The sequence below is a fragment of the Tessaracoccus luoxuelianae genome (assembly GCF_054483915.1).
Window position 1 is genome coordinate 401,205 of sequence record NZ_CM137013.1, and the last position, 55,879, is coordinate 457,083.

Annotated in this window: 58 protein-coding genes, 1 tRNA gene and 1 pseudogene (2 of these 60 only partly in view); 31 read left to right on the top strand and 29 right to left on the bottom strand. The window is 68.4% G+C overall.

The annotated features are described in order from the left end of the window. Positions 1-310, bottom strand: the beginning of a protein-coding gene (locus tag ACX1D1_RS01530) for a M23 family metallopeptidase (protein WP_459055645.1). It extends 1,076 nt beyond the left edge of the window; 310 of the gene's 1,386 nt are visible here — the first part of the coding sequence; its start codon is at positions 308-310; the stop codon falls past the left edge of the window. A gap of 130 nt (positions 311-440) precedes the next feature. After that, complete coding sequence (locus ACX1D1_RS01535) at positions 441-1,076, bottom strand: SIMPL domain-containing protein (RefSeq protein ID WP_459055646.1); 636 nt, start codon at positions 1,074-1,076, stop codon at positions 441-443. A gap of 136 nt (positions 1,077-1,212) precedes the next feature. On the opposite strand from ACX1D1_RS01535, the gene ACX1D1_RS01540 reads away from it, so the two are divergent. Then, positions 1,213-2,208, top strand: a complete 996-nt coding sequence (locus ACX1D1_RS01540) for an IS5 family transposase (protein ID WP_459055647.1) — start codon at positions 1,213-1,215, stop codon at positions 2,206-2,208. Positions 2,209-2,361: 153 nt separating this feature from the next. On the opposite strand, the gene ACX1D1_RS01545 is transcribed toward ACX1D1_RS01540, so the two are convergent. The 7 genes from ACX1D1_RS01545 to ACX1D1_RS01575 all read right to left on the bottom strand — a co-directional run bounded on the left by ACX1D1_RS01545 (position 2,362) and on the right by ACX1D1_RS01575 (position 10,631). Continuing rightward, positions 2,362-2,889, bottom strand: coding sequence for a DciA family protein (locus ACX1D1_RS01545; RefSeq protein WP_182781128.1), 528 nt, complete (start codon positions 2,887-2,889; stop codon positions 2,362-2,364). 455 nt (positions 2,890-3,344) lie between these two features. Continuing rightward, on the bottom strand, positions 3,345-4,496 hold the full coding sequence (recF, locus tag ACX1D1_RS01550) for a DNA replication/repair protein RecF (protein ID WP_459055648.1): 1,152 nt from the start codon (positions 4,494-4,496) through the stop codon (positions 3,345-3,347). Between the two features lie 8 nt (positions 4,497-4,504). After that, positions 4,505-5,386, bottom strand: coding sequence for a phosphogluconate dehydrogenase (NAD(+)-dependent, decarboxylating) (gene gnd / locus ACX1D1_RS01555; RefSeq protein WP_182781126.1), 882 nt, complete (start codon positions 5,384-5,386; stop codon positions 4,505-4,507). A 31-nt stretch (positions 5,387-5,417) separates the two neighbouring features. Beyond that, positions 5,418-6,578 (bottom strand): DNA polymerase III subunit beta, encoded by a 1,161-nt coding sequence (gene dnaN / locus ACX1D1_RS01560; RefSeq protein ID WP_182781125.1) that lies wholly within the window; start codon positions 6,576-6,578, stop codon positions 5,418-5,420. 120 nt (positions 6,579-6,698) lie between these two features. Continuing rightward, entirely contained in the window at positions 6,699-9,263 is a 2,565-nt protein-coding gene (locus ACX1D1_RS01565) for an ABC transporter permease (protein ID WP_459055649.1), read from the bottom strand. Continuing rightward, a complete protein-coding gene (locus tag ACX1D1_RS01570) occupies positions 9,264-10,166 on the bottom strand; it encodes an ABC transporter ATP-binding protein (protein WP_182781123.1) in 903 nt (300 codons plus the stop codon). Between the two features lie 291 nt (positions 10,167-10,457). Further along, positions 10,458-10,631, bottom strand: a complete 174-nt coding sequence (locus ACX1D1_RS01575; RefSeq protein WP_182781122.1) for a DUF8730 family Cys-rich protein — start codon at positions 10,629-10,631, stop codon at positions 10,458-10,460. 78 nt (positions 10,632-10,709) lie between these two features. Between ACX1D1_RS01575 and ACX1D1_RS01580 the strand changes: the two genes are divergently transcribed. After that, positions 10,710-12,344 (top strand): FAD-dependent oxidoreductase, encoded by a 1,635-nt coding sequence (locus ACX1D1_RS01580; protein WP_459055650.1) that lies wholly within the window; start codon positions 10,710-10,712, stop codon positions 12,342-12,344. Positions 12,345-12,533: 189 nt separating this feature from the next. Here the strand turns inward: ACX1D1_RS01580 and ACX1D1_RS01585 are convergent, their stop codons facing one another. Next, entirely contained in the window at positions 12,534-12,815 is a 282-nt protein-coding gene (locus ACX1D1_RS01585) for a metal-sensitive transcriptional regulator (RefSeq protein WP_255421932.1), read from the bottom strand. A 158-nt stretch (positions 12,816-12,973) separates the two neighbouring features. Then, on the bottom strand, positions 12,974-14,347 hold the full coding sequence (gene dnaA / locus ACX1D1_RS01590) for a chromosomal replication initiator protein DnaA (protein WP_459055651.1): 1,374 nt from the start codon (positions 14,345-14,347) through the stop codon (positions 12,974-12,976). Between the two features lie 340 nt (positions 14,348-14,687). Between dnaA and rpmH the strand changes: the two genes are divergently transcribed. The 9 genes from rpmH to ACX1D1_RS01635 all read left to right on the top strand — a co-directional run bounded on the left by rpmH (position 14,688) and on the right by ACX1D1_RS01635 (position 21,130). Next, positions 14,688-14,825: a 50S ribosomal protein L34 gene (gene rpmH, locus ACX1D1_RS01595; RefSeq protein WP_182781119.1), complete on the top strand. Its 138-nt coding sequence runs from the start codon at positions 14,688-14,690 to the stop codon at positions 14,823-14,825. Between the two features lie 12 nt (positions 14,826-14,837). Then, positions 14,838-15,188 carry a ribonuclease P protein component gene (gene rnpA / locus ACX1D1_RS01600; protein WP_182781118.1) on the top strand — a complete coding sequence of 117 codons (351 nt, stop codon included), beginning with the start codon at positions 14,838-14,840 and terminating at the stop codon, positions 15,186-15,188. Further along, positions 15,182-15,478 carry a membrane protein insertion efficiency factor YidD gene (yidD, locus tag ACX1D1_RS01605; RefSeq protein WP_370585655.1) on the top strand — a complete coding sequence of 99 codons (297 nt, stop codon included), beginning with the start codon at positions 15,182-15,184 and terminating at the stop codon, positions 15,476-15,478. The genes rnpA and yidD overlap by 7 nt, the downstream gene beginning before the upstream one ends. Then, positions 15,479-16,627 (top strand): membrane protein insertase YidC, encoded by a 1,149-nt coding sequence (gene yidC, locus ACX1D1_RS01610; RefSeq protein WP_459055652.1) that lies wholly within the window; start codon positions 15,479-15,481, stop codon positions 16,625-16,627. 74 nt (positions 16,628-16,701) lie between these two features. Next, positions 16,702-17,172: a Jag family protein gene (locus ACX1D1_RS01615; RefSeq protein ID WP_370585654.1), complete on the top strand. Its 471-nt coding sequence runs from the start codon at positions 16,702-16,704 to the stop codon at positions 17,170-17,172. Between the two features lie 20 nt (positions 17,173-17,192). Further along, the gene (rsmG, locus tag ACX1D1_RS01620) at positions 17,193-17,798 is read left to right on the top strand and encodes a 16S rRNA (guanine(527)-N(7))-methyltransferase RsmG (RefSeq protein ID WP_459056610.1); all 606 of its coding nucleotides are present in this window, start codon (positions 17,193-17,195) and stop codon (positions 17,796-17,798) included. Positions 17,799-18,975: 1,177 nt separating this feature from the next. Continuing rightward, positions 18,976-19,806 carry a ParA family protein gene (locus tag ACX1D1_RS01625; RefSeq protein WP_255421977.1) on the top strand — a complete coding sequence of 277 codons (831 nt, stop codon included), beginning with the start codon at positions 18,976-18,978 and terminating at the stop codon, positions 19,804-19,806. Beyond that, positions 19,803-20,693: a ParB/RepB/Spo0J family partition protein gene (locus ACX1D1_RS01630; RefSeq protein ID WP_459055653.1), complete on the top strand. Its 891-nt coding sequence runs from the start codon at positions 19,803-19,805 to the stop codon at positions 20,691-20,693. The genes ACX1D1_RS01625 and ACX1D1_RS01630 overlap by 4 nt, the downstream gene beginning before the upstream one ends. Before the next feature lie 68 nt (positions 20,694-20,761). Then, positions 20,762-21,130 carry a DUF3817 domain-containing protein gene (locus ACX1D1_RS01635; protein ID WP_459055654.1) on the top strand — a complete coding sequence of 123 codons (369 nt, stop codon included), beginning with the start codon at positions 20,762-20,764 and terminating at the stop codon, positions 21,128-21,130. 450 nt (positions 21,131-21,580) lie between these two features. Here ACX1D1_RS01635 and ACX1D1_RS01640 read toward each other — a convergent pair whose 3' ends face one another. The 6 genes from ACX1D1_RS01640 to trxB form a co-directional block, all read right to left on the bottom strand. Continuing rightward, positions 21,581-22,324 carry an SURF1 family protein gene (locus tag ACX1D1_RS01640; protein WP_459055655.1) on the bottom strand — a complete coding sequence of 248 codons (744 nt, stop codon included), beginning with the start codon at positions 22,322-22,324 and terminating at the stop codon, positions 21,581-21,583. A gap of 18 nt (positions 22,325-22,342) precedes the next feature. Further along, on the bottom strand, positions 22,343-23,275 hold the full coding sequence (locus ACX1D1_RS01645; RefSeq protein ID WP_459055656.1) for a D-alanine--D-alanine ligase family protein: 933 nt from the start codon (positions 23,273-23,275) through the stop codon (positions 22,343-22,345). 13 nt (positions 23,276-23,288) lie between these two features. Next, on the bottom strand, positions 23,289-24,593 hold the full coding sequence (locus ACX1D1_RS01650) for an aminotransferase-like domain-containing protein (protein WP_370585652.1): 1,305 nt from the start codon (positions 24,591-24,593) through the stop codon (positions 23,289-23,291). Positions 24,594-24,689: 96 nt separating this feature from the next. Continuing rightward, positions 24,690-25,256 carry a hypothetical protein gene (locus tag ACX1D1_RS01655; RefSeq protein ID WP_459055657.1) on the bottom strand — a complete coding sequence of 189 codons (567 nt, stop codon included), beginning with the start codon at positions 25,254-25,256 and terminating at the stop codon, positions 24,690-24,692. Beyond that, positions 25,256-25,573: a thioredoxin gene (gene trxA / locus ACX1D1_RS01660; RefSeq protein ID WP_182781110.1), complete on the bottom strand. Its 318-nt coding sequence runs from the start codon at positions 25,571-25,573 to the stop codon at positions 25,256-25,258. Before trxA ends, ACX1D1_RS01655 begins: the two co-directional genes overlap by 1 nt. 65 nt (positions 25,574-25,638) lie before the next feature. Next, positions 25,639-26,574: a thioredoxin-disulfide reductase gene (trxB, locus tag ACX1D1_RS01665; protein ID WP_182781109.1), complete on the bottom strand. Its 936-nt coding sequence runs from the start codon at positions 26,572-26,574 to the stop codon at positions 25,639-25,641. Between the two features lie 132 nt (positions 26,575-26,706). On the opposite strand from trxB, the gene ACX1D1_RS01670 reads away from it, so the two are divergent. Next, positions 26,707-27,051, top strand: coding sequence for a hypothetical protein (locus ACX1D1_RS01670; protein WP_182781108.1), 345 nt, complete (start codon positions 26,707-26,709; stop codon positions 27,049-27,051). A gap of 5 nt (positions 27,052-27,056) precedes the next feature. Here ACX1D1_RS01670 and ACX1D1_RS01675 read toward each other — a convergent pair whose 3' ends face one another. The 3 genes from ACX1D1_RS01675 to ACX1D1_RS01685 all read right to left on the bottom strand — a co-directional run bounded on the left by ACX1D1_RS01675 (position 27,057) and on the right by ACX1D1_RS01685 (position 30,447). Next, on the bottom strand, positions 27,057-27,983 hold the full coding sequence (locus ACX1D1_RS01675) for an enoyl-CoA hydratase/isomerase family protein (protein ID WP_459055658.1): 927 nt from the start codon (positions 27,981-27,983) through the stop codon (positions 27,057-27,059). A 75-nt stretch (positions 27,984-28,058) separates the two neighbouring features. Then, positions 28,059-29,066 (bottom strand): sugar-binding transcriptional regulator, encoded by a 1,008-nt coding sequence (locus ACX1D1_RS01680; protein WP_459055659.1) that lies wholly within the window; start codon positions 29,064-29,066, stop codon positions 28,059-28,061. Between the two features lie 73 nt (positions 29,067-29,139). Then, a complete protein-coding gene (locus ACX1D1_RS01685; RefSeq protein WP_459056611.1) occupies positions 29,140-30,447 on the bottom strand; it encodes an MFS transporter in 1,308 nt (435 codons plus the stop codon). Between the two features lie 79 nt (positions 30,448-30,526). Between ACX1D1_RS01685 and ACX1D1_RS01690 the strand changes: the two genes are divergently transcribed. After that, positions 30,527-30,599, top strand: a tRNA-Ala gene (locus ACX1D1_RS01690). A 613-nt stretch (positions 30,600-31,212) separates the two neighbouring features. On the opposite strand, the pseudogene ACX1D1_RS01695 reads toward ACX1D1_RS01690, so the two are convergent. From ACX1D1_RS01695 to ACX1D1_RS01720, 6 genes and pseudogenes are all read right to left on the bottom strand, one after another. Next, a pseudogene (locus ACX1D1_RS01695) lies at positions 31,213-32,007 on the bottom strand (recombinase family protein); the annotation flags it as partial. A gap of 212 nt (positions 32,008-32,219) precedes the next feature. Continuing rightward, positions 32,220-33,611, bottom strand: coding sequence for an IS1380 family transposase (locus ACX1D1_RS01700; RefSeq protein WP_459055660.1), 1,392 nt, complete (start codon positions 33,609-33,611; stop codon positions 32,220-32,222). 78 nt (positions 33,612-33,689) lie between these two features. Continuing rightward, positions 33,690-33,971 (bottom strand): hypothetical protein, encoded by a 282-nt coding sequence (locus tag ACX1D1_RS01705; protein ID WP_459055661.1) that lies wholly within the window; start codon positions 33,969-33,971, stop codon positions 33,690-33,692. Between the two features lie 189 nt (positions 33,972-34,160). Beyond that, positions 34,161-34,415 (bottom strand): hypothetical protein, encoded by a 255-nt coding sequence (locus ACX1D1_RS01710; protein ID WP_459055662.1) that lies wholly within the window; start codon positions 34,413-34,415, stop codon positions 34,161-34,163. 433 nt (positions 34,416-34,848) lie between these two features. Next, complete coding sequence (locus tag ACX1D1_RS01715) at positions 34,849-35,490, bottom strand: response regulator (RefSeq protein WP_182800321.1); 642 nt, start codon at positions 35,488-35,490, stop codon at positions 34,849-34,851. Beyond that, a complete protein-coding gene (locus ACX1D1_RS01720) occupies positions 35,487-36,653 on the bottom strand; it encodes a sensor histidine kinase (RefSeq protein WP_182800322.1) in 1,167 nt (388 codons plus the stop codon). Before ACX1D1_RS01720 ends, ACX1D1_RS01715 begins: the two co-directional genes overlap by 4 nt. 151 nt (positions 36,654-36,804) lie before the next feature. Between ACX1D1_RS01720 and ACX1D1_RS01725 the strand changes: the two genes are divergently transcribed. The 3 genes from ACX1D1_RS01725 to ACX1D1_RS01735 are packed head-to-tail and all read left to right on the top strand — an operon-like array spanning position 36,805 to position 39,582. After that, positions 36,805-37,512, top strand: coding sequence for an ABC transporter ATP-binding protein (locus ACX1D1_RS01725; RefSeq protein ID WP_131170189.1), 708 nt, complete (start codon positions 36,805-36,807; stop codon positions 37,510-37,512). 25 nt (positions 37,513-37,537) lie between these two features. Then, positions 37,538-38,341, top strand: a complete 804-nt coding sequence (locus ACX1D1_RS01730) for a hypothetical protein (RefSeq protein ID WP_182800323.1) — start codon at positions 37,538-37,540, stop codon at positions 38,339-38,341. Positions 38,342-38,367: 26 nt separating this feature from the next. Beyond that, the gene (locus tag ACX1D1_RS01735; protein ID WP_182800324.1) at positions 38,368-39,582 is read left to right on the top strand and encodes an erythromycin esterase family protein; all 1,215 of its coding nucleotides are present in this window, start codon (positions 38,368-38,370) and stop codon (positions 39,580-39,582) included. A gap of 602 nt (positions 39,583-40,184) precedes the next feature. On the opposite strand, the gene ACX1D1_RS01740 is transcribed toward ACX1D1_RS01735, so the two are convergent. Next, positions 40,185-40,610: a single-stranded DNA-binding protein gene (locus tag ACX1D1_RS01740; protein ID WP_459055663.1), complete on the bottom strand. Its 426-nt coding sequence runs from the start codon at positions 40,608-40,610 to the stop codon at positions 40,185-40,187. Between the two features lie 75 nt (positions 40,611-40,685). Further along, positions 40,686-41,012 (bottom strand): type IV secretory system conjugative DNA transfer family protein, encoded by a 327-nt coding sequence (locus ACX1D1_RS01745; protein ID WP_459055664.1) that lies wholly within the window; start codon positions 41,010-41,012, stop codon positions 40,686-40,688. Positions 41,013-41,144: 132 nt separating this feature from the next. On the opposite strand from ACX1D1_RS01745, the gene ACX1D1_RS01750 reads away from it, so the two are divergent. The 13 genes from ACX1D1_RS01750 (at position 41,145) to ACX1D1_RS01810 (ending at position 52,422) form a co-directional block, all read left to right on the top strand. Continuing rightward, complete coding sequence (locus ACX1D1_RS01750) at positions 41,145-42,008, top strand: tyrosine-type recombinase/integrase (RefSeq protein WP_459055665.1); 864 nt, start codon at positions 41,145-41,147, stop codon at positions 42,006-42,008. Between the two features lie 70 nt (positions 42,009-42,078). After that, positions 42,079-42,315, top strand: a complete 237-nt coding sequence (locus ACX1D1_RS01755) for a BrnT family toxin (protein WP_182781069.1) — start codon at positions 42,079-42,081, stop codon at positions 42,313-42,315. 10 nt (positions 42,316-42,325) lie between these two features. Further along, positions 42,326-42,568, top strand: coding sequence for a hypothetical protein (locus tag ACX1D1_RS01760; RefSeq protein ID WP_182781068.1), 243 nt, complete (start codon positions 42,326-42,328; stop codon positions 42,566-42,568). Positions 42,569-42,648: 80 nt separating this feature from the next. After that, on the top strand, positions 42,649-42,879 hold the full coding sequence (locus ACX1D1_RS01765; RefSeq protein WP_459055666.1) for a helix-turn-helix domain-containing protein: 231 nt from the start codon (positions 42,649-42,651) through the stop codon (positions 42,877-42,879). A 189-nt stretch (positions 42,880-43,068) separates the two neighbouring features. Beyond that, a complete protein-coding gene (locus ACX1D1_RS01770; RefSeq protein WP_182800328.1) occupies positions 43,069-43,386 on the top strand; it encodes a hypothetical protein in 318 nt (105 codons plus the stop codon). A 666-nt stretch (positions 43,387-44,052) separates the two neighbouring features. Beyond that, positions 44,053-44,646 carry a hypothetical protein gene (locus ACX1D1_RS01775; protein WP_459055667.1) on the top strand — a complete coding sequence of 198 codons (594 nt, stop codon included), beginning with the start codon at positions 44,053-44,055 and terminating at the stop codon, positions 44,644-44,646. Positions 44,647-44,697: 51 nt separating this feature from the next. Further along, positions 44,698-44,994 (top strand): nucleotidyltransferase family protein, encoded by a 297-nt coding sequence (locus ACX1D1_RS01780; protein WP_459055668.1) that lies wholly within the window; start codon positions 44,698-44,700, stop codon positions 44,992-44,994. A 107-nt stretch (positions 44,995-45,101) separates the two neighbouring features. Beyond that, positions 45,102-45,329 (top strand): HepT-like ribonuclease domain-containing protein, encoded by a 228-nt coding sequence (locus ACX1D1_RS01785; protein ID WP_459055669.1) that lies wholly within the window; start codon positions 45,102-45,104, stop codon positions 45,327-45,329. Positions 45,330-45,598: 269 nt separating this feature from the next. After that, complete coding sequence (locus tag ACX1D1_RS01790) at positions 45,599-46,351, top strand: hypothetical protein (RefSeq protein WP_459055670.1); 753 nt, start codon at positions 45,599-45,601, stop codon at positions 46,349-46,351. 445 nt (positions 46,352-46,796) lie between these two features. Next, positions 46,797-47,321 (top strand): hypothetical protein, encoded by a 525-nt coding sequence (locus tag ACX1D1_RS01795; RefSeq protein WP_459055671.1) that lies wholly within the window; start codon positions 46,797-46,799, stop codon positions 47,319-47,321. Further along, positions 47,318-49,561 carry an MMPL family transporter gene (locus ACX1D1_RS01800; RefSeq protein ID WP_459055672.1) on the top strand — a complete coding sequence of 748 codons (2,244 nt, stop codon included), beginning with the start codon at positions 47,318-47,320 and terminating at the stop codon, positions 49,559-49,561. The genes ACX1D1_RS01795 and ACX1D1_RS01800 overlap by 4 nt, the downstream gene beginning before the upstream one ends. Next, a complete protein-coding gene (locus ACX1D1_RS01805) occupies positions 49,554-50,303 on the top strand; it encodes an LmeA family phospholipid-binding protein (RefSeq protein ID WP_459055673.1) in 750 nt (249 codons plus the stop codon). The genes ACX1D1_RS01800 and ACX1D1_RS01805 overlap by 8 nt, the downstream gene beginning before the upstream one ends. A 73-nt stretch (positions 50,304-50,376) precedes the next feature. After that, positions 50,377-52,422, top strand: a complete 2,046-nt coding sequence (locus ACX1D1_RS01810; protein WP_459055674.1) for an SEC-C domain-containing protein — start codon at positions 50,377-50,379, stop codon at positions 52,420-52,422. A 23-nt stretch (positions 52,423-52,445) separates the two neighbouring features. Here the strand turns inward: ACX1D1_RS01810 and ACX1D1_RS01815 are convergent, their stop codons facing one another. After that, on the bottom strand, positions 52,446-53,786 hold the full coding sequence (locus ACX1D1_RS01815; RefSeq protein ID WP_459055675.1) for a protein kinase domain-containing protein: 1,341 nt from the start codon (positions 53,784-53,786) through the stop codon (positions 52,446-52,448). A 218-nt stretch (positions 53,787-54,004) separates the two neighbouring features. On the opposite strand from ACX1D1_RS01815, the gene ACX1D1_RS01820 reads away from it, so the two are divergent. Together ACX1D1_RS01820 and ACX1D1_RS01825 are read left to right on the top strand one after the other, a co-directional pair. Continuing rightward, positions 54,005-54,787 (top strand): Type 1 glutamine amidotransferase-like domain-containing protein, encoded by a 783-nt coding sequence (locus ACX1D1_RS01820; RefSeq protein WP_459055676.1) that lies wholly within the window; start codon positions 54,005-54,007, stop codon positions 54,785-54,787. Positions 54,788-54,995: 208 nt separating this feature from the next. After that, on the top strand, positions 54,996-55,879 hold the 5' portion of the coding sequence (locus ACX1D1_RS01825; RefSeq protein WP_459055677.1) for a ferredoxin reductase family protein. The gene runs 559 nt beyond the window's last position; the window shows 884 of its 1,443 coding nt (coding positions 1-884); the start codon lies at positions 54,996-54,998; its stop codon lies beyond the right edge, outside the window.

The following is a 55,879-nucleotide window of genomic DNA, read 5'->3' on the forward strand; positions in this document are numbered from 1 at the left end:
CTGGCGGTGGCGGAGCCTCGGCGGGCCTGGGTCCATCCAGCGGGACGATCTGCGGAGTAGGGGCGCTGAACGGGTCGAAGCTGCCGGGGGCCTCGTCGAACGACCAGCCTTCGAGGCGGTAGCCCAGCGGACTCGACGGCGAGGCCGTCGACGTGGGATAGGTGACCGGGCCGGGCGCCACCAGCATCACCGGCGGGACCGGGACGGCCTCAATGGCCGTCAGCGGTTCCTGCCCATACGTGACGGCTCCTCCAACCAGGGCCGCCGAGATCGCAGCAGCGATCACCGACGACAGCCCTCGAAGCTTCATCCAGTCCCCCGATACCGGTTAGCTCATACCCACCCCATCGAATCACGACGAGCGCCGGATGGGAAGGACATGGAGCACTGGGTCTTGAAGTGAATTCGCGCCCGGCGTGTCGCGGCTGCCCTCGTCGAGCCTAGGCCGCGGTGAATTCGATGGTCAGGCTCACGGAGATCTCGATGTCCTGAGGGTCCAGATCGATCGACGGCGCCGAGTCCATCATCTCCCGCGAGGCCTTCCTGGCAAACGCCAACGGCACGATCCCGCCACCCTGGTCCTGCACCGCCACCGCTTCGACGCCTCCCCGGCGCGCCGCCGTCGAGATCCATTCGGCACGACGGTGGGCATCGTCGAACGCATCGGCAAGGGCCCTGGGCTGCACCTCGGCGAGCGTGGAGTCACGGAGTCGCCAGTCCAGCCAGCCCACCTGCACCCCGGGTGTCGCGGCGAGGGTGCCGAGGATGTCACCGAGGGCGGCGAGATCGTCGACGATGAAGGAGCCGCGGACCTCCGCGGTGTGCTGGGGCGCCTGGGGCTGCCCGCGGGTGTTGAGCGGAGTCGAGGTCCACGTGCGGAGGCTGGTGAGCTTGACGTCGCGAACCACCCCTGAGGCGAGGGGCTGCTCGAGTTGTGCCCGGACGCGATCCGTCAGGCCGGCCGTGTCCGCGACGACGGAGTCGCGGTCCGGGCCGGTGAAGCCGACTGTCACGTTGACCGCGACGCACTCCGCCGGGAGCGTGATCCGGCTGGTGCCGGTGACTGTGATGCGCATGCGCCCCAGCTTAGGGAAACGCTGATTAATCGGCGAGCCTGGGATTTGATGGGCCGGCCTGGTCTGTCGGGGTGGATGGTTGATCAGTGGGTGTTGAGCCGGGTCAATGACGTGTTGGCTAGGTAGAATGCTGGTTGTGGATGAGTTGCAGCCGAGTCTTTCAGAAGTCGAGTACGGCCAGCGTCGCCGGGTCCCGAAGCGGGAGGAGTTCCTCCGGAAGATGGACGCGGTGGTGCCGTGGGCGGACTGGGTCCAGCTGATCGAGCCGTACTACTACAACAAGACCCGCGGCAGGCGGCCGATACCCCTTGAGACGATGCTGCGGATGTACCTGCAGGTGTGGTTCCACCTCTCCGACGAAGGCGTGGAGGACCAGATCAACGACTCGTACGCGATGCGGAAGTTCATGGGTGTGGACTTCGCTACCCGGCAGGTCCCCGACGCCACGACCCTGCTGCATTTTCGGCACCTGCTGGAGGAGCACCAGCTGGGTGAGGCGATGTTCACCGCACTGAACGCCCGGCTGGACGCCGACGGTCTGGTCATGCGTGGCGGCAGCATCGTGGACGCCACGATCATCGCCGCACCTTCCTCGACGAAGAACACCACCGGCACCCGGGATCCGGAGATGCGTCAGACCAGGAAGGGCAACCAGTGGTACTTCGGGATGAAGGCCCACGCCGGGGTGGATGCCGGCACGGGCCTGGTCCACTCGGTGAGCGTGACAGGAGCCAACGTGCATGATCTGGACGAGATCACCCACCTGGTTCGGGCCGATGACCAGGTCGTCTACGCAGACGCCGGCTACCAGGGGGCCGCGAAACGCCCCGAGATCGTCGGCGACGAGCACCTGGCAGGCGTCGAGTGGAGGATCGCTGCCCGCAAAGGCGTGTTGAAGGCGATGCACCCTCACGAGCAGCTACTGGAGTCCAGGAAGGCGTCGGTACGCGCGAAAGTAGAGCATGTGTTCCTGATCGTGAAGCGGGACTTCGGGCTGGTCAAGACCCGCTACCGCGGTCTGGCGAAGAACCTGAACCAGCTCCAGGTAGCGATGGCCTCGGCGAACCTGCTGATGCTGGCCCGCGCGACCACGATCGAGACCAGACTCAAGACCGCGGTCGCGACCGGGTAGCCCTGGCGGAAGCCTGCCCGGAACCGGCCCGAAGCCCCCAAGCACTAGGGGCCGAAGGCCAGAAGGAACCACTCCGGGGCGACCGAAGCCTCACAGACCAGACTCAGCCGATCTCCAGCCCAGTAGCGCCATTCATCAGCACTTCCCTAGGTCTCAGCCGTAGGTGTCGCGGGGGCCGCGGCCCTGGACCGAGCGGAGGCCCTTCTTCCAGCTCGGTGGCCTCGGCCCGCGGAACTCCACCCGCAGCACGGTCTGCTCGCCCAGCGCGCGATTGAGGCGCGCCACGATCTGCGACGCCGCGTACTTCATGGCGGCGGCCCACGCCGTGGAGTCGCAGTCCACGATCAGCACCCCGTCGGCGTAGTTGACGGGCGTGGAGTGTTGGGCGTTGGACTCCCCCACCAGCTCGGGCCACCGCCGCAGCACCATCGAGAGGCTGATCCGGCGTTGCCAGCCGCGCGCCTGGATGACGGTGTTGAGGACGTCGCCGACGCGTTGGGGGTCGCGGTCGTCTGGGTGGGCGCCGGAGCGCTGCTGCTCCATCGGGCGCTGCCGGCGTCGCGGGGTCTTCGGAGGCGACGGTTCCGGGAGCACCACGCCGTAGGCGGCGGACTCGACGGCGGCGCGGGCGATCTCGGAGGCGAGGTCGAGCCCCGTCGGGTCGTGCGCCTCCTCGCTCATGCCGCCGACATTACCCGCCCCCGCCGTCGGTGCGGGGAGTCGGGAGTCGAGGCACGGGCGGCCCTGGCGAGAGCCTGCCCGGGCGGGACGCCAGTCTCGTGACCCTCAGGCTGGGCACCCCGACGCAGAGCCGCCCTACCGTCCCCCACCCTCGCGCCCAACTCGCGTGCCGCGACTCCCGCCGCTTGCCTCACCGTCACTTCTGGTGCCGTAGTCGACACCAGAAGTGACACCCAGCCAACCATGCCGTTGGTCGAAGACTCAGGAGGACGCGACGAGACAGAAGGGCGGTGGGTGGTGGGGGCCGGGGCAGGTTGGGTGGGCGTTGATGACGGCGTGGCAGCGCGAAGCGCCGCCGCCGGCATCATGGGCGGCCCGGCCCCCACCACCCACCGCCAAACCCGACCACCACAACCACGGTCAGGTACCGACGCGACGGGGACGGCCGTCGGTCGTCAGGGAGCTAGGGCGGTGACCGTTCCGGCGTCCACGCGGAAGCGACGCTCCGCCGGGAAGTCCGGCACATCCGCCCCCACGGCCGCGGTGATCAGCACCTGCTCGGCGTCCGCGATCGCCGCCGCCAACCGCTCCCGCCGCGACACGTCCAGCTCCGCGAACACGTCGTCCAACACCAGCACCGGCTCCACACCGTCGTCGCGCACCAACGTGAACCCGCCCAGCCGCAGCGCCAACGCCAACGACCATGACTCCCCGTGCGACGCGTACCCTTTCGCCGGCAGGGGTCCGATGGCCAGCTCGACATCGTCGCGCTGGGGGCCCACCAGCGTCACCCCCCGCGACACCTCGTCCCTGCGCACCCGCTCCAGCGCCTCCAGCAGCCGGCCGCGCAGCGCCGCCCTGACGTCCGCCCCCCCGGCCACCCCGTCGAGGTCCAGCACGGTCTTGTACGACGCCGAGATCTGATTGTTGAGCGGCGCGATGGTCTCGTACGCGCGCTGAGCGTGGGGAACCACGTCCGCCAGGGTGTCCAGCCGGGCGTGCAGCAGCTCGGCCCCCAGGGTGGCGAACTGGCCGTTCCAGACCTCCAGGGTGACGGCCTCGTCGCCGCCGCTGGGCACGAACGACCGGCCCGCCATCGCCTTGAGCAGCGCGTTGCGCTGTTTGAGCACCTTGTCGAAGTCCTGCCGCACCCCCGCCATCCGCGGCCAGCGCGTCACGACGAGCGAGTCCAGCCACGCACGCCGATCCGACGGGTCGTCGCGCACGATCGCCAGGTCCAGGGGCGAGAACACGACGGTGCGCAGCGCGCCGATCAGCTCCCGCGGGCGTCCCAACGGCGCCCGGTTCAGGCGCGCTACGTTGGAGCGGCCGTTGGCGATCTCCAGCTCCAGCGAGATCACCCGCGGATCCTCGCGGCCGGCCTGCACCTTGGCCCTCACCACCGCAGTCTCCGCGCCGGCCCGGATCAGCGGCGCCGTGGCCGCCACCCGGTGCGAGGACATGGTGGACAGGTATTCGATGGCCTCCACCAGGTTGGTCTTTCCCTGTCCGTTGGAGCCGACGAACACCGTGACCCCCGACGACAGCGCCAGCGACGCCTCCGTGTAGTTGCGGAAGTCGACCAACGACAGTTCGGTGACGAACACCTACCGGATCAGTCCTTCGACGGCGCGACGGCGTGGCCGCCGAACTGGTTGCGCATCGCCGCGACCATCTTCATGGCCGGCGAGTCGTCCTGCCGCGACACGAACCGCGCGAACAGGCTGGCCGCGATCGTCGGCACCGGGACCGCCAGGTCGACGGCGGCGTTGACGGTCCAGCGGCCCTCGCCGGAGTCCTCCGCGTAGCCCTCGATGGCCTCGAGGTGCGGGTCCTCCCCCAGCGCGTAGGTCATGAGGTCCAGCAGCCAGGAGCGGATGACGGTGCCCTCGCGCCAGGACTCGAACACCTGCGGCACGTTGGTCACCACGTCCGAGGCCTCGAGCAGCTCCCAGCCCTCCGCGTAGGCCTGCATGAGGCCGTACTCGATGCCGTTGTGCACCATCTTGGCGAAGTGTCCCGCGCCGCTCTCGCCCGCGTGGACGAACCCGAACTCGCCCTCCGGCTTCAGAGCCTGGAACGCGGGCATGGCGATCTCGATGGCCTCCTTCGGCCCGCCGGCCATGAGCGCGTAGCCGTTCTCGAGGCCCCACACGCCACCCGAGGTGCCGACGTCGACGAAGTGGATGCCCTTGTCAGAGAGGTATGCGGCGTGCTTGGCGTCGTGGGTCCACTTGGAGTTGCCGCCGTCGATGACCACGTCTCCCGCAGATAGCAGGGGCTTCAACGTCTCGATGAGGGAATCCACGGCGTGGATGGGGACCATCAGCCACACCACGCGCGGGCCTGCTCCGAGCTGAGCGACGAGGTCGGCCTCGTCCTTGGCGTCGGAAATGTCCGGGTTGTGGTCCAGACCGACGACCTCCACGCCGCCGCGGCGGAGCCGCTCGCGCATGTTGCCGCCCATCTTCCCGAGGCCGATCAGTCCGATGCGCATGTGTGGCTCCTTCGATGCCTGGATGGTGGGGTCAGCCGGGCAGGCGCATCAGCATGATGACGTGCCTGTAGTCCGTCAGTGGGTCGCCGTCGATGTTGGGGAGGCCCATGATCAGGCAGGGCTTCCCCGGGAGCGTGAACGAGAAGTGGGCGAACGGCGCGTCGAGCGCGGTGAGCGCGTCCAGCAGGTAGTGGGGGTTGAAGCCGGCGTCCGTGATGGACTGGGAATCGCCCACCACCTCCACCTCGGCCTCGATGGCCTCCGAGGCCTGCGCCTGGTCACCGGTGGCGGCCTCGAGCGCGATGTGGTCCTCGTTGATGCGCATCCGCAGCGGCGTGTTGCGCTCGGCCACCAGCGACACGCGCTTCACGGCCGCCAGCAGGTCTGCCGTGTTGACCCGGACGCTGACGGTGGGATCCACGTTCATCAGGTGGCGGACCTTGGGGAACGCCTGGCTGAGCAGCCTCGTGGTGGCCTCTCGGGTGCTCCGGGAGCTCTGCCCGACGAAGCCCGCAAGCCCTTCACCCTCAGCCTCGGTGGTGGACAGCGAGATGGTGACCGTCTCGCCAGAGGTCATGGACTTAGCGGTGTCCGCCAGCACCTTGCCCGGCACGAGCACCGCGCCCTCCACCGACGGGGAGGACGGGCGCCAGGTGAGCTCCTTGAGCGCCATCCGGTAACGGTCCGTGGCGAGCAGCGACAGCTCCTCGCCGTTGATCTCCAGCTTCACACCGGTGAACACGTTGAGCAGCTCATCGCGGCCGGCGGCGACGAAGACCTGACCGACGGCCTTCTCAAACGTGGCCGCGTCCACCGTGCCGGTCTGGCTGGGCATGTCCGGGAGCGTGGGGTACTCCTCCACCGGCAGCGTCTGGAGCGTGAATCGGGCCTGACCGCAGGTGAGCTCGACCTTCGAGTGGTCCGCGACGAGGTCCACCGGCTTGTTGGGCAACGAGCGCGCGATCTCCGCGAGCAGGCGACCCGAGACAAGGACGGTGCCCTCGTCGTTGACGGTGGCCGGCAGGGTGACCTTGGCCGAGGTCGTCGAGTCGAAGCTGCTGAGCGTCAGCCCGTTGGCGTCGGCCTCCAACAGCATGCCCGCGAGGATCGGTGCGGTGGGGCGCGTGGGGAGGCTGCGTGCCACCCAGGCCACGGCATCCGCCAGCGCCTCGCGCTCAACTCGAATCTTCACAGGGTTCCCCTTCGATCTCGCTACGTGAACAGTCGGTGAGCGCAGCCACGTGGGTGCGCTCGGGACAGACCATCGCCTGCATCATAGCCGGGCCGCTCAGCGCCCATGCCAGCCGCTGACCTACTCGCTGGCGATGGATTCGAGCACGTTGAGCCGCGACGCGCGACGCGCCGGCCCGACCGCCGCCAACACACCGAACAGGGCCGCCACCACGACGAACACCCCCAGCTGGACCCAGGGGACGACCAGAATGTCGATTCCGTCGTCCCGTAGAAGGTTGACCAGGACGGAGCCGAAGACGCCGCCCAGGAGCACGCCGAGCGTGGCGCCCAGCGTGGCCACCATCACCGATTCGAGGGTCACCATGAGCCTCAGCTGCGGCCGGGTCATCCCCACCGCGCGCAGCAGCCCCACCTCGCGGGTCCGCTCCATCACCGAAAGGCCGAGCGTGTTGACGATGCCGAGCACCGAGATCACGACGGCGAGCGCCAGCAGCGCGTAAAGGATGGAGAAGATCTGCTGGAACTGCCCGACCCGGGCCTCCACGAACTCCGCCACGTCCGCCACCACGACGGTGGGCAGCTCGGAGGTGGCCTCGTCTAGGCCCTCGCGCACCGCCGTCAGGTCCGCGCCCGGCTCGGTGAACACCACGACCTGCTGCACCAGCGAGCCGTCGCCGAGTTCGGCGAACGTGTCCGGGTCCACGATGATGTCGCCCAGCGGGGGCGGGCCACCGCCGCCGTTGTGGAGTCCGGTGACGAGAAGCTCGACGGTGCCCCCTGCCGGCGTGGGTAGTTCGAGCAGCTGGCCGAGGCTGAGCCCCTGGTCTTCGGCGAAGTCCGAGGAGATCACGGCCGGGGCGGTGCCGCCCTCGTCGCTGAGCGAGCCGGCCACGACCTCCAGGCTGCTGGCCCGCTCCAGGCCCTCGTCGGTGGCGCCGGTGAGCTGCACGGGCTCGCCGTCGAGAACAGTGGCGCCGCGATAGAACTCGAAGACGGCCTCGACGCCGTCGATCTCCCGTGCCTCCTCCGCGACAGTCGCGTCGAACGGCTGATAGGCCACGGGGCTAATGGTGAAGTCACCGCGCTGATCAGAGGTGAGCCGCTCCTGGATGGAGGTGGTGGTGCTGGCGGCCAGGATGGCCACCGTGGCCACCAGCGCCAGGCCGATCATGAGCGTGGCGGCGGTGGCCGCGGTGCGACGGGGCTGCCGGACCGCGTTGAGCCGGGCCAGCTTGCCCACCTCGCCGAAGAGCGCACGGTAGGCCAGACCGAACAGCCAGATCAGTGGCTTGCCCACCAGGACGGCGGCCAGCACCATGCCCACCAGGAGCAGGACCGCGCCGACGCCGGCCCAGATCAGGGGCTGCGGGACGTCCAGCCAGAGTGCGCACGCGATGGCCGCGATGCCGATCTCGATCATCCCGACGCCGATCAGCGGCAGCCCGCCGAGCCTCTCCGGCCCGGACTGCTGCGCCATCGCCATGGCCTCGACGGGGCGGGTCCGGGATGCCTTCCGCGCGGGCAGCGTGGCCGCCACGAGCGTGATGACGATGCCGATGGTGTAGGACGCGGCCACCGCCTGCCACGTGAAGGTGGGCACGGCGGTGCCGAGGTCGATGCCGAAGAGGCGGAACGCGGCGAGGATTCCCCAGGCCAACCCGTAGCCCACCAGCAGGCCGACGGTGGCGCCGATCACGCCGATGACCGCGGCCTCCGTGAGTACCGAGAGCCGCACCTGCCCGCGGGTGGCGCCGATGGCGCGGAGCAGGGCCAGCTCCCGGGAGCGTTGGGCCACGAGGATCGAGAACGTGTTGAGGATCAGCAGGGTCGCCACCAGGAGCGCGATCCCGGCGAAGACCAGGAGGAACGTGTTGATGAATCCGAGGCCCACGTCGAGCTGATCCTGGATGGTTTCAGCCAGCGAATCTCCGGTCTCGGCGACGAAACCTTCGGGGAGGATCTCCTGGACGGCCTCGGCCACCGCGTCGGGGTCGGCCTCCGGTGCGGTCTGCACCCAGGCCGCGTAGAACCCCTCCTTGCCGCCCTGCACCAGGCGCTGGGCCTCGTCGAGGGTGAAGAACAGGTAGCTGGCGCCGGCCGTGGCCCCCGCGCCGTAGGTGCCGAGACCAACGATGGTGTAGCTCTGGATCCCGTCGACGGGCGTGGACACGCTGAGGGTGTCGCCGACGACGAAGCCGCCGCGCGTGGCGGTGGCCGGGTCCACCATCACCTCGTCCGACGCCTCGGGCACGCGGCCCTCGACGAGGCGTGCCCCCACCTGGCCGCCCGCTGCGGGGAGGTCCACCCAGTTCATCGCGATGCCCGGGGCACCGGGGAACATGATCAGGCGGTTGTCCTGGTCCAGGGGGAAGATCTGGCTGCTGGAGACGATGCCGGCGGCCGCCTGGACGCCGTCCACCTCGCCGATGGCCGTCACCTCGTCGCTGGTGAGCAGGATCTGCTGGGCGCCCGCCGTGGGATCGAACCCCTGGATGCCGCTGGACTCGGGTGAGACGTTAACGTCCGCCAGCGCGCCCTTGACGAGCTGGTCGAAGCTGGAGGACAGCAGATTCGTGAACAGCAACGAACCGGCCACGAAGGCCACACCCAACACGATCGACAGCGCGCTGAGCAGGAGCCGGACTTTGCGCGCCCACAGCGACTTCCAGGTGGCGTGCAGCATCTACTGGTCCAGGAGTGCGCGGCGCGCCATGGAACGTTCGACGGTGGACTCGCCACCGTCGTCGACGGGGCCGCTCGTGGGGGCCGCGCCGCCGTCGCGGTAGACGGCCGTGCCCTCCGCACCCTCCCCGGCGGGCTCGTCCTCCACGGTCTCCGGCGCCCGGTGCGTGGGGGTGTGGCGGGGGTAGATGTGCGACATCGCTCCCAGCAGGTCCTCCTGGGTGGCGCCTCGCATCTCATGCACGATGCGACCGTCCGAGAGGAAGACCGCCCGATCCGCGTAGCTGGCGGCATGCGCATCGTGGGTGACCATGACCACCGTCTGGCCGAACTCGTCGACGCTGCGGCGCAGGAATCCGAGCACCTCCGCGGCCGAGGTGGAGTCCAGGTTGCCGGTGGGCTCGTCTCCGAAAACGATGTGCGGGCGATTCATCAAGGCCCTGGCGCAGGCGACGCGCTGCTGCTGACCGCCGGAGAGCTCGGACGGCTTGTGCGTGAGGCGGTCCCCCAGCGCCAGCACGTCGACGATGCGCTCGAACCACTCCTCGTCGACCTTCTTGCCTGCGATCCGCAGCGGGAGGACGATGTTCTCCCGGGCCGTGAGGGTTGGCACCAGGTTGAAGGCCTGGAAGATGAAGCCGATGCGGTCGCGGCGGAGCTCGGTCAGCGGGGTGTCCGCGAGCGTGGAGACGGCCGTCTCGCCGAGGTACACCTCTCCCGACGTGGGGGTGTCCAGCGCGGCCATGAGGTGCATGAGGGTGGACTTCCCGGAGCCGGAGGGGCCCATGATGGCGGTGAACTCGCCGTCTGCGATCTCGAAATCCACGTCGTCCAGGGCGGTCACCACCGCCGATCCGGATCCGTAGATCTTGGTGAGGCCCCTGGCCCGCGCTGCGATGCTCACGCCCACAAAGGTAGCAGCGGCCTCCAGCGCTGCCAGGGGCGAAATTGCGCCCTGAGCGGGGTTCCCCACAGCTGTGACTTTGAGTGGCTTTGAGTAATTACATCCTCGTTGTACTCATAGCCCCTGTGGAGGCGGTGGATAACTGGTGTCGCGGCTTGTCAGCGCAGCATTGCGGCTGTTGAGCGACTGTGGATGAATCGAAACTACACGTGAAGGATTTGTGGGGAGCGGCCGGGCTGGAAAGTTATCCACAGCCAGGACCCGGCCGCTCTCACACGGTTGTCCGCAGGGTCAGCGGCCCATGAGACGGCCGAAGATGCCGCCGCCCGACGAGGGGGTCTGGGTGTTCTGGTGACCGCCGCACCACTGGCCGGCCGGCACGGAACGCTTGACGGCCTCCACGTGGTTGCCGCATCCGGCCCAGGTGGTCTTGCCGCACTGACGGCACTTGACGGGACTGCACATGTTGATCTCCTTTTGGATTGCTGTCTCGGGTCACCCCGGTTCGCCAACCATACCCCCAGGGGTATAGGATTTCCAAACATGAGAGTTGTAGTCATTGGTGGAGTTGCTGGTGGGATGAGTGCGGCGGCGCGTCTGCGTCGCCTCGACGAGTCCGCGGAGATCATCGTGGTGGAGCGGAGCGGCTATGTGTCCTTCGCCAACTGCGGCCTTCCCTATCACGTGGGCGGAGTGATCGAGGACCGTTCGGCGCTGCTGCTGCAGACCCCGGAGTCCCTGTACAACAGGTTCCGGCTGGACGTGCGCGTGGGCACCGAGGCGGTGCAGATCAACCGTCAGGCCAAGGAGGTCGTGGTGCGCGACGTGGCCACGGGCCGCGAGGAGACCCTCACCTACGACAAGCTGGTCCTCTCCCCCGGCGCCAGGCCCCTCATGCCCCCCATCCCCGGCATCGGCCGCGCGCTGCCCTTGCGCAACGTGGAGGACACGGACCGGATGATCGCGGCCGTCGACGGGGCGCGTACGGCGGTCGTCGTGGGCGGCGGCTTCGTCGGGCTCGAGGTGGCCGAGAACCTGCTGCACCGCGGGATGCAGGTCGCCGTCGTCGAGGCGCTCCCCCAGGTGATGGCCCCGCTGGATCCCGAGATGGTCGTCCCTGTGCACGCGGTGATGCGCGAAGCCGGCATCGATCTCAGGCTCGGCTCCGGCGTCATCGCCATCGGTGAGAAGGACGTGACGCTGGCCGATGGGTCGGTGCTGCCGGCCGATGTGGTGGTCGCGGCCATCGGGGTGCGCCCGGACACCGAGCTGGCCAAGGCCGCGGGCCTGCGGATCGGTCCCCGTGGCGGCCTGCTGGTCGACGATCGCCAGCTCACCAACGACCCCTCCATCTATGCCGTGGGCGACGCCGTCGAGAAGGTGGACGCGCTCAGCGACGAATCGGTGCTGGTGCCCCTGGCCAACACGGCCAACCTGCAGGGCCGGCGGGTCGGGGACGACATCGCGGGTCGCGGGCGGGCCGCCCGTCCCGTGCGCGGCACGGCCATCGTCGGACTCCTCGGCCTCCAGGTGGCTGCCACCGGGTGGAACGAGAAGCGGCTCCGGGACGCGGGGCGCCACTACCTGGCCATCCACACCCACCCCGCTTCGCACGCCACCTACTACCCCGGCGCCACGACGATGGCTCTGAAGCTACTCGTGGACCCGGAAACCGGCCAGATTCTGGGCGCCCAGGGTGTCGGCAAGGAGGGCGTGGACAAGCGGATGGACGTGATCGCCACCGCGATGGCCGGCGGTCTCCGGGCCGACGACCTGGCGGAACTCGAGCTTGCCTATGCGCCGCAGTTCGGCTCCGGCAAGGACGCCATCAACATGCTCGGCTTCATCGCCGAGAACCGGCTCAGCGGCTGGGAGGACAGCATCCAGTGGCACGAGGTGGCGGAGGCGCAGAACGCCGGCGCCGTCGTCGTCGATGTGCGGACCCCCGGGGAGTTCGCGGCCGGCGCCATCCCGGGCGCGATCAACATCCCCGTCGACGAGCTGCGGGACCGGCTGGACGAGATCCCCGACGGCGACGCCCCACTGGTCCTCCACTGTGGGGTCGGCATCCGCAGCCACGCGGCGCTGGCGGCGCTGAGGTCCTCCGGCCGGACGCTGCTCAACCTCGACGGCGGCTATACGACGTGGAAGGCGGGCTCGGGGATCACGCTCCACTGATCCTCACCCCCGGCTCTCCCGTGCACGACACGCCGCCTGAGTGCCTCCCCTAGCCCCCCTAGCCCCGATGGGGCAACGGTGGGCGTCTCGGGCGGCGTGTCGTGCACAAGGAAACGACGAAGGGGCCCTCACCACCGCGGTGGCGAGGGCCCCTTCGTCGTGCTCGGGGCTGTCCTCAGGCGCTCGGCCTCAGGCGAGGCTCAGGAACAGCTTCTCCATCTTGGCCTGATCCAGCGGGTCCGGATCCGGCTGCTCCATGCACTGGCGCAGGCCGATCGAGATGGTGGAGAAGCCGGCTCGGTCCACGGCCTTGGAGACGGCGGCGAGCTGCGTGACGATCTCGTCGCAGTTGCGGCCGTCCTCGATCATCTTGATGATCCCGCCCAGCTGCCCTTGGGCGCGCTTGAGCCGCTTGACCACCGACACCATCTGCTCTGGGTCCAGCTGCATGGGATCAACCTCTTCAATCATGGTCCGAGTATATACCCCCATGGGTATAGGAAGTGATAGCACTCGAACAGCACGGGTTACCCCGCCGAGGTTCCATTGTCACGCGGCGAGCTGATCCACACAACCAGTGGCACGCTGACGCGGCCCCGACGACGGGGTGAGGGCGGCGGGCGAGGCGTTCAGGACTGCTTGATCTGGTTGGTGAGCTCGGTCACCTGGTTGAACAGCACGCGGTCCTTGCCGATCTTCTCGTTGATCTTGCGCACGGCATGCAGGACCGTCGAGTGGTCGCGGCCGCCGAACCGGTGCCCGATCTTCGGCAGCGACATGTCGGTGAGTTCGCGGCAGAGGTACATCGCGATCTGGCGTGCCCCCGCGATGGTCGCCACCCGGCTGCTGCCGGTGAGGTCCTCCAGTGAGATGGAGAAGTACCTGGCGGCCGCGTCCATGATGGTCTGCGCATCGACGGGGGCGGCGTCGTCGGGCATCAGGTCGTTGAGCACCTGCTCGGCGAGCGGGAGCGTGATCTCCTGCTGGTTGAGGCTGGCCAGCGCCGCGACCCTCGTCAGGGCCCCCTCCAACTCGCGGATGTTGGTGGGGATCCGCGAGGCGATGAGCTCCAGCACCTGGGTGCCTGCGGTCAGCCGCTGCTGGGCCACCTTCTTCCGCAGGATGGCGATGCGGGTCTCGAGGTCAGGCGGCTGGATGTCGGTCATCAGGCCCCACTCGAACCGCGACCGCAGCCTGGGCTCCAACGCCTCGAGCAGCTTCGGCGGGCGATCGGAGGTCATCACGATCTGCTTCTGCGCGTTGTGGAGCGTGTTGAAGGTGTGGAAAAACTCCTCCTGGGTCTGGATCTTGGACTCCAGGAACTGGATGTCGTCGACCAGCAGCACGTCGACGTCGCGGTAGGAGCTGCGGAACTCGGCCGTGCGGTTCGAGGAGATGGCGTTGATGAAGTCGTTGGTGAGCTCCTCGGTGGAGACGTACTTCACGCGCAGCTGCTCGTAGTAGTTGGTCACGTAGTGGCCGATGGCGTGCAGCAGGTGGGTCTTGCCGAGCCCGGAGGGGCCGTAGATCATGAGCGGGTTGTACGACTTGCCGGGAGTCTCGGCGACGGCGGCCGCCGCGGCGTGCGCGAAGCGGTTGGACGAGCCGGCGACGAACGACTCGAAGGTGTAGCGCGGGTTGAGCCGGACGTCCTGGGGGCGCGAACGTGGCGCCGCACGCCGTGGCTCCTCGTCCTCATGGACGTCCGGCGCCGTCGAGCTCCACGCGTCGGCCTCCTGCACCATCTGTGGATTGATCATCACCGCGAGGTGGGTGCTCTGACCACAGATGTCGCTCAAGCGCTCCTCGATCTGGGGCCGGAGGCGGGTCTCGAGGCGTTCGCGCGTGGTTTCGTCGCCGACCGCGAGCATCAGCGTGCTTCCGTGCATGTCCAGGGGCTTGGTGCGGCGCAGCCACGCCTTCGTGGGGGCATCGGCGGAGGCGATGACCTCGTTCCACAGGGCTGCCAGGTCCGGCGTCGGTGATTCGCTCACCTCACCCACTTCCCGGCGGTTCGCTCCGCCTTCTCATTCGTCCACAAGGTTGTCCACAAGGGGGATAACTCACCCTAGCGGTACAGCCGACCGGGGCTCACCTGTGGATAAGCTGGAAGGCAGGACAACGAAGTTAGTCCCGTCGGGCCCCACACGCAAGGCGATTTCCGCGACACGCCGGTGACACGCTGGACTACACGGCTGTCATTTGCTTAGTTGTGCGGCTTCGTGGGCGCGGTTTGGTCCCAGGGCCTGTTGCCACGTATCGTTGACCAGTCGCCATTGAGGCGGTCACTTCCCCCTGCCCACCAGGGCAGTTGTACACCAACGACACTGAGCGAGTATTCCCATGACTAAGCGCACGTTCCAACCGAGCAACCGCCGTCGCAGCCGCACCCATGGCTTCCGCGCCCGCATGCGCACCCGCGCGGGTCGCGCCATCCTGTCGGCCCGTCGTGGCAAGGGCCGGACCGAGCTGTCGGCCTAGGTCCGGACGTCGGTGCTGCCAGGTCCTCGTCGGCTCACGAAGCCCAGTGACTTCGGTGTCACCGTCCGGCACGGCTCCAGGGCAGCCAGCCCGACAGTCGTGGTGCACGTGTTGCGCCCCACCACCCAGAATCCACCCGACGTCAGCCGGGTGGGTTTTGTCGTCTCCAAGAAGGTGGGCAACGCCGTGACCCGCAACCGCGTCAAGCGGCGGCTGCGGCACCTCGTCGTCGGCCTGGAGGCCCCGGTCGTGGCAGATGTCGTGGTGCGGGCCCTGCCCGATGCCGCCGTCGCGACGGATCGGCTGGGCGAGGACCTCGCAGACGCCTGGCGGCGCGCGTTCCGGAAGGCGGCGAAGTGCTGAAGTACCCGCTGATCTGGTTCGTCAAAGCCTGGCGCGCTGTCATCTCCCCCTCCTACGGGGACGTGTGCAAGTACCATCCGTCGTGCTCCAGCTACGGGCTGACGGCACTCGAAACCCATGGCGCCGTCAAGGGCGTCTGGCTCACCGGCCGACGGCTCGTGCGCTGCCATCCTTGGGCGGCGGGCGGCGTCGACTATGTGCCCGGCACGCCGGAAGCGGCGGCCTGGGCAGAAGAGAATTCCAACGAATCACGGGACACCAAGTCCCAACCGAAGACTGAGGTGGCTTAAGTGGTCGATCTACTGGTGACGCTGAACATCTGGGACAGCTTCTACGGGGTGCTGTCGGCGATGATGCAGCCGCTGTACTGGGCGGTGTCCGGCCTCGTGGTGTTCTTCCACTGGCTGTACACGCCGCTGTTCGGCGCCGAATCGGGCTGGAACTGGACTTTGGCCATCATCAGCCTCACGGTGGTGATCCGAACCCTCCTCATTCCGCTGTTCGTGAAGCAGATCAACTCCGCGCGCAGCATGCAGATGCTTCAGCCGAAGATGGCGGAGCTGCAGAAGAAGCATGGCCATGACCGGGAGCGACTCGGCCAGGAGACCATGAAGATGTACAAGGAGGAGGGGGTCAGCCCCACCGCCTCCTGCCTGCCGCTGCTCCTCCAGATGCCCATCTTCCTCGCGCTGTTCCGCGTGCTCGAGGGAGTGTCCTCCGGCAATGTCCGCGGCCACTTCTTCAAGATCAACCCGGACCTGGTGTCGTCGCTGCAGAACGCCGAGATCTTCGGCGCCCGCCTGGCGGACCGCATCTTCCCGATGACCTCGTTCGGCCCCACCCAGGCCGTGGGCATCGTGCTGGTGGTGGCGATGGTCGCGGTGTTCTTCGTCACGCAGCTCCAGTTGATGCGCAAGAACCTGCCCCCGGAGTCCCTCACCGGCCCGATGGCCCAGCAGCAGAAGATGATGCTGTACCTCTTCCCCGTCATCTACGCCGCCTCGTCTGTGGTCATCCCCATCGGCGTGCTCATCTACTGGCTCACCTCGAACCTGTGGACCATGGGCCAGCAGGGTCTCCTCATCCGCAACAATCCCGCGCCCAACACTCCTGCGTTCATCGAATGGGAGGAGCGGATGCTGGCCAAGGGCAAGGATCCGCAGGGCATCATGATCGCCCGCGCGGAGAAGCGCCGCGGCAAGACCGGCAACGGCGCTGCCGGCTCACGCCCCGTCTCGCGCCCGGTTGCCCAGGCCCCGGACGCGGAGGGTGGCGATGGCGCTGAGGTCACGGAGGGCGCTGAGGTCGCGGAGCAGCCGACGAAGGTGACCCGTCAGCAGGTGACGCGCCAGACCGTCCGCACCTCCGAGGACGGCAAGCCCGTCGTCGTCCGGCAGCAGCCGAAGCAGGCGCCGCGCTCCGCTCGGAAGAAGAAGTGAGCCAGCCCTCCGAGCAGGGCCCCGACACCCAACCACACACCGCCCCCACCGGGCATGAGGAGAGGACACTTTCCGTGTCGAACAATGAAACCGAAGCCGCCCTGTTGGCGGAGGGCGACCTGGTTGCCGACTACTTCGAAGAGCTCCTGGACATCGCCGATCTCGACGGCGACATCGAGAACTCCGTCCAGGACGGTCGCGCGTTCGTCGTGATCGACACCGAATCGGATCGGCTCGTGGGTAAGGACGGCGAGGTCCTGGACGCCCTGCAGGAGCTGGCCCGTCTCGTCGTGATGACGGAGACCGGGCACCGCTCCAGGCTGATGGTTGACGTGGCGGGGTACCGCGCGCGGCGTCGGGCCGAACTGGTTGCCATGGCGAAGGACGCCATTGCCGAGGTGCAGGAGTCTGGTGATCCGGTGCGGATGGCCGCGCTCAATGCCTATGAGCGCAAGATCGTCCACGACGAGGTCGCCACCGCCGGGCTGCTCAGCGAGTCGGAGGGCGAGCCCCCGAACCGCCGGGTTGTGGTCAGCGCGAAGTGACCGACGAGCAGTCCCCGGAGCTGACGGCTCGAGCGGCACTCTTAGAGTTTCATCGCCGAAGCGCTGAAGAGTTAAGCCGATATGTCGATATATTGGCTTCGCGCGGGATCGAATGGGGACTGCTCGGGCCCCGGGAGGGCGACAAGCTGTGGCAGCGCCACATCGCCAACTCGGTGGCCCTCGACGACGCCATCCCGCAGGGAGTGGAGGTGGCGGACGTGGGCAGCGGGGCCGGCCTTCCCGGGATCCCAGTCGCCATCACCCGGCCCGACCTCACGGTCACGCTCATTGAGCCGCTGTTGCGCCGGGCCAACTTCCTGACGCTGGCAGTTGAGGAGCTGGGGCTGGAGGACCGGGTGGAGGTTCTGCGGGCGCGGGCCGAGGACACGAAGCGCCGCTATGACGTCGTCGTCTGTCGCGCCGTTGCGCCGCTGACGAAGCTACTCGGGTGGACCACTCCCCTGTTCGCCGACGGTGGCCAACTGCTGGCCCTCAAGGGAGAGTCGGCCGAGCAGGAGATCCGTGATGCCAGGCCCACCTTGGTGCGAGCGGGACTCAAAGCAGAGGTGCTGGAGTTGAGTGTGGCCCCGGGCGTCGAAGGCGCGAGGGCGATCCGCGTTAGCTGACACCCGCGTCTCCAGCTCGAGCTGGGTTCTCAGGGCTGTGAGGCGTGACCCGCTCTCCGGGCGGCCCCTCGTGGGCCTGTCCTGTCATTCGCCCCGGTCGAGCATGGGTCGGGGCCTGCGGCGCTTTTGAGGGCCGCCCGGAGAGCGGGTCACGCCTCACAGCCGGCTCCCAGCGTGGCCTTGCCTGGGTCCGGGAGCCGATCGTCATGGCGGCGCCGGGGTTGGGACTCCCTGAGCGGGATGCCGGCTGAGTGATCCTCGGGTTGGGCATCACGACGCAGAACCGCCACGACGAGCGACGCCCTTCTGCCAGGGGCTGTGTCCCTGGCCGGTGAGAGGGGCGTTGGCGTAGATGTAGCAGGACGGGCAGGCCGGTGCCGCTCCCGATCCCACTGGACTTGCGGCCGCAACGGTCCCGCCGGACGAAGCCGCTTTCCGCTGGTTGAGCCGGGCCTCGTTCCCCCGCTGGTTGAGCCGGCCCTAGCCGCGAAGCGGCGCAGCCCGCGTCGAAACCGACGTCGGTCTTCAGGTAGAACTACCTGCGGGACTCTGCACCGGGTGCCAAGGGTTTCGACGCAGCAGCGGGCGCTTCGCGCCGCGGCTGGCCCAACCAGCGGTGGCGGTGAACCGGGCCCGGTATAGGCGCGAGGCGGCGCGTGCCAGGTCGACTTGGGTTGAGCCGGACATAGGGGCGAAGCGGAGCGGCCTGTGTCGACTTGGGTTGAGCCGGTCATAGGGTTGAGCTCGCCCCCGCTGGTTGAGCCGGGCATAGCGGTGAATTCGCGCAGCCCGCGTCGAAACCGACGTCAGTCTTCAGAGAGACCTAGCTGCGCATACTGCACCGGGTGCCGTGGGTTTCGACGCGGCAGCGGGCGCTTCGCGCCGCGGCTGACTCAGCGAGCGAATAGGTGTTCATACGCCGTGCTCATCCGCTCGGAGCGTTTCACGTGAAACGCGGCGCTCACACTTCGCGGTCCGCCACCCGAGTTGGGTAGAGTCATCGCGGACACCAAGGAGGCCCCGGATGGCGTTGTTCTTCCGCAAGCGCAAGGCGCAGCAAGCGAATGATGACGAGCTGTGGAAGCAACACAGCAACGTTTCACGTGAAACGGGGTTGCACCCCAGACGAGCCGCTCGCGATGCCGAGGCCAGCGTCGAATCCGAGTACGGCGATGAGATGGTCGACTTCGACTCCCCCGCCGCGACTCTCCCCCGGCCTGCGAGCCCACGCATCGTCGTGGTCGCCAATCAAAAGGGCGGCGTGGGGAAAACGACCACGACAGTGAACATCGCTCATGCGATGGCCTTGGGCGGTCTCAATGTGCTCGTCGTCGACAACGACCCCCAGGGCAACGCCTCCACCGCCCTTGGCATCAAGCACAGCCCCGGTACGAAGGGTACCTACGAGGTTCTCCTCGAAGGCGTCGGCATCATCGAACACGCCCAGCCGTCTCCGCACTCGCCAAATCTGCATGTACTTCCTGCCGCCATCGATCTCGCGGCGGCGGAACTCGAACTTGTGAATCTCCGCGGCCGTGAGCACCGGATGCGTGATGCCATCAAGCAGTACGTGGACGAGTCTGGCGTGGACTACATCTTCTTCGATTGCCCGCCGTCGCTGGGACTGCTCACATTGAACGCCCTCGTGGCTGCCAACGAGATCCTCGTGCCCATCCAGACCGAGTACTACGCACTCGAGGGCGTCACCCAGTTGATGCGCACCATCGCACGGGTCAAGGGCAACCTCAACGACGATCTAGAGCTGAGCACCATCCTCCTCACCATGTATGACGCACGGACGAATCTGTCGCGGGAAGTGGCCGACGAGGTTCGCAAGCACTTCCCGGACCAGACGCTGACCCAGGAGATCCCGCGCTCCGTGCGCATCGCTGAAGCCCCCAGCTACCAGCAGACCGTCCTGAACTACCAGCCCAAATCTCCGGGCGCACTCGCGTATACGGCCGCCGCACGCGAGATGGCTGAGCGCGCCCAGAAGGTGGAGGAATGATGGCTGTACTGAAGAAGAGCGGCCTCGGCCAAGGCCTTGGGGACCTGTTCGCCCGAACCGACGACGACAAGGCCGAACAACTCAGCGACGGCTCCACGTTCGCCGACCTGCCACTCCAGCAGATCTCCCCGAATCCCCATCAGCCGCGCACGGTCTTCGACGAGGACGACCTCAACGAGCTGGCTGACTCGATCGCCGAGTTCGGTGTCCTGCAACCGGTTGTTGTGCGTCGGAGCGGCGATGACGCCTACGAGTTGGTGATGGGGGAGCGACGTCTCCGTGCCAGTCAGCTCGCCGGCCGCGAGACCATCCCCGCCATCATCCGAGGGACCGACGACACCGCCCTCCTGCGCGACGCCCTCCTGGAGAACCTTCACCGGGCCAACCTGAACCCCATCGAGGAGGCGAACGCGTACTCCCAGCTGCTCCGTGACTTCGAGTGCACGAAGGAGGACCTCGCCCAGCGGATCCACCGGTCCCGCCCACAGGTTTCCAACACGTTGCGTCTGCTCAACCTGCCAACGCGGGTGCAGACGAAGGTCGCGGCGGGCGTCCTGTCCGCCGGCCACGCGCGCGCCCTCCTGGGCCTTCCCGACGCGAACGCCCAGGAGGAACTGAGTGAGAGGATCATCGCCGAGGGGCTGTCGGTCCGGTCCACCGAGGAGATCGTCGCGCTGGGGCGGGGGAGTGCCCACCGCTCCAGCGTCGCGCGGACCCCGAGGATTCCCTCCGAGCGGGAGCGGGAGCTGGCCACTCACCTGAGTGACCATTTCGACACTCGGGTCAAGGTGAACATCGGACGGAACAAGGGCCGCATCACCATTGAGTTCGCCAGCGGTGACGACCTGGACCGCATCGTCGCAGTGCTGGACGGCAGGACGCTCTAACGCTAAGCATCTCTAGCAGTAAAGCAATATAGCGACAAAACTATAGATCGAGTTAACGAGGAACTGACATGACCACCGCGACCCCCGCCGCGACCGTCGCCCCAAGCGACATCCCCGCCATCAGGTCCGCCCTGCTGCGCTACCGCATCATGGCCTATGTCGTCGGCGTGCTCCTCGTCGTGCTGGTGTGCGTGGGCCTCCCCCTGAAGTACATCTGGGGAGACGGCCGGGTGGTGGTGTGGACCGGGATGCCGCACGGCTGGCTGTACATGGTGCTCCTCATCACGGCCTACGACCTCGGTCGCCGGGTGAAGTGGTCCATCAAGTGGTTCCTGGTCATCATGGCCGCGGGGACGGTGCCGTTCCTGTCGTTCGTCGCCGAGCACTTCGCCACAAAGAACGTCCGGGCGACGATCGCGGCCAGCGAGACCGAGTGAGATAGGCATCTGGGCCACGCCGTTTCGCGGGGTCCTACTTCGGTCCCTGATGGTTCCGCGTCGCGAAGCGACCGTGGGAGTCTCGAAGGGTCGAGAACTCGGACCTGACAGCGAGGGTGGGGGACGGCAGGGCGGCACTGCGCAGCGGTGCCCAACCCGAGGATCACCAACCGGCATCCCGCTCGAGCTGACCTGACCCCCACGCCGCCCTGCCGGCCCGCACCCGGGACCAGGCAACGCCACAGGAGGACCGAGTGCGGGGAGACGGGAGACGAGGCCCGGGCGGCCTCCACCACTCGGCCACAGTGTGACCAGCGACGGTCAGCAAAGCCATGGATAGCGGCCGCCCGGGCCTCGACTCACGGCTCATCGCACCGACAACGAGATCTGCGTGAAGGTGGTAGTCACGACCCTTCGAGACAGGCCACGCCGCTTCGCGGGCGGCCCTCCTCAGGGAGCGGCTAGGGGGCGGCCCTCCTCAGGGAGCGGTTGCTGCACCTCATCAGCTGAGGCAAGTCGTTTGGCGTCAGCGGCGTCCTTCCCGAAGCCGCGAGCGACGTAGATTCCGAACGCCACCGCACCAGCCGCGAACACCCACCACTGCAGCGCATACCCGCGATGCGTCGCCGACCCCTCCGCCTCGGGGAGCACCAGCGGCGCTGCGCTCAGCCCCTGCGCCGTCGACGCCTCCGCGGGGAGCGTCACGTAGCCCCCGATCAAGGGCGACGGCCACCCCTGAGCCAGCGCCTGCACCCTCAGCGACCCAATATCCGCCCCCACCGCAACACTCTCAGCCGGCAGGTCTGACGACAGGAACACCCCGGCCACGTCCTGTTCACCGCTCGGTGCGGCGGGGGCCACGGCTCCCTGTTCGACGATCCCGCGCACCACCGCGACGTGCCGGCCGTCGTCCATCTCGAACGCAGTGACCACACGCAGCGGCCACTGCTCTCCGACCAGCACCTCATCGGTGGTGTAGGCCCCGGTGAGGGTGACCTGTCGGCCGTACACGTCGTCGATCTCCCCGCTCTCCGCGACACTCTCAGCCAGCGCAACCGGCTCCAGAGCCGCACGCTCGGCCGACACGTCGCGCGTGGATTCCTCGTAGGACGACATCTGCCACAGCCCGAGCGTCAGCATCACGGCGGCGACGACGAGCCCCGCCGTCACCGCGACGGCCTGCTTCGCGCGCACCCTCACGTCTACCGCCACTCAGCCGCGGGCGAGGTCCACCAGTGTGGCGAACACCTCGCCCAATTCCCGGCCGGCGGCCTCGAACGCCAGGGGTGCCAGCGACGTCTCCGTCATGCCTGGCGCGACGTTGCCCTCGAAGAAGACGGGCCTCCCGGACCGCTCGACGATCATGTCCACCCGCGACAGGTGCCTGAGCCCGAGTGCCCGATGGACGGAGACCGCGAGCTCACCGGCCGCCGCGAGCACGTCGTCGTCCAGTTCGGCGGGGGTGACGAAGCGGGTGGCGCCGGCGGTGTAGCGGGATTCGTAGTCGTAGACCCCGGACTGGGGCCTGATCTCGACGGCAGGCATGGCGACGGGGCCGTCACCCTCGTCGAGCACGGTCACGGCGATCTCGGTGCCCGTCAGGAACGACTCGATGACGGCCACCGCACCGTAGGCGTAGGCCGCGACCAGGGCGGCCGGGAGACCCGACGCATCGTCGACCTTCGTCACGCCGAGCGCGGATCCGCTCCTCGACGGCTTGACCATCAGCGGGTAGCCGAGCTGCGCCCCGATGCCCTCCATGAGCGCGGGGGCGCCGAGCTCGCGGAAGATGTCGTGGGGGAGTGCGATCTGCTTCGGGGCGGCCAGCCCCGCGCCGCGCACCACGGAGGTGGCGATGGACTTGTCGAACGTGAGCCTCGACGACGCACCGGCCGGTCCGACGAAGGGGACGTTCAGCACTTCGAACACCTCGCGCAGCGCCCCGTCCTCGCCGAGGCCGCCGTGCAGCATCGGGACGACGACGGCGTCCGGGGTGCGTCGCACCAGCGGGATGAGGTCTGCGTTGACGTCGGCCTCGATCACCTCGCGGCCCACGTCGCGCAGGGCCTGGGCGACCCGTCGGCCGGACCGCAGCGACACGTCGCGCTCGTGGCTCAACCCACCGGCAATCACGATGATCGTCATGGATAACTCCTTGTCAGCTGAGGTCTGGGCCGGGCCCGGAAGGGCGGCGCCGGTCAATGGGGGAGGCCTCGATCCCGAAGGTGGTCATCACTTCGAGCTCGCGCCGCACGACGTCGGCGAAGCGCTGCACACCGGTCTTGATCCGGTCCGGCGGCGGGAAGCAGAACGACAACCGCACGTTGCGCGCGCCCTGGCCGTCGGCGTAGAACGCGCTGCCGGGCACGAACGCGACGCGCGCGTTGACCCCGCGGGGCAGCATGGCCTGCGAGTCCAGGCCTTCGGGGAGAGTGACCCACACGAAGAACCCGCCGGCCGGGCGCGTCCAGGTGGCGCCGTCGGGCATCTCCTCGGCGAGGCTGTGGAGCATGGCGTCGCGGCGCTCGCGATACATATTGCGGTAGATCCCCACCTGCCCCTTCCAGTCCTGGGTGGACAGGTAGGTGGAGATGGCGAACTGGCTGAACACAGGCGGGCAGAGCGTGGCCGACTCCTGGGCCAGCACCAACTTCTCGCGGACGGCGTGCGGCGCCAGCACCCATCCGACACGGAACCCGGGGGCGAACGTCTTGGAGAACGAGCCCAGGTAGATCACGTCGGCGTCCACCGAGCGCATCGCGGGCAGCGGCTCGGCGTCCAGGTTGAGCAGCCCGTAGGGGTTGTCCTCGACGACGAGGATGCCCGCCTCCGCGCACACGGACAGGATCTCGAGGCGACGCTGCCAGGGCTGGGTCTTGCCCGACGGGTTGTTGAAGTTGGGGATGGTGTAGAGGAACTTGATCCGCTTCCCCGCCTTCTTCAGCCGAGCCGCCGTCTCCCGGAGCGCCGCCGGGTCCAGTCCGTCGTCATCTGAGGAGACGTGCACCACCTCGGTCTGGTAGCTGAGGAAGGTGCCCAGCGCGCCCACGTACGACGGCGACTCCGCCAGCACCACGTCGCCTGGATCGCAGAAGATGCGCGTGACGAGGTCAAGGCCCTGTTGTGAGCCGGCGGTGATGACCACGTCGTCGGCGTGCGCGGTGATGCCCTCGAGCGCCATGACGTCGAGGATCTGCTCGCGGAGCACGGGCTCGCCCTGGCCGGAGCCGTACTGCATCACCTGGGTGCCGTTGGTGCTGATCATGTGCGCCATCGACGCGGCGATGTCTGCGAGCGGCAGGTCCTTGATGTTGGGCATGCCCCCGGCGAGCGAGACGATCTCCGGGCGGTTGGCCACGGCGAACAGTGCCCTGACGGCGGAGACCCGCATGCCGTTGGTGCGCTGGGAGTAGCTGTCGACGAACCGGTCCAGCCGGGTGTCGTGCCTCGAGTGCTCGCTCACGTTGTCTTACCTTGCGTTCGGGACGCGGCCGCCGTGGGCGACTCGCGTTGAGCCTGCGCCCACCCTATCCGGTCCTGCCAGGCTGACCGCGGGACACTAAGGGGTGACCGCTGTCTCGAACTCGGTCAGGAGCACCGCCAGGTCCTGCGTGGCGTGCTCGGTCACCGCGAGCAGGAGGAGGCCTGTCTCCTCCTTCACCCGCCCACATGCGGGCAGCGACGTGTCCACAGACAGCCCGCACAGCGTGCCGCCGCCCCCCACGTCAGCGGCATCCTCGACGCCGGCGTCCGCCACGTAGGTGGCCGCATCCTCTTCGGGCCAGGTCATCACGAAGATCACCTTGTTGACGCCGTCGGAGTAGTCCGCCCGGACGATGCGCTGATTCTCCGGCGCCGGGCCGTTGCTCTCGGTCACGTCCCCGCGGACGAGATCTCCCACCTGGACGGGCGGGTCCATGCTGAGCTTTGGCGACGGGGTGGGGGTGGGAGACTCGGAGCTCCCGGTGGCCCCGCCCAGGCCCGCGCCGATGAGTCCACCGGCTATCACCAGGGCGGCGGCGATGGCCGGCCCCAACAGCCGCCCCCACCAGGGGGCGGCCGACTGCGGGGTGTCGTCGGACACCGCCGTCCAGGCGGCGCGCGTCGGGGTTGGGCTGCTGCTCATCAGAGCAACTCGTCGATGGCCTTCTTCAGGGCGCCCTTGGTTTTACCGCCCGTCAACGACTTGGCAACCCGTCCGCCCTGGAAGAATTGCAGTGTGGGGAGGCTGAGGACGCCCTGCTCGGCGGCGAGGCCCGGGTTGGTGTTGGTGTCCACTTTCACGAACTTCACGTTGCCGTACTCCTTCGAGAGCTCCTCGACGATGGGTGCGATCTGCCTGCACGGCGCGCACCAGTCCGCCCAGTAGTCCACCACGACGAGCGTGTCTGCCATGAGGACCTCGTCGACGAAGGTCTTCTCCGTCACGTCGGTGACTGCCATGGTGCTGCCTCTCAAGAATGGGATAGGTCAACAGAGTCTATGCGCCCGGCCCCGCGGGACCGGGATCAGTCCTCGAGCGCCTGCAGGTACTTCTCGGCGTCGAGTGCCGCCGCGCAGCCGGTCCCCGCCGCGGTGATGGCCTGCCGGTAGGTGTGGTCCACGAGGTCGCCGCAGGCGAAGACGCCTGCAACGTTGGTGGCGGTGGTGCGTCCGTCCACCAGTACGTAGCCCTCGGCATCGGTGTGCACCTGGTCCTTGACGAGGGCCGAGCGGGGGTCGTGGCCGATGGCGATGAACACGCCCTGGACGTCGAGGTCCCGCAGCTCGCCCGTGTGGGTGTCCTTGAGGGTGATGGATTCGACGGACTTCGTGCCGTTGATGGTCTCGACCACCGAGTTCCAGGCGAACTCGATCTTGGGGTCACGCATGGCGCGATCCACCATGATCTTGGAGGCGCGCAGTTCGTCGCGACGGTGGACGATGACCACCTTGGAGCCGAAGCGGCTGAGGAACGTGGCCTCCTCGACGGCGGAGTCACCGCCGCCGATCACGGCGATGGGCTTGTCGCGGAAGAAGGCGCCGTCGCAGGTGGCGCACCAGGACACGCCGCGGCCGGACAGGCGCTCCTCGTCGGGGAGGCCGAGCTTGCGGTAGCCCGATCCCATCGCGAGGATGACGGACTTGGCGTGGTACTCGGTGTCCTCGGAGTCCTTGACGATCTTGATCTCGCCGGTGAGGTCCACTGCGGTGGCGTCGTCGGTGATGAGGATGGCGCCGAAGCGCTCGGCCTGCCTGCGCATCTGGTCCATGAGGTCCGGGCCCATGATGCCCTCGGCGAAGCCGGGGAAGTTCTCCACCTCGGTGGTGTTCATGAGGGCGCCGCCCCCCTCGAACGATCCCTCGAAGATCACCGGCTTGAGGTTGGCGCGGGCGGCGTAGATGGCCGCGGTGTAGCCGGCGGGGCCGGAGCCGATGATGATGACGTCGTGCACGGTGGGCATGCTTCTCCTTCGCGGGGGCGGTCAGCCGCCACCATCGTAGTGTGCTCCTGACGGAGATGAGGCGGCCGCGTCGAGTATACCCCCAGGGGCATACGGTGCCGTTCGGGTGCTGTCAGGAGTAGCCTTCGCAGCATGAGTGAGGAGCTGTCCCGGGACGAGCTGCACGCCGCCCTCGAGGTGCGCCGCGAGATGGGCACGGAGATCGAACCGGCGCTTGTGGATTCATTGGCGGCGAAGGTGGAGGCCACCGTCCGCCGTCGATACGAGGCCGAGCTCGCCGCCACCAAGGCGCAGTCGGCGGCGGAGCGCCAGGGCCAGGGAGGCCGCCTCGCCCTCGCGATCGTGTCGCTCGTGATGGCGATCCCGCTGACGGCGATCGTCCTGCAGTTCGGAATCGCGGCGCTGCTCATGGTGTGGGTGGGCATCGTGCTGGTCAACGTCGCGATGGCCTTCAAGCCCCCCGGCACCGGCCGCTAGGGTCGTCAGTACTCGAACGCCCGCGCCACCTCGTCCAGGGGAACCTCCTCCAGGGAGGCGTGCCGCCAATGCGGGGCGTTGTCCTTGTCCACCAGGAGCGCCCGCACCCCCTCGACGAAGTCCCCTGAGGGGATCACCGTCTCCGCGAGCCTCAGGTCCTGCGCCAGCACCTCGCTGAGCCTGAGCGAGCGGGCGCGCACGATGGCGCGCGCCGTGACGTGCACCGCGAACGGGCTGCGGGCGCGCAGCTCGCGTCCCGCCGCGCGGGCCTCGTCCGCCGGGTGGTTCTCCAACTCCCCGATGATCTCGAGCACATCCTCGGAGGCGTAGCACTCGTGGATCCAGGCGGCGGACTCGGCGAAGAGGGGAGCCGGGAGGTCGCCGTCGGCCGACTCGTCTGCCAGCCCCATCAGGAGCGCGTCACCGCCGGTGAACGTGGCGGAGGTCAGCGCCACGTGCTTGCCGACGGCGCCCGCCCGCGACAGCTCGTACAGCACGCCGGCATCCGGCACGAAGCCGATCTTCGTCTCCGGCATGGCCATCACGGTGTCCGCGTAGACGATCCGACGGTCCACGTGCGCGCCGATGCCCAGCCCGCCGCCCATCGAGACGCCGCGCAGGAAGGACGTGACGGGCTTGGGGTAGTTGGCCAGCATCATGTCCAGCGCATACTCGGTCTCCAGGTACTGCAGGAACGGGCCGCCGTCGCGGACCAGCTGGACCAGTGCCCGCACGTCCGCGCCGGCGCAGAACCCGCGCTCGCCATTGCCCGCGAGCTCCACCGCTGTGACCGCATCGTCGTCGTGCCAGGCGGTGAGCGCGGCATACATCGCGGTGAACATGTCCTCGGTGAGGGCGTTGATCGCGCGGGGCCGGTTGAGGGTGATGCGGGCGATCCCGTCCTGCACCTCGGTGACGATGAATTCAGACATGGGGGCCAGCCTAAGTGAACCCGCGGGGGGCTGTCTGCCGGGAGTGGAGCAGCGTTTCGGCGTCCCGACGGGCCGTCACACCACGCGGATGCCGGGCTTCATCCTGTTGAGGACCGCGCGGGCGGTCTCGGCGTCGATCACCAGGTCCGTGGCCACCCCGGCGCGGAGCGCGCCCAGCACGGGCGCCGCCTTCGACAACCCGCTCACCACGCAGATCCGGCGGGGCACCGTCTGCAGCTCGGCCGGTGTCATGCCGGTGGCGCGTCTGTTGATCTCAAGGTCGCGGTAGGAGCCGTCCTCGCGCAGCATGACGGTGCACACGTCGCCCACCACGTTCTGCTCGCGGAGGTGGCGCAGGTCCGTTTCGCTCAGGTAGTTCGACGAGTACACGTGGCTCTGCAGCTCCGAGTGGAGGCCGCCGACGCCGAACAGCGCCACCCGGCAGTTGGCGCGCACGGCCAGGATGTGGCGGGTGCTCTGCTCGCGCCACATCGCTTCCTTGGTGGCGGGGTCATCGAAGAAGGCGGGCAGGGCCAGCAGCTGCTCCTGGCCGCCGAAGGCCTGGGCGAACTTGTGCAGGATGCTGCCCACGTACGGCAGGCCCGTGGTCTGGTGGTTGGCGCCGCCGTTGAGCCCGATGACGGTGACGCCCGTCAGGTCGCGGGGGTGCAGGTGGGTGGCGATGGCGGAGACGGTGGTGCCCCACGCGATGCCGACGATGTCGCCGTCCTGCACCGCGTTGCTGAGGAGGCCGGCGGCCATCCGCCCCACCTGGTCCAACCGGAAGATGCTGCTGGCCCCGGGGCGGACGTGGACGAGGTGTGCGGTGACGTGGAAGTACTTCTCGAAGAGTTCGGCCATCCGGTTGAGCGGACGGTCGGGATCCACGATGGAAACGCGCACCAGGCCGCGATCCCGGGCCTCCTTGAGAAGCCGCGACACCGTCGATCTGGAGACCCCGAGGTGGTGCGCGATGGCGTCCATCGTCTCGGATTGGACGTAGTACATGCGCGCCACCGTGAGCAGTGAGTCGCTGGTGCGGTTGACCACTCGCCCCTCCTTGGACTCGTCGTACACCGTCACCGGCAAGTCTAGACCAAGCTGTGCACGAACGTGCATCCTGGTTGCGCGAACCGTGCAGCCGAGGGCGGAGGGCTTACCGCCCCCGCGACACTTCAGGCAGCCGCCACCCCCACCACGCGCCCAGGATGCCCAGGCCCGCCAGGAACAGCAGCGCCCACACCACCCCGGCCAGCGCCAGCAGCGTGCTGATCCCGCCGACGATGAGCAGGATCACGCCCATCGCCGTGTTGGACACCGCGACGTAGACGGTCCGCATGTCGCCCTCTGCCATGTCGACGACGTAGGTCTTCCGCCCCACCCGCACCCCCGTGTGGAGGAGGGTGAGCAGGAAGTAGCCCGTCACCAGGACGACGGTGCCCCACGTCGACCCGCCGTCGAAGCCCGGCAGCGACACCACCGCAACCAGCACGAGAACCACCACAGACGCCGCGGCACCCGCGAACGACATCAGGGTTCTGCTGGAGCGGTCGGCCAGCCGACCGAAGATGCGGCCGCCGATCAGCGACGCCACCCCCGAGGCGAGCACGAAACCACCCAGGCCGGTCAGCGTGTCCGTGCCCTCCGTCGCGGACAGGGTCACGACGAACGGCGGGCTGAGGGCGGAGACCAGGAGGAAGCTGCGGGTGGTGACGAAACTGCGGAACTCGCGGTCCGTGCGAAGCAGTTCGAGGACACCGGTGGGGGAGCCGTCGGCCGCGGCTTCGGGCGCGCCGTCGTCGGGCTCGCGGAATCCCGCCTGGACGACGGCGGTGGCCAGCCAGAGCGCCGCGGCCGCGGCCAGCATCCACGCCAACTGGCCTGCGGACAAGTCGTCGCCGGCGAAGATCCGGATGGCAAGACCCAGGGTGATGGCGACGATGCCCGCGGCCGTGGTGCCCAGACCGTTGATCTGCCCCCGCTCGCCCTTCGGGATGGTGCGCCCCTGCACATCCTTGGACGCGATCGACGTCAGGCAGCGGCCGAGCGAGAACACCGTGAGGGCGGCGATGATGGCGAGCCCAGCCGCCAGCCCGGAGCCGACGGCGCCGGTGAGCGCCATGGCCGCCACGGCCACCGCCTGGATCAAGGAGCCGACCACCAGCACCCACTTCCGGTGCCGGACCCGCATCACCAGGGGCGTCAGGAACGCCTGGGGGAGCATGGAGCCGGATTCGCGGATGGGCACCAGGAGGCCGATCAGCGCGGTGGGCGCGCCGAGTGCATTCAGCAGCCACGGCAGCACCGTCGACGGCTTGACGATCTGATCGCCGGAGGACTGCAGGGCGCTCGCCACCACCTGCCGCAGCCCGTTGCCCGCGACGTGCTCTCCCGCGCCTCCGGGGAGGGCGCGCTCGGCGTCGAGGTCGCGGTGGAGGAGAGCGGAGTAGAAGCGTTCGGACATGCTCACGTTCCGACCCTAGAGGAGCCCCCCGGAGCGAGATGCCCCGGGGCGCGTGCTGCCCTATACTTGCCGTCGATTCGGGGCATTAACTCAATTGGTAGAGTGCCACCTTTGCAAGGTGGAAGTTAGGGGTTCGAGTCCCCTATGCTCCACCCCGCGCACAAGGCTCGAACCCTTGCCCGAAGAATCATTGGGCTGGGTTCGGGCCTTGTCGGCGTTCGCGGCCCAGGTGAGGGCGTTGTCGTTGATTTCAGGGTCGAGGAGCATCTCGTAGGGGCGGGCGTACTCGACGTGGAGGTCATCGTCCTCGTCCACATAGATCTTTGTGAAGAAGGCTTGGTTGCACAGGCGCCGGTTGGCGTCGTCGCACCGCTTGTAGATGTCTACGCAGTTCTCCAACAGGTTCAGCGCGTCGTCTAGGTGGGCGCGGGCTTCGGTGTACTCGCCGTGGTGCGCGTCGATGCGGCGCGTGATGTGGTCCAGTTCGGTGAGGATGCGGTCTTGTTCTCGTTTCAGCAGGGACAGCGGGATCGCGTCGGCGTAGTGGGCTTGGATGAGACGGGTCTGTTCGTTCTCCAGCCGATCACGGTTCGCGGTGAGCTGGGCGAGTTCGTCGGTCTCGGCGGACATGAGCCGGTCGAACTCGTGATGCAGCATTCCGGCGAGGGCTTCGCGACGGGCGGGGGTGATCTGGATGCGGGCGTAGTAGTCCTCGATCAGATGCTCGACGTCTTCGATGAGGATGGCGCTGCGGGTGCAGTCGGTGCGCTTGGAGTGCCGGCCGGAGCAGACGAAGTAGGGGTAGACGAATCCGTGCCGGTTCTTGGAGTTGGAGACCATCAGGCGGGAGCCACAGGCGCCGCAGTAGATGCTGCCTTTGAGGTAGTGGTCGTGAATCTGCGTGGCCTCGGCGGCGCTCTTGTGGGAGGTGAGCACCGACTGCACCTGGTACCAGACCTCGGCCGGCACGAGCGGTGAGTGGGCTCCCTTGTAGTTGACGCCCCGGTAGGTGACGTCTCCCTTGTAGTAGGGGTTGGTCAGCAGCCGGTGCACCGAGGAGACGGCAAGCGGATTGGCGGGTCGCTTCGGCGTGGGCACGCTGACCAGGCCGCGGGCGGTGAGTTCTTCGTGGAGTTGACTGACGGTCCAGTCTCCAGAGGAGTAGGCCTTGAACGCCCATTCGACCAGCGGGGCACGTTCGGGGTCGAGCTGGACGGTGCGGACCTCGCGGCCGAGCTCATCGCGGACACGGACGTTGAGGTACCCGATGGGTGCTTTGCCGAGGGTGCCGCCGTTCGCGGCTTTCTGCGACATGCCTTTGACGACCTCGGTGGCGAGGTTGCGGGAGTAGAACTCCGCGATGGTGGACATGATGCCGTGCAGCAGCATCCCCGAGGGGGTCTCATCGATGTTCTCCGTCGCCGAGACCAGCAGCACCCCGGCCTGCTGCAGAGCGAGGTGGATAGTCACGTCGTCGGCGCGGTTGCGGGCGAGCCGGTCGACCTTGTGGACGATGCAGTACGCGACCTTGTGCTGTTTGACGTAGCGGATCATCCGCATCAGCTCGGGACGGTCGGCGGACTTCGCCGATGTGCCTGCGTCGGTGAACCTCGATATTTCATGACGGCCCTGTGTGGGGCTGGTCGGCGCTGGTGGCGTCGAGGTTGTTCTGATTCTTGCAGGTGGGTGCGACAAGACCCCGCGTGACGCTGCGGTGCGGGTTTCCAGGCCGAGAGCTGCAAGATTCAGAGGGACATGTGGAGGACGTAGGGTCAGGTGGCGGGTGCCGGGAGTCTTCGGAGTCGGCTGATGCTGTCGATGATCAGCTCGGCCCAGCGGGATCGGTCGCTGAAGTGGACGACGGTGCGGCGGGCTCTTCTGGCCAGGGTCGCGGGGATGGTGTAGAGCCGGTAGCGCAGCCGTTTCGGTTCCCAGCGTCGGGCTTCATGCCCGGCCAGCGCCAGCATCGCGCTCCAGGCCTGCAACTCGGAGGCCAGGGCGACGATCTGGCACCAGATCCGATTCTGGTCGAACCCGTGCAACGGGAGGTTGGCCAGGCCGGTGTCTTTCGCGATCCGGATCCGGTCTTCGCAGCGGGCGCGTCGACGATGCCTGAGCTCCAGCTGCTGGAGGGTGCCGAGGGTGGTGTTGGTGGCGAAGGCGGTGAGTCGGTAGCCGTCGACGTCGTCGAACCGCAGCTGAGCGCCGGGGTGGGGCCGTTCGCGGCGGACGATCACCCGCATCCCGGCAGGCCAGCCGTCGAGATCCAGCAGTCCGGTGAAGTCAGCAAGATCGGCCCCCTCGCGAGCCTCGCCATCGCTGTTGAGGGCCGGCACCCAAACCCACTCCGGGACCAGGTGGTAGAGGTCGGGGGTGTCCATGGGGAGGGTGAAACCGACCGAGTACGCCACCCTGCGCCCGGTCAGCCATTTGGTGAACTCCTTCGTGCCGCCGGCCCCGTCCGCGCGGATCAGCACGCGGCGTCCGGGCCGCGGGTTCCGGTCGGGGAGCTGCGCGAGAGCTTGTTTGGTGACGGTGATGTGATCGGCGGCGGTGTTCGAGCCGGCGTTCCCGGGGCGTAGGTGGACCTCCAGGGCTTCACCGGTGCCCTCAGGTCCGTGGTCGGCGAACGCCATCAGCGGGTGGAACCCGAAGCCTCGTTTGAACGTCGCAGCCGCGCGCTGCTTCTCCGAGTGGGCGGTGATCAGCGACGCGTCGAGATCGATCACCACCGGATCCTCGGCAGTCGACTCGTGGTCGGGGGCATGCTCACCGGCCAGGGCCCAGACCGTGGCGCGGGCCTGCTGCCTGGCTCCGGCGATCGCCTTGATGGCCTTGTCTGCGTCCTCGGCCAGGGTCGCGATCAGGCGCGACACAGTCGGATCCGACGCCACCGGGCCGTAGACCCCTGGTTCAGCACGGAGGGTAGCGAGGTCACTCAACGCTTCACCGCCGAGCACCAGCGACACCGCCAGATCACAGATGATCTTGCCCGGGTCGTGGATCGCCAACGGTTTCCGCCACCGCGACAGCGCCTCCGACAGGGCCCGGTCCAGGCCGGCCGCGCGGATGGTTTCGGTCAGCAGGATCCCGCCCGCCTGCCCGACCGCGGTCACCTTGGCCGTATCGACATGAACCCTGGGATATGAGCCGGTACTCTTCACCTCGAAGGTGCTCCTCGTTTGTTGAATGATTGTGCTTCGCAAAACACATCATCCCAAGTCAGGGGCACTTTCGCTATCTCAGGCCACTACAGTCCACCCACCGTCATGAAAGCACGAGGTGAACTCCTCCACGACGACCGCGCCGAGTTGCTCGGCCTTGCGGCGGTTCGCCTCTCGCTGCGCGGGGATGGAGAACCCTTCCTCGGTGCCGCCCTTCTCGGCTTGCTCCCTGGTGGACACACGCAGGTAGGAAACCGCCAGGGCGGTGCCCTTGGGTGGGTCGATGAGACTCCGCACCGGGTCGGTGCGGGCGGGTTCGGGGTGCGCCGTGTCGGCGTGCTCGATGGCTGTGGTGCTCATGGCTTCTTCTCTCGCTCGGACTCGTCTGGCCCTCGCGCGAAGCGCCCAGAAGAGGGATCGAGGTGTCGATCGTGAGAAGAAGCCCGAAGGCCGGAGGACTAGGACGCCGGGGCATCCACGTGAGATATGCCCGTCACGAGTGGCGGGGTTGAGGACCACAACACCCCACGCTTCGCGCGAGGCGTACATCTATTCTACCTGGCCCTCCGACACCGGCACAGGGATCGGGTCCGTGTGGGCGCCGGCCGGGCGAACCCGGTAGGTCTCGGGTGGTTCCTGGTTGCGGCGGATCGCGCGCGTCTGCCCGGTCTCCTGCAAGGTGAGCCGGATCAGCACCTCGGCGAGCTTGTGCAGGTCCACCGGGTCACGGTGCGCGGCGCGGATGGAGAACTTCCGGTCCTCGTAGCGTCGCCGATCGGTCTTGCGCACATAGCTGGAGCCCATCAGTCGCGCACCTCCCCGGTGTCGAAGTCGGCATAGAAGGCGTCCTCCTTCTCTTGGCGGCGGGCCACGTCGTCGAGAACGAACTGCACGAACTCCTTCTCCCGATGCTCGATCACGACATCCTCGACCGGCGGCGCAGGGTCCTCACCGGGCCAGGCGGTCTGCCTCGTGGGACGGTCGCGGTCCAAGCGGGTGCTGGCCGTCGCGACCCATTCGCGCAAGCGCTCACGGGCCTCACCGTCGGCACACCGCACCTGAACGGCCTCACCCACCACCGTGGCGGAGGAAGAACGCGCACATCTGCCGCCCACAGTGCGAAGGTGCAGGGTCGGCTTCGGTACACGAGGGCGCGGCCCGCGGATGCTGTTGGCCGCGCGAGAGCTGGAACGGGTGCCGTGGAGCAGGATCACCAGCGGTCGGGCAGGAAACCAACCTACGTGCGGACCTCGCGCACCATCATCGCCGCGGAGACTCGGTTGTCGACGCCGAGCTTGGTGAAGATGTGGGACAGGTGCGCCTTGACCGACGCCATGGACACGTTCAGCCGCGAGCCGATCTGGGCGTTGGTCAAGCCCTCGGCCATGAGGACGGCGATCTCGCGCTCGCGTTGGGTGAGTTGCTCCAGCGCCGCGTTCGCCGGTGCTTCGGCGGCCGGACGCTCGGTGGCGACCTGGATGAGCGTGTCGGTGACCTCCGGTGACAGCGTCCGCTCCCCGGCGTGAACTCGACGGATCGCGTCGACCACCCGGGCCGGATCGGTGTCCTTCAACAAGAACCCGTCGGCGCCTTGCCGCAGCGCCCGCACCACGTAGTCGTCGGTGTTGAACGTGGTCAGCACGATGACGCGAGGCCGATCGTCCCGCCCGGCAAGGGCGTCCAGGGTCGCGAGACCATCCATGCCCGGCATGCGGATGTCGAGCAACAACAGGTCGGCACCCTGCGCCGCCAGGTGCTCCAGCGCCTCGATCCCGTTGGCGGCCTGCCAGGCCACCTCGATGTCAGCCTCACCGCCCAGGATGAAAGCCAGGCCGGTCCGCACCATGGCGTCGTCATCAACGATTCCGAGCCGGATCATGCGCCCTCCTTCGCCGGCGCGCCCCACGGGAGGGCGGCGTCCACCACGAATTGTCCATCCCGGACGCCGTGGGTGAGCGTTCCGCCCACCAGCCCGACGCGTTCGGCGATGCCCACCAGACCGAGCCGTGACCCGCTCGCGTCGGGGATCGCCAGGTCAGCGAGCGGGTTCGATACCCGCAGGTGCAAGACTTCGTCGCGTGCGGTGAGGCTGAGGTGCACCGGCGCTCCGGGGGCGTGCTTGCGGGCGTTGGTGAGGCACTCCTGGACGATCCGGAATGCCTGCCGAGACGCGTGGGTGGCCACCGCCTCAAGGTCGCCGATGTGGGTCACGGTGACGCGCTGGCCGATGTCTTCGGCGTCGGCCAGCAGGACGTCCAGCTCGGCGAGCGTCGGCTGGGGAGGCTCGGGCGGTGCCTCAGCTCCTCGCAGCGTGGCAAGCATCGTGCGAAGCTCGTCGAGTGACGCCTGCGCATTGAGCTGAATCATCCTGGCCGCTGCCTGGGCTTCATCCGCAGTGAGATTCGTTCGATAGGCCAGGCCGCCGGCATGCAGGGCGACCAGCGACAGGCGGTGCGCCACGACGTCGTGCATCTCGCGAGCGATGCGCTCGCGTTCGGCCATACGCGCCTCGTTGATGCGGGACGCCTCGGCCTCGCGTCGTGCCTGCTCCGCCGATTCGCGGTCGTGCTGGGCCTGAGCGCGGCTGGACGCCAACAATCCGATGAGGGTCGCGATCACCACGCCAGCGATGGCCAACGCCAGTTCGAAGCTGAGCGCCGTCGCAGCAGCACCCGAGGCCGACGCGAATAGCTCGAGCACCTTGGCGGCGATGAGGACGGCACCCGTCGTCAGGGCGCTGGTGAGGCTCCGGCGTCGGGCCACCGACTCCTGCGCCACGATCGCTGCCCCGAGCACCCCAGGGCTCGGCACCCACAAGGCGGCGATGACGAGTGCGATCGCGATCGGAGCTCGCTCGCGCCAAGGCAGCGCGACAAGGGCTGCGATGGCCGGGAGGACCAGCAGGAGGACGAGCGACCATGGGAGTGGGCGTCCAGCGGCGAGGCGGGCGGCGACCGGCGTCAGGTAGTAGAGGAACGCGAGCACCGCCACGGTCCACACCACGAATCGGGGCGGGGCAGGGGCGAGGGGTGGCGCGGTCACGGTCCCAACCTAACGCTGGTGCCTTCGAGGGGCGTCGGCCGAGCGGCCCGCGGAGGGGGGTCCGATCGGACCTTCCCCAGCGCCGAAGCGACCCGTCACGGTGGCTGATCACCCGATGCGGCACCCCGGATGGCTGGGCTGAACTGAACCCATGATCAACCTGACCCACCTCACCAAGCGTTTCGGCGCCACCGTGGCGCTCGATGACGTCACGTTCTCTGTCGCTCCCGGCACAATCGTCGGGTTCCTCGGCCCCAACGGGGCCGGCAAGTCGACCTGCCTGCGTTCCCTGGTTGGTCTCGTCCGCCCCGACTCCGGGGAGGCCACCGTGAACGGGATGGCCTACGCCACCCTCGCCGACCCCGCCCATGTCGTGGGTGCCCTGCTCTCGGCCGACTCCTTCCACCCCGGCCGCACCGGACGCGAAACCCTGCGGTTGGCGTCCATCACGCTGGGCCTGCCCGCGAGCCGCGTCGACGACGCGCTGGACGAGGTTGGCCTGACCGCTGCCGAGGGACGCCGTCGCGTCGGCACCTACTCCCTGGGCATGCGGCAGCGTCTCGGCCTGGCCCACGCCCTGCTCGGCGACCCTGCCGCGCTCGTGCTCGACGAGCCGGCCAACGGCCTCGACCCGCAGGGTCAGCGCTGGCTTGCGGGTCTGCTCCGTTCACGCGCCGAGCGTGGGTGCGCGGTCCTGCTCAGCAGCCACGATCTGCACGAGGTCAGCCGCCTGGCCGACCGCGTTGTGATGGTGGCCCGCGGTCGGGTGCTCGCCGACGAGCCCATCACCGCCGCGTCCAGCGCCGAGCTCGAAGAGCAGTACTTCACCCTCACCTCTGGCGCTGACCGCGCCGCCTGACCACCACGCTCGAAAGGACCCCGAGATGACCGTCCACACCGCTTCCGTCCCCGCTCCTGCCGCCGCTCCGGTGCGCGCTGCGCGCGTCGCCTCGAACGAGACCTCCGGTCGGGCACTGGCCCGCGCCGTGGCCGTCGAGACCCGCAAGCTGGTCAACACCCGCATCGGACCCGTGCTGATCGCTGCGGCAGCTCTCCTGTCGGGCGCCTTTGCCGGGGGACGTGCCCTGTTCCCCACCACAGGAACCGACTTCGGCAAACTGGCGTCGATGGCTGTGGTGCCGGCGTCCATGATCTCGATGGTGCTCGCGGTGCTGCTCGTGGCCGGTGAGTTCTCGGCCCGCACCGCCTCCGTGACGTTGACCCTCGATCCCCGCCGTGGCCGTCTGGTGTTGGCGAAGAGTCTGACCGTCCTGGGGCTGTGGGTCGTCGCGACGACCTTGGCTGTCGTGGCGGCGGCGCTCGTGATGGTGGTGGCGCCGCTGATCACCGGTGTGTCCATGGCGTGGACGTTTGACGTCGCCTCGCTCGCCGTGGTGGCCGGCAATGGTGCCTTCCTGGTCCTGGCGGGCTTCGCGTGGGCCCTGGCGCTGCGCAACGCGGCCGCCCCGATCGCCTTCCTGCTGGTGTGGCCCACGGTGGCCATGCTGGTCGGCAGCATCTCCGACACCGCAGCGCGCGCCATGGCTTTCGTGGCCGTCGATCCGCTCCACGAACTTCTTCCGGACGCGGCGGTCGTCGGTCCGCTGGCCGTGGTCGTCGCCGCGATGGTGTGGATCTTCGCCCCAGGTACCGTCGGGACGCTGCGTCTGCTGCGCGACGACCTGTGACGAACCCCGACCAGAAGGAGACGTCCATGAAGAAGCGCAAGCCCCTCGGCCTGGTGTTCGTCGCCATCATCGTCAGCGTGGCGGCCGTCGCGGCGATGGTGTCGTGGTGGCAGTCCCGCCCGCAGGGCTCACCTGTGGCTGGTGAGTTCACCGAGGCGGTTCTCTCGGAACGGATGACCTCCGCCCGGGTGCTGGCACTGGGGGAGGCCACGCATGGCACCCATGAGTTTCAGGCGCTGCGCCTGCAATTGCTGCAGAAGGTCGCGGACCAGGGCTTCACGACCGTCGCCTGGGAGGAAGACTTCGGCAGCGTCGCCTCGGTTGACGCCTGGCTGCAGGGTGGACCGGGCACCGCCGTGGAGGCCGCCCGTCTGTTCGGCTACGGCCTGAACCGGACCCGGGACACGGTCGACTTGCTGACCTGGGTGCGCGCGCACAATGACCAACACCCGGCGGGCGAGGACATCCGCTTCGTGGGCATCGACGCCGCGCGTCCCACCGTCACCAAGGGGCTTGCGCTCGCCTGGCTGGCCGCGCGGAACCCCACGGCTGCGGCCGACCTGACCGCGCGGCTGGCGCGCTTCACCGATGAATCCCTGTGGGACAGGGCGGTGGCCGCCGACGTCGAGTCGGCCGTGGCGGACCTGCAGGCCGCGCTCACGGCGTCCGATGACGGGAGCGAGGCAGCGGCCGAGGCGCGGCAGGCGGGGCGCGTGCTGGAGCAAGCCCGGCAGCGAGGCCTCGGTGTCGGCAACCGGGACGCGATGATGTTCGACAACCTGGCCTGGCTCGTGGAGCGCGGGACGGCGTCCGGGCGCGAGCGCACGCTGCTGTTCGGCCACAACGGGCACCTCGACCGCGCGGGGCAGGCGACCGCGGTCGGGGGCGACACCGTGGGGCGGCTGGCCGCGCGGCAGTGGGGAGATGACTACCGGGTGATCGGCACCGACGGGCATCGCGTGGGGCTGAACTCGCAGGGAACGGTGTCGACGCTGACGGTGAACGGGCGCATCCGCGGGCTGTTCGAAGGCACGACGGTGGGCTACCTGGAGCTGGCCTCGGTCACCGGGGCCGACGCCGAGTTGTTGCGCGGCGCCACGACGATGGTCAGCGCCGGCGAGCCGTTCGCCTCGTGGCAGGCGTGGGTGCCGCCGTCGCACACGGTGAGCGTCACCCCCGCGGAGGCCTGGGACGCGCTCATCTACGTCTGGGACGCGTCCCCGACCGAGCGACTGGGCTGAGCTGCGGCCCGGGGAGGCGTACCCGCGCTAAGCCGACCACCTGACGCCCGTCGGCGCCTTGCTGTTAGCGTGCCGCGCACTGTTCACCCTCCGCCCCTGGGAGTCCGCCATGACTGAGATGCCCACGCCCGAAACCCTCGAGTTTGCTTGGCTCGCCTCCACCGGCAGCGCCCCCGTGCTCGGGCCGGCCGATGGGGTGGTCCAACCGGAACTCGCTCCGGGGGACGCGCCGCTGTGTGGTTGCCCAGAAGCGTAGCGGACCCGTTCTGCTCGGGGTCGTACGCGCACAGCCAGTGCAGATGCAGGGCGGACAGTTCCCAGACGAGTTCGGGGTGATGGTGCCAGAACGGAGGGATCACGCTGGCGGGCAGCCCGTAGGTGTGGCGCAGCCAGTGTACCCACCGGTTCAGCTCCAGCCACTCGATCTCTGCCTCATGCGCGGTCAGCAGATTCCAGTTCACCGGGTGTGGCGGCTCGGCCACCCCGGCGTCATCAGACCCGCCGTCCACGTCGTCCTCGGGTTCGGGCTCGTCGGTATCAAGATCAGTGTCGAGGTCTGGGTCGAACTCGTCAGGGGTGTCGATCATGATCGTGCTCCTGATTCACCGGCTGATCGCGTGGCTGCGGTTGGTGGCAGGCCGGGACGGCGGCTCGAACTCCGGGGCGCGTGTGGGTGGTTCACGGCGGGCGCGTTCGACGGTGTAGGTGGAGCGTGCGGTGTCGTGGCAGATCTTCTTGGCGACGAACTTCTCCCCGGTCATCGTCTGCCCGTCGCGGATGTACTCGTCCCGGTCGAGATAGCCTTCGGCGACGAAGCTGTCGCCCTTGGCGAAGCGTTCGTAGGCGCGCTCGGCGGTCTTGCCATGGATCACCAGATCGTGGAACGTCGCCTCCAGCTCCTCGAACTCACCCGGCCCCGTCGCCCGGTAGTGCCGCTGCCCGAACCGGGCCTTGCCACTGTCGGCGATCTTCAACTGCGGATCGGATGCGATGAACCCTGAAATCGACTGCTGCGTGCGGATAGCCATCGGACTGTCCTCCTGACCTGTCTCGCGACCCCGCGTGCCGGGGTCGCTCTTGCCAGGCAGGTACGCGCGGCGCCCCTATGAGCCGGAGGGGCTCTGTTGCAGCAGCTTCTCGACCTCGGCGCGGTCGGCGCGCAGGCGTGCGGCGTCGGGGCGGGTGATCCAGGTCCGCATCCGGGTGACGATCGGCGGCGCGGCGCGCAGGAGGACGAGGGCTGTCCCGAACGGGAGTGTCCTGATCGCGTCGGGTGGGAGGATGGGCACCCGGCGGATCGACCTCTGCGCGGAGCGGGAGCCGTGATCGCCGATGGTGGTGGAGTCGGTGATTTCGTCGCGTTCTCCGATGAGGGTGGTGAGGTCGTGCAAGTCTTTCGAGTTCGAGGCGCCGCCGAGGATGATCTTCACGATGGAGGCGTCCCAGATCGCGCGCGGCGTTCTCTGGCACAGCGCGCGCGGCCGCTAGCTCTGTCCACCCGGACCGCCTACGAGCAGGACTGGCGGCTTCGAATCGTGCCCCACTGGGGAACTGAACGGGATGTGACGACCATCACTCACGACGAGGTGTGGCAGTGGCGCCAGGGCCCGCTGGGTGCTGAGCGCCGCCGTGATCGGTCGACGTTGGCCTTGTTCAGCGAGTTGCTGGCTAAGGCGGCGCATTGGGGATGGATCGACAAGAACCCCGCCGCCGGCGTGGGCATCCCGCGCCAGACGAAGGCGATGGAGCAGCGTCACGTGTTCGACCTGGACGACGTCCGACGCTATCTGCAGGCCGCCGAACCCCAGCATGTGGCGATGTTGGCCACGGTGGCCCTGGGCGGGTTGAGATCCGGTGAAGTCCGGGGTCTGCGTCGGATGGACCTCGACCTTGAGGGGCGGCGGATCCTCGTGCGCCAGGCGATCGAGCACGGCAAGGACGGCACTGCCTACCGCCTGGGTGTGAAGGTTCCAAAGACGTCGGCCGGCATCCGCTCGCTGCCGATGTCGACGACCTTGGTCACGATTCTGCGGGATCACCTCGAGGCGCACCCCCGGTCGCCTGAGCAGCTCGGATTCACCGTCGCGAATGGCAAGCCAATGGGGCCGGCCGAGGCAGACCGCCGGCACAATAGGGCGCTGGCAAATATGGGGTTGCGGACCCCGGAGGCGGAGCGCCGCCGATTGTGGCGGAAGGGTCTACCGGTGCCGACGGAGGACCACATCACGTTGCACGACCTTCGTGCTTCGTACGCCGCGTGGCTCTTCAGCGAGGGGTACACGATCGCGGAAGTCATGCTCTTGCTGGGGTGGAGCGACTCCCGCATGGCGCTTGAGGTCTACAGCCGCGTCTTTCCACGACGAGTCGAGAGCGTCGGTCCCAAGCAGGATGAAGCCCTCAAGGGCCTCACAGTCGTCGTGGCATGAGGCCCCCGATCGCCTCTCTACGTGTAAAGGCTCCCTTGACGAGGGCAGGATGTAAAGGTAATCTTTACACATGGAGATCCGCGGTTCGGCGCGCAAGCACGGGATCACGGATGCAGAGATCGAACATGCTTGGCACCACGCCATAAGGCTCGTCGAGTATGAATACAACGGTCAGGAACGCCTGTTGGTGATCGGGGCTGACCAGCACGGACGCTTGCTGGAACTCGTTGCTGTGCCTGCAGATGAACCGACTCGGATCATCCACGCTGATCGACTACGACCGAAGTTCTACGACTACCTGAGGTGAGGTGAACGCCATGACCATCAAGACACACAATGACTCGACCGGGCTGGACCAGCTAGACGTCCGTACGAACCCAGCCCGCGACGCCGCGCACTTCCGCCGGATTCTCGCTGCCCGGAAGGCGGTGGCGGAGGCCGAACAGGAACTGCGAGAAGCAGTACACGAGGCCCGCGAGGCCGGCGACTCCTGGACCGTTATCGGGGCCGCGCTCGACACCACCCGTCAGGCTGCCTATCAGCGCTTCGGTCGCGACTGAACCGTCGCAGTTCAGATGTCCCCTCTCACGCTGGGTGTCGGCCGTGGGGGTTCATAGGGGTATGAGCGAGAGGATCCTTGATGAGCACCCGTAACGCCTCAGCCCCCACACCGAGAGCGGGCGCGCGGCGGTGGGCCTCCCTGAATGAAGCCGCTGAGTACATTCGTGTTCATCCCAAGACCTTGACCCGACGCTTCAGCGACGGTTCCCTGATCCGGTACCGAGTTGGACGCGGGGTGATGGTCGATTTGGACGAGCTGGACGAACTCGTGGTCGCGAGCGCCGGCGGCCTCAAGACCCTGGCCGGGTGACCGCATTGCGGGCGTCGGCTTCGTGGGCACAGACCCTCGAGGTGGGGCGCTTGTTGTCCCAATGTAGTGCCGCTCCCCAGTATTGGGGTTTGTGGCTCATCACAATCCACGGTGTAGTTGAGGCCTGAACCGCCGGTCTCGAAGATAGATCGGGCGGTTCATTCCGCGCAAGGCAAGTCCATCCGCAGCATGGCCACGGAGATAGGTCTCCTCGACTTCTATCGGCAGGCTTATCAGGCTTATCAACAGGCCAGCGGCGTCGCGCGCTCCGAGGGGTGGTCGATTGAAGCCCACGCGATGGAACGGTGCCTCAACGTCCTACGCGGCCTGCACCTCATCTCGAGCCTCTCGCTCAGCAGGGGCGGCAACGTACAGCTCGGAACTGCATGGGGCGACCAGTTCTACTCACTGATCGGCACCGCCTTCCGCCTCCTCGACACCGATGAGCGAGCGGTCTCCTCGGCGCTTTCCTGGCTCAAGGAGTCGGAGACCGTGGAGACAGCCTGATCTCGCACTCGGCTTCGTGACGTGGAAAGGGGGAGTTGTGCCCGCTCATCGGCATTATGAGCGCGAGAGCCGGCTCATGGCTCTCGGCTGTCGCGGGCGGTTCTTGAGGCTAACCGAGCCCGCGAGGGTGGTGTGGTCAGGGGCTACAAGCAGCAGCAGTTCGGGTCGCGGGACAGAGCGGATCGGGACGCTGTGCGCGTGGAGGAGGAGAAGTGCCAGAGCCGGTTGTGTGGTGCCGGGAGTCCGCGAATCGTCTGGCTGGTAGCACACTCGCAGCACGGCGCTGCCTTCTCCTCGGTAAGCTCCTAGTCAGCAGCGTTTAGACAGGGGTTCGAGTCCCCTATGCTCCACTGTGCGTTTCCCTTAGTCAGGCGCGTTTCATATGGCTGATTCGGGCATTGCACTTTCGTGGGTGCGTCACCCCGCGCCAACTTCCGCAAGGTCGGGCACCGTGTGCGCTCGCCCCGGTGCGGAGGGCCTGCCGTGTGGCCCGACTCTGGGGTTGTTCGGCGGATCTGGTGCCGACTACGCCATCAGATCTGCCGCCGGAGCGCTCGTCGCCCGAGACCGACTCCGCGTGGGTCTGGGCTGATCAAGTCGCCGGCATGAGGGACAGACAAGCGCGTTCGTGCGGAACTGTCGGACCCACCCTGCATGATCGTCAGTATGGGCGACGCCGTCACTCCCGAACTGACCGAGACCGAGAGGGCCGGCTGGAAGGCGCTGGGCTCCTCGTACCGAGCCCTCGCAGAGGCGGCCGCGAAGGGTGACCTCACCGAGGAGGATGTGGGGGCGACGCTGGCCCAGACAGGCCAGATCGAGCTTGACCCGGCGCGGTTCACGGACGCACTCCACGTCCCCGAGGACGCGGGCGCTTACGCCGAGGCGTTGGAGGGTCTGTTGCGACGGATCCCGGACGGGTGGGGCCGGTGGATCTCCTGTGACGCAGGCTGGTACCCGCTGATCGTGGACTTGGACGCGGCAATGGCCGCGATCTGGCCGACGTACGTGGTTCAGCAAGTGAAAGAGAAGTTCGGTTCCCTGCGGTTCTACTTCGACGCCGAGGGCCTTCCGCTCGAAGTTCCCAGGCATCGGCGACTGGATGCGTTGCTCCGCGACGCGGAGGAACGTTCATTGCGGACCTGCGAGGTGTGCGGGGCCGACGCGGTGCTTTGCAGGCGGCGGGGCTGGCTGAAGACTCTGTGCGCGGGTTGCCGCAGACTGGAGCACAACCGTGGTTACGTGCCGGTTGCGGGCTGACCTTCAGCGTCCGCCGTAGACTGTTGGTGTTGGTTCGAGGGGAGGGTCGCTGTGGAGATCGTTGGTCCTGATCGCCAACGGCTGCGCGACATATGCCAGCGGTGTGGGATCGCGTCACTGGAGGTGTTCGGGTCCGTTGCGCGTGGCCAGGCGGAAGCCGACAGCGATATCGACCTGTTGTACACGCTTGCCCCTGGTGCGCGGCTGGGTTGGGAGATCGAGGACCTGTCGGACGAGTTGGCCGTCGTGTTCGGGCGCAGGGTGGATCTGGTGGCGCGAAGGGCTCTACACCCTGCGTTGCGTGAACACGTACTGCTGGAGGCGGAGCCGGTCTATGCCGCGGCGTGAACTACTGCTCCTCGGCGAGATGATCGACGCGGCCGAGCAGGCGACACGACTTGTGGCGGGGCTGGAAGTCGAGTCGCTCACGCACGACCGTCAGAGACGCGACAGCTTTGCTGTGGAACTTCACTGTGCTCGGCGAGGCGGCGTCGCAGCTCCCGGAGTCGGTGAAGCAGGCGCACCCCGAGGTGAGGTGGTCGAGGCCCAGCCAGCTTCGAAATCGGATTGTCCATGGCTACTGGTCGGTCGACCTGGAGGTGTTGATCGCTACCGCCGTCGACGACCTGCCGGGGTTTGTCGCCGAGCTGCGTAAGGTGGCGGCCGAAATCAGCGACGGATGACGGCGTGATCGAGTTCAGACCGTAGTTCCGTAGATTCGCGGTCCGGTATTCGTACTTTCGCGAGTCTCGCCTCCGCCTGGCCCAGTAGTGCCGAAGAATCGGTGATGACCAGCCCTGGTTCGGCGGATCTGGTGCCGACCACGCCATCAGATCCGCCCCCGAAGCACGCATCGTGTAGGCCCAGACCAATGATGACGCCGGCCCCGATGGGGCACACGGGCTCGGCAGGCTCAGGTGTTTTGTGAGATGCCTTGCCGCAAGGCTTTGAGTTGCTCCGCGACGAGCGAGCTTGGGGTGGTCGCCGTCTCGATGCAGGGTTGGCAAACCTATTCGTTTATGCGAAGCTCTCTGTTGTGGGGTTGATGATGGTTTCCGAAGCGGCTGAGCGTCTTGGGGTGTCCACACGGCAGGTGCAGCATCTGGTCGCACAGGGAGAGCTGCGCCAATTGGCGCGAGGGGTCGTGGACGGGACCTCGGTGGAGCGGCTGGTGGCGGTGCGTGGCGGATCACATCAGCGGGCATGGTCTGAGCCGACGGCGTGGGCGGCGGTGTCGCTGCTGTCGGGTGGGCATGCGTCCTGGCTGGGGCTGACGCAGCGGTCGCGTCTGAGGTCGCGGCTTCGGGGACTGACTGCGTCCGAGTTCGTGGAGCGTGCGCGCGGTCGTGCCGTCGTAAGGCGGTATCGGGCGCATTCGAGCGCGGGTCAGTACCGTCTCGGCTTGCTCGTATGCGCCATGGATGCCGGGAGGCAGCTTGGGCTGGCCGAGACCACCAGGATCGACGGCTATCTGGCGGTCAGCGAGGTCGAGGACGTGGTCCGTGCTCATGGGTTGATCCGTGACGACGAGGGTCGAGTAACTCTCCGCGCCACGGGGATGGATCTCGATATTGTCGGCGACCTCGCACAGCGCGGTGTTGTGTTGGCCGCCCTTGACTTGGCGGAGTCACTCGATGTGCGGGAGAGGCGGGCCGGCCTCGAGGCCCTGGACAATGCGCTGGGGGCCTTCCGTCGCACGACGTAGCTCGGCCCGTTCATGGCTGCCAGAGCGCGGCTGCGAGAGTCCGTGGAGGCCGGCGTCAGATCCGTCACCGTAGCCGCGTGGGGCCCCGGGATCATGACCAGTCGGCTGCCCGCGACTCCCGTCGCTCCCGCAACGCCGCGCCGAGGAACCGGAATGTCCATTCCTGGGCCAGTTGCCGTGTCGCGGCGAAGATGACCGGCACAATCGGCACCCCCACCGGGCACTCGGCCAGCGCCTAGGCGACCGTTGACGCCTCCGCGTGCCTGAGCTTGACGAGCGCCGAATAGCACCTCCTCGACGACGACCGCGGCCCTCACTGCCGTGTCGCGTCCGGGTCACGTGCTGATCCTGACCGCAAACGCGGTGCGACTCGCGTTTGAGAATTGCCATCGCAGTATCGCTAGGCCCATCGGGCCAGGTGACGGCCTCACCACGAGGAGGATCGATGACAGGTGACGATCGCGGGAGCGCCTCGCGCCGGGGTGGCAGTTCACTCAGCGGCGGGGTGATGCTTTTCATCGGCCTTCTTGCCGGGATTGCGCTGGCCGCGGCTGCTGGCGTCTTCCTGCTGGGCATCGGGTGGGCAACCCCGATCAAGGCGCAGTCGGTCATCAGCGCCAGCCCGTCGCCGTCGCCGTCGCCGACGGCGGACAGCTCGAGCACGGAGCCGGGTGAGGTGTCCGACGCGTGCGTGCGGGCGGCGGAGTACAGCCTGGTGGTCGACGAGGCCATCGACGACCTCGCCAGGGGTGTGGAGGCGCAGGACGCGCGCGCACTGCAGGAGACCCTGGACCGTCTTCAAGACGCTCGCGAGACGGCCGACGGGGCGTCCGAGGAGTGCCTTGCCCAGGCCGGGAGGACCCCACAGGCCGAAGAGTCCGCCTCTCCGAAGCCCAGCCTCAGCCCCACCGTCAGCGCCGACCCCAGCGTCAACTCGAGCGCCAACCCCAGCCCCAGCCCCACGTCATGACCGCAGCACCTGGGCCGGTCGAGGTGGAGCCGCGCCGCGGCTTCATGGCGACACTCTGGTACGGCTATGCCCAAGTAGTGGTCGCGCTGCGCTGGGTCATCGTCCTCGGATGGGTGGCGGCGGCCATCGCGGCGACGTTGTTTCTGCCGCCAATGCAGAGCACTGCCAATGACATCGAAGCGCTCGGGGCCGACGACGCCAGTTTCGCGGCGGAGCAGCGGTCGATGGAGCTGTTCGGAATCCCCCTCCTGAGTCGAGCGGCGATCGTGCAGCGCAACCCTGAGGGCCTGCCTCCATTGGTCCAGGCCGAAGCCGTCATGCGTGGCATCGCAGTCAACCAGGGGAAGCACGACACGGAACTCCTCGGCGCAATCCCGGTGCCCAACGCCGAGGGCGCGTTCCCCGGCGCCGGTGAGCAGAACACCACCGTCGTCACCTTCGTCTTCGCGGACCCCGCGCTGGACTTCTTCGAGCAGACCCAGGTTGTCGAGGACTTCGCCGCCGACCAGCTCACGGACGCTTCCGACGGGTATGTGGGCGTCACAGGCTCTATCCCTGCGCGCGCCGCCCAGGGCAAGGTCCTGAACTCCTACGTCCACATCGTCGAGGCGGTGACCGTCCTCGCGGTGCTGACGATCGTGGCGCTTACGTTCGGTTCCTTGGCGGCGCCGGCCCTGACGCTGATCTCTGTGGGGGCGGCCGTGTTCGTCACGCTCGGCGTCTCCGGATGGGCCGCCACCGTCATGGACGTGTCGATCCCGGCCGATCTGAGGCCACTGATCGTCGCACTCCTCCTCGGCATCGTCACCGACTACTGCATCTTCTACCTGTCCGGGGTACGCAGCCGGCTCCGGGAAGGCCACGAACGCCTCGAGGCAGCCCGCCTGGCCACCGCGTCCGTCACGCCGATCGTCACCGTCGCCGGCGTCACGGTCGCGGCGGGAACAGCCTCGCTGCTGGTCGCCGAGTCCCCACTCTTCAGCGGGTTCGGGCCCGCCCTCTCGCTCACCGTCCTCACCGGACTCGTGGTAGCCGTCACCCTCGTGCCCGCCTTGCTGGCCATCCTCGGCCGCGCCGCGTTCTGGCCGCGAACCCTCATCGCCGAACCCGCGACCGTGCGCGCACGTCCTTCCCTCCTCACCCGGGCGGTCGCGCACCGCGGCTCCGCCTTCGTCCTCGTGCTGCTGTGCGTGGCCGGCCTGGGTGCCGCCGCCTACCAGGCGCGCAACCTTGACCTCGGCCTCGGATTCGTCCAATCCCTGCCGGATTCGACGAGCGCGCAGCGAGCAGCCGATGCGGCCAGCCAGGGCTTTGCTCCCGGCATCATCTCTCCGACAGAGATCGTGCTCGAGGGACCGGGAGTGGGGGAGAAGACCGACGAAGTCGCCGAGTTGGGCGAGGCCCTCGAGTCCCAGCCGGGAGTGGCCGGCGTGATCGGCCCCGGCGACCTCCGCGCCGCTGACGACGTCGGCGCCTTCACCACTGAGTCGGGCGACGCCGTCCGCTTCCTCATGGTCCTCGACAGCACGCCACTCGAGGCGACGGCGATCGACACGCTCAGGCAGGTTGAAGCAGCGCTTCCGCGGCTCGCCGCCGACGCGAACCTCGGCCAGGTCACCACCCACGTCGGCGGTGACACCGCGCTCGCCTCGGGCATCATCGCGGACACCACCAACGACCTCCTCCGCATCGGGCTCGTCGCGCTTGCCGTGAACCTGCTTCTGCTGGTCATCTTCCTGCGTGCGCTGATCGCCCCCCTGTACCTCCTCGCGTCGAGCGTCCTCGCGCTCGGGGCGGCGCTGGGTCTGTCGGTGCTGTTCTTCCAGGACTTCCTCGGGCACGACGACCTCACGTTCTACGTCCCGTTCGCGGGCTCGGTGCTCCTGCTGTCCCTCGGGTCCGACTACAACATCTTCGCCGTCGGCCACGTCTGGCAGGAGGCCCGTCACCGGTCGATGAAGGACGCCCTCCTCGTCGCCACCCCGGAGTCGACCCGAGCGATCACCTCCGCAGGCCTGGCGCTGGCCGCCAGCTTCGGGCTCCTCGCACTGGTTCCGCTGGGACCGTTCCGCGAACTGGGCTTCCTGCTGGGGGTCGGTATCCTGATCGACGTATTCATCGTCCGAGCGCTGCTCGTGCCGTCGCTGATCACGCTGGTGGGTCCGCTGAGCAGTTGGCCGTCCGGCATCCTGCAGCGCGAGCGGCGCACCCGCGTCAGGAAAGCACGTGCGAATGGCTGATCAGTACCCAGTCCAGCCGGACGGCAACCACGCCTCCACGTCATCGTCGCGTCGACGCCTGCGTGGGCGAGTGCTCGACTGGGCCATCGGGGCCGTTGCGATGCTCGGCCTTGTGTTCCTCGCGCTGCTGCTGTTCTGGCTGTCGATCACGCGGCCGGTGGGCAGCACCGATGCCCCGACGCCCGCCGCGTCGACAACGGCACCCATCGTGGAACCCACCCCGCCTCCGGATCTCGCCGAGAACGAGGTCTGGCTCGGCGACATCTCGCTCGAGGCCGGCTCCGTCGTCGCCGCGGCAACGCCGCTGGTCGACGTCGTCGGCACCGGCACCGACGTCACGTCGGGGCCTGACGGTCTCGTTGCCCGCCACCTCGATCTGACGGCCACGGTCCCGTTCGACGTCGTGGCCGCGGAGCTGGGCCCGAACGCAACACTGAGCTCCGCCGGTGGGGGTGAGGTGCGCGTCGACACGCGGGTGGAGGCGCTGGGACGGAGCCTCCCCGTCGGGGCCACCGGCACCGTCGAGGCCGTAGGCGGCGAACTGGTGATCGTGCCGACTTCCATCGACATCGGGGGGCCTCAGTTCATCTCGGATCTGCTGGGGGGCGCGGTGCGGGAGTTGGTCACGATCGAGCACCGTATCGAAGGGCTGCCCGACGGGGTCGTCCTGCGAAGCGTGAAGGTGGTCGACGGCGGCTTCCGCGCCAACCTCACCGGAGACAACGTCCGCCTCGTCCAGTGAGGTCCGGGCAGGTGTGAGTTGCTCCTCCACCGACGAAGGGCACGGATGTCCGGCCCCGGATAGTGTGGCTGTCATGCCGATTTCTTCTCCAGAAGAGCTTCTCGCCGCCACGCGCGACCTCCTGATCGCCCACGGGCCCATGGACGAGGACGAGTTGCGGGAGCAACTTCTCGCGCTTGGCCTCACTGTGGACGACGAGGGGGACTGGTTCGAGGAGTTCCTCGTCGAGACCGATCCCCCGATCATGCCCGTCGCCGACCAACGGTGGGTGTGGCTGCCTGCGCTGCTTGAGGGGCGAACCTTCACCCATCGGCTCAGCGAGGCTGAGGTGGAGCACGACCTGCTCGCCACGCCGGGGGACCTGGCGCCGCTGGAGGTACTGATCGGCGACCCGCCGTACGACCGCTTCACCGACGGCGCGGACGCCGCCGTCGTGTATCCGTCCGACCCTGAGCTCCTGGACAGGGCCATCGATGCGGAGGTCGCGTCGGGGGCGATACTGCTCGAACGCGGGCGGCTTGCTGGGCTAGGGCTCGGCGTTGGTGACATCGTCGGAGTGAGGGTCGAGCAGGACGGCCTTGAGCTGCTGGCGGTGGGGGAGGCCTCGGGGATGAGCACCGGCCAGGCGTTGGCGGCCCTGGTGGGGGAGTCCCCGGATCGGCCGCATCTGATCGAGAACTCGGTGTGGGCGGTGTGTGCGGCCGACAACGACCTGCTGCGTCGGCCGGAGCTCCCGTTGGGTGAACAGCTCGAATCCTGCGGGGTGGCGCGCCGTGGCTCCCTGATCGCGACCGAGGGTTACGACTTCGACGCCGGGGAGGCCGAAGAGATTCTGCGCCGCATCCAGGAGGAGCATGACCTCGACGAATCGGAGGCGGTCGCCGTCGTGCAGCTGCTGCAGATCGTGGTCGGAATGACCCACGATCTCGACTCGGCCATGGAGACAGAGGAAGAAGCCCGGGAGTCGGAAGTCTCGGAGGCTCTGGCCAGGTGGGTCGGTCCCGCGGAGGGGGCCGGCGAGTCCGCGGGCCCTGGGCTCGAAGGCTTCGGGGCCCTGGGGATCGCGGGCGAGGGTGTCGAGGCGGCGGTGTCGCTGCTGCGGGACCCCGCCGTCGCGGTGGCCTTCCTCGACGAGGCTCTGGGCGTATTCGACGGGGAGCCCGTCGTCGTCGCTGCGCTGACGAGTGCGTGGGAGCCCGACGCTCCCCGGCCTGCGCGGGTCGCGTTGAGGTGGATGCGGGGGGTGGCCGTCGAGGAGATGGGGAACGTGCTTGGTGCCGAGGAGCTGTACCAACAGGCCGAGGCGCTCGATCCCTCGTGGCCCCCGGCGCTGCTGTCGCTGGCCGTGTGCGCCAGCGACCGAGGCGACGCGGCCCGTGGCATGTCCCTGCTCCGCCGCGCCGGCGCCGAGGACGACCCGCTCTACGGCTACCTGCAGCAGTTCCTGCCGGGGCAGGGACGGAGCCTGCCGCGGAACGCTCCGTGCTGGTGCGGCTCGGGGAAGAAGTTCAAGCAGTGCCATCTTCGGCAAGCGCAGCTCCCGCTCACCGAGCGCTGGAACTGGCTCTATCAGAAGGCGGTCGGCTACCTCATCGAGAAGGACACGCCGTTCATCCTCGAGCTCGCCGAGGCACGTGCCGAGCACTGGGACGGGACCGACGGGTTCGACCGGGCGCTGGAGGAGGGCCTGATCCTCGACGTCGCCCTGTGGGAGGGAGGCGTCTTCGCTGAGTACCTGAACCGTAGGGGCGCTCTGCTGCCCCCCGACGAGTTGCAACTGGCGCAGGAGTGGCTGCTGACCAGGCGGTCGGTGTACGAGGTGGCCTCGGCGATCCCCGGCAGCTCCATCACGCTTCGCGATGTCCGGACCGGTGAGGTCGAGGAGGTCACGGAGCTGGACTGGAGCCGACGGGTCGAGGCAGGGGAGTACTACTGCACCCGCGTGGCCCCGACGGTGGTCGGCTTGAGTGTCTTCGGTGGTCTGGACCCTGTCGCGGCGTCAGAGCTGGAACCCGTGATGGCACTGCTCGACGAGGAGGAGCCGGACACGGCGGAACTCGTCGAGTTCCTGTCGCGTCGCTTCGCCCCGAAGACGGATCCCACCGCCGCGACACTCTGATCCGCCCACCCCACGCGCCGCCTCTAGTTCTTCCCGGCCTGGGTTGGCCTCTCCTTCGCTTTGGCGTCGTCAGCGCTGCTCGGCTTCTTCTCGTCGGACTTGCCGCGCGCCGGCTTGTCGTCGTCGGCGGCGACGGGGGGTGCGGTGTCCCGGACGACGGTGGCGCGTGTAGAAGCCGGAGCCGGCGTCGTCGAGGTGGTCGCCGACGTGTCGGGCGTGGACGAGGGAGTCGACGAGGGCGATGGCAGCGGCGAGGGGCTGGCAGCCGCGGCGGGGGAGTTGGCCACGGAGGTCCCCGGATCCCCGTCGGGATCCGCGCCCTGGGTCAGGGCCATCGCCGCCAAGAGCGCGCTGGAGACAAGGACGCCAGCCGCCACCCATGGGGCTCGAGCCCTGCCCCGCCCCGGCCGGGGGTCTGATGCACGCGCACGGCGCGGCTCCGCACGGGTGAATCCTGCGGTGGGCATCACGGCGGTTGAACCGGCCATCCGAGCGGTCGTCGCTGCGGAGGTGTAGGCGAGCCCGGCCGTAGCGCCGGGCAGCGACATCTCGATGTTCTTCAGCCGGCCCGCGACCTCCGCCGCCGACGCCGGACGATCGTCCGGATCCTTGGCCAGCAGCTCGGCGATCAAGGCCTCCAGGGCCGCGCTCGCACCGGGGCGTCGCGTGCGGAGAAGTGGCGGATCAACCCTCACATGCTGGTGGAGCGCCCCGATCGGGTGCTCGCTCTCGAACGGGGGCCGCCCCGTCGCGAGAGTCATGAGGACGCAGCCAAGCGCGTAGAGGTCGCTCCGCTCGTCGGCCGGCGATCCGGCCGCCTGCTCGGGGGAGAGGTACAGGGCGCTCCCGACGATGGTGTTGGTCGCGGTGAGGGCGGAGGCGGCGGCCTGGGACAAGCGGGCCACCCCGAAGTCGACAACCTTCAGTGTTCCGGACGCGCTCAGCATCAGGTTGCCCGGCTTGATGTCGCGATGCACGATGCCCGCGCGGTGGGCGGCCTCCAGGCCGGCCGCCACCTGCGCACCGAGAGCGGCTACCTCCTCGTCCGGAAGCGGGCCGCGGGAGGCGACCAGCTGGGCGAGCGTCGGCCCCGGGAGGAGCTCCATCACGATGTAGGTCCATCTGTGATGGGTGCCGATGTCGAGGACCAACACCGTGTTCGGGTGCTGGAGTGCGGCCATGGCCACCGCCTCACGACGGAAGCGCTCCAGCGCCGAGGGGTCGGATTCTCCCGCGGACAGCAGCTTCACCGCAACCTCGCGGTCGAGGACGGCGTCGTGGGCCTGCCACACCTCGCCCATTCCGCCGGAGGCGATCAGGCGCGAGAGGCGGTACCGCTCTCCCAGTACAGCGTCAGCGTGCATGCCGTCGGATCTGGCGCTCGGCGTAGTGCTTGTCGCGCATCGTCGCGTAGAACTGACCGCCGAGCTTGTTGTCTGCCATTGCCTCGCCCTCCACTAGATCTTGACCGCTGACGTTCTTTACCTACCCACTCACCGGCGAGTCGAAACATCTGTCCTGGGGCTCCGCTGAGCCGCGTCGCCACCGGCGACCCCCGGCAGGCGGTGTCAGGATGATGACCATGAGTAACGACGACACCACCCAACCGACGATCAAGCGCCCCGGCACCGTTCACCTCGTGGGCGGAGGGCGCGACGAGGGCGCCGTCGTCGCGCTCATTCAACGCTTCGTCACGGAGGCGTCCGACTGGGGCGGCGCTCCGGACCGTGCCACCATCCATGCGCTTCTCGTGCTCGAGGCGGATGACGACGAGGGCGTCGAGCGGTTCAGCCGGTTGCTGACGCTCGCCGGAGCGAGGGTCGCGGTGCGGGCGATCGTCGAGGGAGAGGTGTTCCCGCCGTCCGCCGTCGACGGTGCGGACGGCCTCTTCGTCGGTGGGGGACTCACCCCGGCCTACCTCGCCGCCTTCGCCGAGATCGGGGCCCTGGTGCGGCGGCGGGTCCAGGAGGGGATGCCGTATCTCGGATTCTCAGCGGGCGCGGCGATCGCCGCCCAGCGCGCGGTGATCGGCGGCTACCTGATCGACGGGGTGGCGGTCTGCGACGAGGACGCAGGCGAGGAGCTGGAGGAGGTCACGGTGGTCGACGGCGTCGGGCTGGTCCCCTTCGCCGTCGACGTGCACGCGGCGCAGTGGGGGACGGTGTCGCGGCTGGTGGCGGCCGTCGGCGCCGGCCTTGTCGACTCCGGAATCGCGATCGACGAGCACACCGTCGTCAGGTGGAGCGGGGCGGGCGATCCCGCTTCCTCGGTCGAGGGACGGGGAGCGGCCTGGCAGGTCACCCGAGGCGGGGAGCCGTCTCGCGGCACCGTCGTGGTGACCCGCTCTGTTGCCCACGGTATGTGACCTTGTCAGCGAGCCTTTTTGGGGGGTTGTCCGGGACGACGGGTTACCTCGTGCAGCTGAGTGGCAGATCTGGTTTCGACTACGGCACCAGATCCACCCCCTAGGCGACGGGGGCACGGGTTCATGGCTGACTCACAGGTTCGTGAGGCCGGTGTGACAGGAGCGCGCACCAGGGTAGGGGACAGCGACATCTAGCAGAGGACGCCCCATGACCACGCTCCTGGACCGGACACACGCCCGCCCGACCACCCGCCCGGCCCAGTCCACCCCGTCGTCGGCGTCCCGACGAGGAACCCGGGCACTGGTGCCGGGGTGGTGGCGCGACGCCGTCGGGATGGCCACCTGGGCCAGCATGCTTGTGGTCGTGGCCCTGTGGGTCTCCGGCGGTGGCGTGCAGGACCTGACCGGCTGGGCCTCGGGCCTTACCAGCCTCGGCCGGCTGACCGCGCTGGTGTCGTCTGACCTGCTGCTCATCCAGGTGCTGCTGATGGCCCGCATCCCGGTGGTGGAGCGCGTGTACGGGCAGGACGAACTCGTCCGACGGCACCGCCTGGTTGGGTTCTGGTCCTTCTGGCTGATGGCGGCCCACATCGTCCTCATCACCGTCGGATACGCGGCCTCGGACAACCTCAACCCCTTCGTCCAGTTCTGGGAGCTGGTGGTGGACTACCCCGGCATGCTGCTGGCGACGGCGGGCACCGTCGCGCTCGTCATGGTGGTGGTGACCAGCATCCGCAAGGCCCGCGGCAGGCTGCGCTACGAGTCCTGGCATCTGCTCCACCTCTACGCCTATCTCGGCGTCGGCCTCGCGCTCCCGCATCAGCTGTGGACCGGTCAGGACTTCGTGAGCAGCCCCGTCGCGACGGTGTACTGGTGGACGCTATGGGCTGCGGCGGCCGGCGCCATCCTCGTGTTCAGGATCGGCCTGCCCGTCTACCGCAGCGCCGTCCACGGCCTCCGGGTCGAGCGCGTCGTGCGGGAATCGGCCGACGTCGTGTCGGTCACCATGCACGGCCGGCACCTCGACCGCCTTGACCCGCTGCCCGGCCAGTTCTTCAACTGGCGGTTCCTCACCGGGGCCGGGTGGACGCG

Bases quoted from the DNA above. Each gene is read 5' to 3' on its own strand.
- ACX1D1_RS01585 (WP_255421932.1), bottom strand. From the start codon at position 12,815: ATGATTGAAGAGGTTGATCCCATGCAGCTGGACCCAGAGCAGATGGTG.
- ACX1D1_RS01630 (WP_459055653.1), top strand. From the start codon at position 19,803: ATGATGGCTGTACTGAAGAAGAGCGGCCTCGGCCAAGGCCTTGGGGAC.
- ACX1D1_RS01705 (WP_459055661.1), bottom strand. From the start codon at position 33,971: ATGAGCACCACAGCCATCGAGCACGCCGACACGGCGCACCCCGAACCC.
- ACX1D1_RS01645 (WP_459055656.1), bottom strand. From the start codon at position 23,275: ATGACGATCATCGTGATTGCCGGTGGGTTGAGCCACGAGCGCGACGTG.
- trxB (WP_182781109.1), bottom strand. From the start codon at position 26,574: ATGCCCACCGTGCACGACGTCATCATCATCGGCTCCGGCCCCGCCGGC.
- ACX1D1_RS01740 (WP_459055663.1), bottom strand. From the start codon at position 40,610: ATGGCTATCCGCACGCAGCAGTCGATTTCAGGGTTCATCGCATCCGAT.
- ACX1D1_RS01800 (WP_459055672.1), top strand. From the start codon at position 47,318: ATGACCGCAGCACCTGGGCCGGTCGAGGTGGAGCCGCGCCGCGGCTTC.
- ACX1D1_RS01655 (WP_459055657.1), bottom strand. From the start codon at position 25,256: ATGAGCAGCAGCCCAACCCCGACGCGCGCCGCCTGGACGGCGGTGTCC.
- gnd (WP_182781126.1), bottom strand. From the start codon at position 5,386: ATGCGCATCGGACTGATCGGCCTCGGGAAGATGGGCGGCAACATGCGC.
- ACX1D1_RS01535 (WP_459055646.1), bottom strand. From the start codon at position 1,076: ATGCGCATCACAGTCACCGGCACCAGCCGGATCACGCTCCCGGCGGAG.
- ACX1D1_RS01775 (WP_459055667.1), top strand. From the start codon at position 44,053: ATGGGCGACGCCGTCACTCCCGAACTGACCGAGACCGAGAGGGCCGGC.
- ACX1D1_RS01625 (WP_255421977.1), top strand. From the start codon at position 18,976: ATGGTCGACTTCGACTCCCCCGCCGCGACTCTCCCCCGGCCTGCGAGC.
- ACX1D1_RS01635 (WP_459055654.1), top strand. From the start codon at position 20,762: ATGACCACCGCGACCCCCGCCGCGACCGTCGCCCCAAGCGACATCCCC.
- ACX1D1_RS01820 (WP_459055676.1), top strand. From the start codon at position 54,005: ATGAGTAACGACGACACCACCCAACCGACGATCAAGCGCCCCGGCACC.
- ACX1D1_RS01730 (WP_182800323.1), top strand. From the start codon at position 37,538: ATGACCGTCCACACCGCTTCCGTCCCCGCTCCTGCCGCCGCTCCGGTG.
- rpmH (WP_182781119.1), top strand. From the start codon at position 14,688: ATGACTAAGCGCACGTTCCAACCGAGCAACCGCCGTCGCAGCCGCACC.
- ACX1D1_RS01795 (WP_459055671.1), top strand. From the start codon at position 46,797: ATGACAGGTGACGATCGCGGGAGCGCCTCGCGCCGGGGTGGCAGTTCA.
- ACX1D1_RS01685 (WP_459056611.1), bottom strand. From the start codon at position 30,447: ATGTCCGAACGCTTCTACTCCGCTCTCCTCCACCGCGACCTCGACGCC.
- ACX1D1_RS01715 (WP_182800321.1), bottom strand. From the start codon at position 35,490: ATGATCCGGCTCGGAATCGTTGATGACGACGCCATGGTGCGGACCGGC.
- ACX1D1_RS01810 (WP_459055674.1), top strand. From the start codon at position 50,377: ATGCCGATTTCTTCTCCAGAAGAGCTTCTCGCCGCCACGCGCGACCTC.
- trxA (WP_182781110.1), bottom strand. From the start codon at position 25,573: ATGGCAGTCACCGACGTGACGGAGAAGACCTTCGTCGACGAGGTCCTC.
- ACX1D1_RS01565 (WP_459055649.1), bottom strand. From the start codon at position 9,263: ATGCTGCACGCCACCTGGAAGTCGCTGTGGGCGCGCAAAGTCCGGCTC.
- ACX1D1_RS01755 (WP_182781069.1), top strand. From the start codon at position 42,079: ATGGAGATCCGCGGTTCGGCGCGCAAGCACGGGATCACGGATGCAGAG.
- ACX1D1_RS01815 (WP_459055675.1), bottom strand. From the start codon at position 53,786: ATGCACGCTGACGCTGTACTGGGAGAGCGGTACCGCCTCTCGCGCCTG.
- ACX1D1_RS01765 (WP_459055666.1), top strand. From the start codon at position 42,649: ATGAGCACCCGTAACGCCTCAGCCCCCACACCGAGAGCGGGCGCGCGG.
- ACX1D1_RS01670 (WP_182781108.1), top strand. From the start codon at position 26,707: ATGAGTGAGGAGCTGTCCCGGGACGAGCTGCACGCCGCCCTCGAGGTG.
- ACX1D1_RS01580 (WP_459055650.1), top strand. From the start codon at position 10,710: ATGAGAGTTGTAGTCATTGGTGGAGTTGCTGGTGGGATGAGTGCGGCG.
- ACX1D1_RS01805 (WP_459055673.1), top strand. From the start codon at position 49,554: ATGGCTGATCAGTACCCAGTCCAGCCGGACGGCAACCACGCCTCCACG.
- ACX1D1_RS01760 (WP_182781068.1), top strand. From the start codon at position 42,326: ATGACCATCAAGACACACAATGACTCGACCGGGCTGGACCAGCTAGAC.
- ACX1D1_RS01545 (WP_182781128.1), bottom strand. From the start codon at position 2,889: ATGAGCGAGGAGGCGCACGACCCGACGGGGCTCGACCTCGCCTCCGAG.
- ACX1D1_RS01725 (WP_131170189.1), top strand. From the start codon at position 36,805: ATGATCAACCTGACCCACCTCACCAAGCGTTTCGGCGCCACCGTGGCG.
- ACX1D1_RS01575 (WP_182781122.1), bottom strand. From the start codon at position 10,631: ATGTGCAGTCCCGTCAAGTGCCGTCAGTGCGGCAAGACCACCTGGGCC.
- ACX1D1_RS01710 (WP_459055662.1), bottom strand. From the start codon at position 34,415: ATGGGCTCCAGCTATGTGCGCAAGACCGATCGGCGACGCTACGAGGAC.
- ACX1D1_RS01735 (WP_182800324.1), top strand. From the start codon at position 38,368: ATGAAGAAGCGCAAGCCCCTCGGCCTGGTGTTCGTCGCCATCATCGTC.
- ACX1D1_RS01675 (WP_459055658.1), bottom strand. From the start codon at position 27,983: ATGTCTGAATTCATCGTCACCGAGGTGCAGGACGGGATCGCCCGCATC.
- ACX1D1_RS01770 (WP_182800328.1), top strand. From the start codon at position 43,069: ATGGCCACGGAGATAGGTCTCCTCGACTTCTATCGGCAGGCTTATCAG.